Genomic DNA, 56398 nt, shown 5'->3' with positions numbered 1-56398 from the left:
GGTCGGGGACGAGCTGACGGGCGTGGCGGACGAGTGAGACGAGCCCGCGCGTGGCTCGCAGGCGGTCCCGGTCCCACACGGGCAGGCGCCACGGTTCCACGTCCAGGTGGACGCCGGAGAACGCACCCTGGCCGCCACCGTCCTCCCCCGTGCCCGCCAGGCGCACCCGTCGGATCCACTGCATGAGGGGGCGGGGGTCGCTCGCCCACCGCGGGTCCGTCCCGACGGCCGCCACCGCCAGTCCCTCCCCGCGCAGGAGGGCCGAGGCCCGCGAGGTCTCCGCCCCCGTGCCCTCCCAGGGCACGACGAGGAAGACGTCGCGCAGGGAGTGCGCGAGCGCGAAGCGTGCGAGCTCGTCGGCGCCCTCGGCTGCCGACTCGATGCTGGCCCAGGTCGCACGGACCGGGCCCGTCGCGGTGACGTCCTCGTCCCCCATGTGGTGACGATACCGGCCCCCTGTGGGCGAGGCCACCCCGGCAGCACCCGTCCCGGAGCGCCACCCGGGCCCGGCCCACGTCATCCCGGACCACCTGTCCCCACCGGCCCGGCGCGCCCGACCTCCCCCACCGCGCCCGCCCGGCACAGTGGCAACGCTCCTAGAATGGGCCCATGACCGAGCCCAGCAGCCCTGAGGAGCACGCGGGGGACCCGACAACTGACGGGTCCCACCCCGCACCTGCGGACTCCCGGGGTGCGGGCGGTGGCTCCACGGTCCCCCCCGGGCAGCACCCACTGCCCCACAGGCCCTGGGACCTCACCCGATCGGCACTGGCCGCAGGCGGCGTGCTCGCCGTCGTCCTCGCCGTCACCGCGAGCGGCCCCTGGTTCCCCCTCGGACGCAGTGAGCTGGACACCCGCACGACGGTTTTCGGCTTCCTGGCACTGGTGCTCGTCATCATCGTCCAGGGCGGCATCCTGGCCTACCTGTCGGGCCGGTGGCGCGCGATCTGGGCCTGGGTCGTGGGCGGAGTGGTCATCACCGCAGGGGCCCTGGTGGGCCTCAACCTCGGTGCGGGCGCACTGCCCGCAGCCCTGGAGGTGCCGATCCCCCGCACCGCGGTGCTGGTGGCAGGCGTGCTGCTCGTGGTCATCGCCCTCTCGCGTGACTCGGACACCGTCCACGAACGCCACACCGAACCCGACGACTGGTTCAAGATCACCGGGCGGATCCTCCAGGCCGTCCACTTCTGGACCGCGGAACAGGCCACGGAGCAGATGCGGCTGGCGCACGCCGAGTTCGACCGGGTCCAGTCCCGTCGCGGACACGGCGATCCCGAACTCACCCCCACCGAGGTCTTCGGCACGCCCGACGAGTACGCGGCATCGGTGCGCCAGCGCCCTGCCGCCTCCACCGATCCCCTGCGGGCCGGCCGCTGGTACTACCTCACCACGGCCATCGCCCTGGGGGCCTGGGCCGGGTTCCGCGCCCTGGCGGCCTCCATGAACTGGCTGACGGTACTGCTCTTCGTCTTCGCGGCCGTCGCCTTCGGGATGTTCCTCTGGGCGTCCCTGACCTTGCGCCGCCACCGCTGAGGTCACTCCTCGCGCCCGTGTGCGTCTGCTGACACCCCGGGGCGCCCTCGTTCCGTGGGTGGCGAGCGCTCTGGGCCCCGCCCTCGCCGGGTCGCGCGGGGCCACCTACAGTGGAGGCATGCTCTTCGCCTTCTCGATCGCCCCCGCCACCACCCCCCACGACGACGGTTCCATGGCCGACATCGTCGCCCGCGCCGTGGACGTCATCCGGAAGTCCGGACTCCCCCACGAGACCAACTCGATGTTCACCATCGTCGAGGGCGACTGGGACCAGGTCATGCCCGTCATCAAGGCGGCCTGCGAGGCCGTCGGCGAGGTGTCCCCCCGCGTCTCCCTGGTGCTCAAGGCCGACCTCCGCCCCGGTCACACCGGTGAGATGACCGGCAAGGTGGAGCGTCTCGACGAGCAGATCGCCAAGCTCGAGGCCTGACCTGCGGGGCTGACCCGCTGACGCACCCCGGTCACGGGGTGTCGATCCCCGCCTGGACGGCGGTCCCCGGACCCGGGCAGGTGTCGATGGACCGTCCCGGACGGGGACACGTCGCCGCCCGGCGGCGGGAACACAGGAGCCGGAGGGCGCTCACTTCGCCCAGGTGGGCGTCCCCCCGGCCGACGCGGGGTCGCTCCCGGTTCCGGCATCCCTGCCCCGCAGCCGCTGGAGCGTCCGTGCGAGCAGTCCCCGGCGGGCCCTCCCCGCACTGACCGTCGCAGCTGACGTCGCCAGCGTTGCCCCCAGGGACTGACCCTTCATCATCCCGGCGGTCGCCCCGAGGATCCTGTTGTGGCAGTCGGCGCACAGCTTGCGACCGGTGACGGAGATCTTCGGCTGACCGACGATCCTGCGGCCGCACTCCGCACAGGTGATGCCCATTCCTGCCTCCCCGTTCCTCCGTCGATGCCATCGGGGGCCCGGGCGCCCTCGTCCATCCGCCTGCACCCGCGTGCCCCGGACGGCGCTGCAGGTCCCATTCCCGACCCTAGGTCCTGGGACGCACCGGGGCGACCGTTCGGGCCGGACGAGGGGCGGTGTGCCGGCCCCGGGGCCTGCCCGTGGTTGCGCCGGCACGGTCCGGGAGGAGCTACCGGGCCCGCGCCGCGGACGCCGTCTCCAGGTCGCTCCCGCCGTCGGGTGCCCCGGCGGCGGGCGCCCCTGCCGCTGCCGTGGTCTGCTCCTGCGCGGGCCCGTCGGGCTCCACGAGGGCGACCTTTTCCTCGATCCCCACCGATCCGGGCAACGTGGCCGTCCCTGCTGCGGGATCCCCGGTCCCCGGTTCCGGCTCGGACTCCGGCACCGAGACGGCCTCCGGCTCAGGCACGGACTCCGGCTCGGCCTCCAGTTCAGGCACGGACTCCGGCTCCGGCTCGGAGGAGGAGACGCCCTCTGCCTGGAGGACCGTTCCCCCGGGCTCGGAGGGGGAATCGACCTCTGCCTCGACGACGGTCTTCTCCGTCCCGGACTCCGCGGCCTCGTCGGACCCGGACGCAGCCTCGGCTCCGGCTTCAGCTCCGGCTTCGGCCGCATCCTCCGTGTCGGGGTTCACGCCCTCATCGAGTTCGACCAGCACCTCGCCCTCGTCCCCGACGCCTGTCCCGACCGCCGCGTGATCCGTCACCGGAACCACCGCACGGCGACTCATCACCGTCGAGAGTGCCTGGAACGCCAGGGCGATGACGACGGACAGGGCCCCGACGGCCAGCAGGCTGTTGCCCAGGTCGGCCGTGTACTGGGCTCCGATGATGGAGGTGTAGTAGGTCAGCTCGTCGGTGATGCTCGCGGAGTTGGCATATGTCGAGGCGTAGTGGCTGATGCCGAGCTGACGGACGACCACCCCGGCCACGAGCAGTGCCAGGGCCACCGCCCACAGCAGGATCGCGAATGTGTTGGGCCGGCGGTTTCGGGGGAGGGGCATGTGCTGTTCTTCCATCGATTCTNCGGCGCTGCCGCAGGTGCGCCCGATGCCTCCCCCGCGCCCGCCATGTGGCTCCCGCGATCCGCTCCGCCGGGCCGGTGGGACGTCTCCCCTGCTTCCCGGTCGCCGTCCTCGGGGGGCGGCCAGTACGGTTCCCCTGCCAGCCAGTGGGGGAGGTCCGCGGACAGCGGCAGGTCGGGGACGAGCTGACGGGCGTGGCGGACGAGTGAGACGAGCCCGCGCGTGGCTCGCAGGCGGTCCCGGTCCCACACGGGCAGGCGCCACGGTTCCACGTCCAGGTGGACGCCGGAGAACGCACCCTGGCCGCCACCGTCCTCCCCCGTGCCCGCCAGGCGCACCCGTCGGATCCACTGCATGAGGGGGCGGGGGTCGCTCGCCCACCGCGGGTCCGTCCCGACGGCCGCCACCGCCAGTCCCTCCCCGCGCAGGAGGGCCGAGGCCCGCGAGGTCTCCGCCCCCGTGCCCTCCCAGGGCACGACGAGGAAGACGTCGCGCAGGGAGTGCGCGAGCGCGAAGCGTGCGAGCTCGTCGGCGCCCTCGGCTGCCGACTCGATGCTGGCCCAGGTCGCACGGACCGGGCCCGTCGCGGTGACGTCCTCGTCCCCCATGTGGTGACGATACCGGCCCCCTGTGGGCGAGGCCACCCCGGCAGCACCCGTCCCGGAGCGCCACCCGGGCCCGGCCCACGTCATCCCGGACCACCTGTCCCCACCGGCCCGGNCCACGAGGGCGCCGCCGCCCGTCAACTGGAGGAGCTGGAAGCCATCGGCCTGGACTGGGACGGCCCGGTGCTCGTGCAGTCCACCCGCGGGGACGCCCACCGCGCCGCCCTCGAACGTCTGCGCGCCGAGGGGGCCGTCTTCGAGTGCTACTGCTCCCGGCGTGACGTGCGCGAGGCCGCCTCCGCACCCCACGTCCCCCCGGGCCACTACCCCGGCACCTGCCTGGACCTCACGGAGTCCCAGCGCCGCGAGCGCCGGGCCGAGCTCGCGGCCCAGGGACGCAGGCCCTCACTCCGGCTGAGGGCTCCCGCACGCACCTGGACCGTCCATGACGAGCTCCACGGCGAGGTCACCGGCCCCGTCGACCACTTCGTCCTCCAGCGCTCCGACGGTGTGCCCGCCTACAACCTGGCCGTGGTCGTGGACGACGCCTTCCAGGGCATCGACCAGGTGACCCGCGGGGACGACCTGCTCACCCAGGCTCCCGGTCAGGCCTGCCTGGCCACACTGCTCGGACTGCCGGTCCCCGAATTCGTCCACGTGCCCCTGGCGGTGACACGCAGCGGCGTCCGCCTGGCCAAGCGGGACGGGGCGGTGACCCTGGAGGACCTGCGGTCCCTGGGCTGGCGGGCAGGTGACGTGGTGGAGTGGATCGGGGAGTCACTGGGGGTCAGTGGTGCGCGCACGGCCGGCGACATCGCCGGCTCCCTGGACCTGCGGGGAATCTCCCTGGACCCCTGGGTGGTGGACCCACCCACGGGCCCGCCGACCCGCTGAGGGGGCCAGCCCGCGGAGCAGCACCCCGCGGGGCTCCACCTTGCCGTGGGGTCCCCCGGGCCGCACCGCTCACCTCAGTCGTCCAGGGCGTGGGAGTCCTCGAACATCTCGACCGTCTGGACGTCCTGGACCTCGGAGAGCTCCGCGACGAGGTCCCGCAGGGGCAGACCGCCGGTGAAGCGGACCGTGACCTCGACCATCTGCGGGTCCGTGCGCGGCAACTGGTGGGTCGAGTTCACGGAGGCCTCGAAGCCCATCTCATGGGCAGCAGTGAGGATGCGGCGCAGGGCACCGGTCCCGTCCTCGTAGACCAGGCGCACCAGCATGTGGCGGTCACGCACCGGCATGCGCGCGGCCAGTGGACTGATGCCGAGGATGATCACCAGGTAGAGCAGGGTCGTCACGGCGGCGAGCGGGACCATGTCGGCCCCGCACGCCATGCCGATCGCCGCCGAGAGCCAGATCCCTGCCGCCGTGGTCAGACCGCGCACGGCGTCGCGGTTCACGAAGATCACGCCGGCGCCCAGGAACCCGATACCGGTGACCACCTGGGCCGCCACCCGCATGGCGTCACCCGACTCCGGCTGCTGGGCGAGCACCCAGGGGTGGACACCGACGATGGTGAACAGGCAGGCACCCATGCCCACCAGCGAGTGCGTGCGCACGCCGGCGTTCTTCTGGTGGTACTGCCGCTCCAGGCCGATGAAGCCGCACAGGACCGCAGCTGCCAGGGTGCGCAGCGCCTCGGCCCCGAAGATGGGCCAGTCCGTGTCCATGGGTGTCCTCCTTGCACCATTGTGCGACGCGGAGCCCCTCCGCGCAGGTCACACAGCAGGCCATCCCTGAGGCGTTCCCGCCCCCACAGTCCGGCGGAGCGCGTCCGCGCGGCCCTCGTCCCGCCAGCGATCGACGAGGGCGGCCACACGCCTCGTCACGAGGTCGACCTCGAGGGGACCACCGTGGCCCTCCTCCTCCACCACGTGGAGCTCGCTGCCGGGCCAGGCCCGGTGCAGCAGCCAGGGCGTCTCGACCGGTCCGGAGACGTCGAAGCGCCCGTGGACCAGGATCCCGGGGATGCCCTCCAGCTCCCCGGCCCGCTCCAGGATGGGCGCGGGTTCCGGTACCCGCACCCCTCCCGCCCGACCGCCACCGGTCGCGTCCGGGACGCCCTCGTCGGCACTCCCCCGCATGAAGGCGTCATGGGCCCAGTAGTGGGTCACGAGGGTCACGAACCCGAGTCGGCGACCGGGGTCGACGCTGTGGAGACCGGGCTGGTGGTGGGGGTCCAGGGACACGTGCACCGACTCCCAGCGGTCCCAGGCGTCGGCCGCTGCGACGCGGTCCTCCCGATCGGCCGGGTCCGTGGATCCGAGCCTGCGGGCGTAGGCCTCCACCACGCGTTCCTCGCCGTGGCGGTCGGCGGCCTCGGCGAAGCGGTCCCACTCCTCGGGGAAGACGCGACCCACGCCCTCGGTGATCCAGTCGACCTCGCGTCGCGACGTCGTGGTCACCGCCATGAGCGCCACGGCCAGGGTGCGCCGTGGGTGTTCCAGTGCGTATGCCAGGGCCAGGGTGGACCCCCAGGAGACGCCGTGGAGGATCCACGTCTCGATCCCGAGGTGCTCGCGCACGGCCTCGATGTCGGCGAGCAGGTGGGCGGTGGTGTTGGTCGCCAGTGAGGCAGGATCCTCGGACGCGAGGGGGAGGGAGCGTCCACAGCCCCGTTGGTCGACACCGATGATCAGGTGGTCGGCGGGGTCGAAGCGGCGACGGTAGCCACCGCGCCCCAGGCCACCGCCGGGCCCACCGTGCAGGTACAGCAGGGGGATGCCCTGCGGGTTCCCGCTGGCCTCCCAGTAGACGCCGGCTCCGTCGGAGACCTCCAGCAGGCCGGTGGCGAACGGGTCCAGGGCGGGGAAGGGATGCATCCGGCCAGACTAGTGTCAACGCCGACGGCGAGCGGGCCCGGAGGACCGTCACTGCGCATGCCCGGAGCACCTGCCGCCCGGGTGGTGCGCACCACGAGGTCCCGACCGTCCTCGCGAGGTGGGTACGACAGGGCGGGCACGTCCGACGTCGTCGTCGGGACGTACCACCCCGGAAAAGCAGAACCCCCACCGGTGGATCGCACCGAGGGGGGTTGCCGCGCGCCCGAAGGGACTCGAACCCCCAACCTTCTGATCCGTAGTCAGATGCTCTATCCATTGAGCTACGGGCGCATCGCCGTTTGGCTGGGGACCACTTTACGCGTACGTGCGCGCCGGGGCCAAACCGGCTCCCTGGGCGATGGGTCACACACCTGCCGACCCCGTCAGGGCCTCACCCAGTTCCTCGACCGTGGGCGAGGTCGCCGGTCCCTCACGGGTCACCGAGATCGCGGCAGCGACATTGGCCAGGCGCACGGCGTCCCGCATCGTGCGGCCCACGGCCAGCGCCGCACACAGCACACCGGCGTGGGTGTCCCCGGCGCCGTTCGTGTCGACTGCGTGCACGGTGGGGGCCGGGATGAGTTCGACCTCCCCGTCCTGCGCCAGCCACGCCCCGCGCGCTCCGGCGCGCACCACCACACAGGCGTCGAGACCCTGCGAGAGGACCCCTGCGAGGGCGGCCCCGTCCGGCACCGACCCTGCAGGCACGCCAACCCCCGGCACCGTGCTTGTCGGCGCTGCGCCCGCATGGTCCCCGCCGCCCGGTGTGGTCGCGCCCGACGTCGTGCCGTCGGGCCCTGACCCGCCAGCGCGTGCGTCGAGCCCGAAGACACCTACGAGGACAGCTGCCTCACGGAGGTTCATGGTCCACACCGGGTGGAGGGTGGCCAACTGGCGGAGGGCATCGGGATCCGTCTGCTCGACGATGGTCGAGGGATCGAAGACGACACAGGGAGCTCCGGGGGTGGAAGCCGTGCCCGGGCGTGCCCGGTCCACCAGCCGGGAGACCAGTCGGAGCAGGGCGTCACGCGGTTCCGGGTCCGCCAGGGAGTACCCCGTCATGTAGACGACATCCGCCCGACCCACGCGCACGTGGTCATAGGCCGTCAGGGGCGTGGCCAGCTCGGCACCCCGGGTGGACAGGAAGGTCCTCTCCGCATCCGCATCCGTCAGGGCGACGCAGAACCCGGTGTCCAGGGTCGTGTCGCGGTACCCGGTGACGTTGACGCCCTCGCGGATCAGGGTGCCGCGGGCGACCTCGGCAAGAGGGCCCGATCCGATCCCCCCGACGTACTCGGCGGTCACCCCCATGCGGCGCACCGCGCGCAGGACGTTGAAGCCACCCCCGACCTCCAGGGCGAAGGAGTCCGCGAAGACCTCGGTACCCGGTGCCGGGATCCGGTCGACCTGCATCGTCAAGTCGATGACGACCTGACCCGTGTGGACCACGCGTCCTTCAGTGGCAATGTCCATGTCGACTCCTCCTGATCCCCGGCAACGACCGGTCCCCGGTCCTCCACAACGCCCATCCGGCACACCCGTGCGGTCACCCGGCTCGCCCGTGGGGCCACCCGGCGACCTCGCCTGGACCGCGGACGTGCCCGATCCCAGTGTGACACGGGACACCCGCGGAGTCGGTGCGGGTGGCGGTTGTGTCCGACCCGACGCCCGTCGACCGACCGGCCTGCGTCGAACGGTGGACTTCTCACCGAGTGGAGGGCCCATACCCCCACCGTTCGGTGAGAAGTCCGCCTCTCGACGGGGAGTTGGCGCCCGGGGCACACCCGCCGTGCGTGTCAGCCCGCAGCCACCCCACCGGCCACGACCGTCGCCAGGGGCCGCAACTCGCGCAGGCGTGCGGCGGCCTCGGCGGCATCCGGTGCAGGCGCCAGCGGGTTCTCCGCGCAGAGCACCATGTCCCCGCGCGATCCCACCGCCACCGGCCCGCAGCCGTCCACCGATGCCGCGAGCGCCTCCTCGGGTGTCAGGCGCTGCTCGGGTCCCCACACGTCCCCGCCGGGCACGACCCGGCCCACCGCCACCGACAGGGCGAGCCAGGGGTCCAGCGGCGCCACCGGCGCATCGGAGCCGAGATGGAGCCGGATGCCGGCCCCCACCAGGTCGGCGAAGGCGTAGCACCGCGACTCCTTGCCCGGCCACACCCGCGACACCGCTGCCCAGTCGTCCAGGAGGTGCCCGGGCTGCACGGAGACCTCGATGCCACCCCGGATCAGGACCTCCAGGGCGGCGTCCCCGCCCGGTCCACCGGGTGCGCCCAACAGCTGGGCATGTTCCACGCGGCCCCGCGCCCCCGTCGCCCCGAAGGCGGCGGCAACGTCCTCCAGGCAGGCGTCCCCGATGGCGTGGACCGCCATGTCGAAGCCCGCCGCGGTGGCCTCGGCGAGCAGGTCCGTCAGTTCCTCACGCGACATGTTCTCCACGCCGTGGTCATGTGCCAGCCCGAGGGAGGAGGGATAGGCGTCGTGCGTGAAGGCCGTGCAGGTGCCCATCGACCCGTCGGCGATGACCTTGAGCGGACCCTGCGTGAACAGGGCGTGGCCGCCCTCGTCGATGGGGGAGCCCGGGAGCGGATCGCCCGTGCGCACCCCGAGTTCCACCCACCCGGGGAGCTGGGCGCGGTAGATGGCCGCCCGGATGCGGGGCAGCACCATCCCCGTGGCCCCACCGGCGCCGGCTGTGGGCGAGGCGGCCGCCCAGCCCGTCACGCGCTCGGACCAGTCGGAGGCCGTGGCGGGTTGCGTCATGTCGACGACGCCGGTGACCCCGCGCGCCAACATGTCGGAGATGACGGAACGGTAACCGCGTTCACGCAGCTCGCGGGAGCCGGGCACTTCGTCGAGGCGGTTCATGGTGTCGAACCAGGGGTCCTCACGCAGGGGGCCGCCCGGGTCCGGGACTCCCAGGGCGCGCAACGCGGCGGAGTTCAGCCACCCGGAGTGCACGTCCCCGGAGACGAGGGCGACCGGCACGTCACCGGACACGGCGTCGAGCTCGGCGACACCGGGGGTGCGCGACCAGGTCGAGAGGCGGAACCCGAAACCCTGGACACTGGTCCCCCGGGTGCGCTCGTGTGCGGGCAGGCCGGCCACTGCGTCCCGCACGAGGGCGAGCACGTCCTCGGGGGAGCGTGTGGCACGCAGGTCGAGGCGGCCGGCACGCGCGGCCTCCAGGTCGAGGTGGGCGTGGGCGTCCCACAGTCCCGGGATCGCGAAGGCTCCGCCCCCGTCGACCCGGTCCGCGCCGGGGTGGTGCAGGCGGGTCCCGACCTCGACGACGCGGCCACCCCGGATGAGCACGTCCACCGGGTCGCCCGCTCCGACCCCGTGAGCGGCGTCGGTGGCGCGCAGCCGGGCAGCATCGGCGCGTGTCGTGTGGGCCTTCGTGGAGTAGGTGCGGGAGAGCTCGTCCCGGTCACGGAAGGGGACGATCCGGACGTCGCGGATCAACAGGTCGGCCATGTGCGGAATGGTAGTGGGGCCCGGTCCCCCGGGGTCGGGGCGTTCCCCACGCGGTCGCGCGGGGACACCGTGGGGACCAGTGCCCCACGGCGCCGCCGCGCGGGAGTGCACGTCGATCGTGGCCGGCTCCTCCGGAGAGGTCCGCTCCCTGCGGGGCTGGCACGGAGTCCCGGAGCTGCTCAGCGGAGGCCCACACGAGCAGTGTCGCCACCCCGACGGCCACTGGAACCTCAGATGGTGCGCATCAGTGCCTCGTAGAAGACCACGCCGTCCTGCAGGGCCCCGACCCGGATCCTCTCGTCGGGGCCGTGGATCGTCGCGCGTTCGTCGGCGGACATCTCGAAGGGCGTGAACCGGTAGACGTGGTCACTGATCCCGGTGAAGTGGCGGGAGTCCGAGGCACTCAACTGGACGTAGGGGAGCAGGACGGCACCGGGGTGGGAGGTGGCCAGCGCACCGTTCAGCGCCTCCCACTGGGCGCCCTGCGAGGGCGAGACCGGGGACGGCTCACTCGCGGAGACGACCTCGACGGACACCGCCGGGTCGCGCACGACCCGGCGGATCCTGGCCAGTGTGCCCTTGAGGTTCTCCCCCACCGCGACGCGCACGTTCAGGCCCGCACTGGCCGAGGTGGCCAGCACGTTGAGACCCGCCGACCCGGACAGCTGGGTGACGGCGACCGTCGTGCGGACCAGGGCGGCGGTCTCGGCGCCGCTGGCGGCCAGGACCCGGGCGATGGCGGGTGCGAGGGTGCGTGCCCTGGCGTAGACCTTGGCGAGTGGGCCCTCCGCGTGGGGCGCGGCCAGCTCGAGCATGGCGATGACCGGCTCGGAGAGACGCACCGGGAAGGGGTGGTGCTCGATGCGGGTGATCGCGCGAGCCAGGCGGAAGGTCGCTTCGCGGCGCGGCGGGGTGGAGGCGTGGCCGCCGGCGTCGGAGGCGGTCAGGCGCAGGTCGACGACACCCTTCTCCGAGACACCGACCACGGCGATGCGGCCCGGGACCCCGGGCAGTGCCCCCTCGACCACGGCGCCGCCCTCGTCGAGCACGATCCAGGGGCGGATCCCCCGCTCGCGCAGGACCTCAGCGACGGCCCGCGCCGAACTCCCGTCCTGCTCCTCGTCGCAGCCCAGGCTGACGACGATGTCACGTGCGGGTCGGTAACCGGAGGCCGCGAGCCGGTCGAGTGCCTCCATGAGCGCGCACAGCGATCCCTTGTCGTCCAGTGCCCCGCGGCCACGCACGACACCCTCGCTGATCTCCCCGGAGAAGGGCGGGAAGGCCCACCCGGGTGCCGGGGTCTCCGGAGTCACCGTGGCGGGATCGATGCCGGTGATGCCCACGACGTCCTGGTGGGCCATGAACACCGCGGGGTGGTCGGCGAGGGAGCGGTCCGACCCGCTCCACGTCATGAGCAGCGCACCGGAGACGAGCTCGACGTCGAGCACGTCACGGGCATGGGGCCACTCGCCGGCGATCAGCTCCCGCAGGGCGGCGAAGGCCGGGGCGCTGCCCGGTTCCTGCCCCCTCACGGACACGGTGGGGACGCGGATGGCCCTCCTCAGCTTGTCGGCCACCGTGGGTGTCGCCACTGAGGTCTCGTCATCGACGGGCATGTGTTCTCCTCGTTGCGGACGGGTGCACCCTCATGCGGGCGCGCCCAGGTCGGTCTCCCCCAGAGGGGCCGTCGTGGTCCCCGGGGGCACGTCGCCGTCACCGTCCGGGTCGGTGCCACCGGCGTCCTCGCGGGTGAGCCCGGTGGCGACGGCGTCCGGGGCACCCTCGAAGGAGCCTGCGGGGGCCATGAGCAGGAAGCCGACGGAGACGAGCGCCGTCACCCCGCACACGATCCACACCGTCATGTACCCACCGAAGGAACCCGCCGTCCCGGCCTCACCCGCCAGGGTGTCGTGGTTGCCGGACAGGAGTGCCACCGCGAACGCCGCGGAGGCGACCATCCCGCCCACGGTCTTCGTCGTGTTGGTGAGCCCCGTGGCGACGCCCGTGCGGTCATGGGGGGCCGCGGAGGCAGCAGCGGCCGGCAGCGCTGCGACGAGGGCGCCCGAGCCGAGCCCGGCGACCACCATGCCGACCAGCATCGTCAGCTGGTGGGTGTGCAGCGCGAGGAGGGAGAGGTACCCGGTGGCGACCAGGAGACTCGCCAGCACGAGGCTCCTGCGCCCTCCCAGGACGAGGGCGATGCGGGAGTGCAGGAGGGCTCCGGTGGAGGTGGCGAGGACGTAGCCGAGGATCAGTACCGACACCCCGATGGTGCTCAGGCCCAGCCCGTAGCCGTAGACCTCGGGATCGGTGCGTGCGAAGGTCGACAGCGATCCCTGCGCCCCCAGCACGGAGACCCCGAACAGGCCCGAGGTGACGACCACGGGCCACAGCTGGGTGCCGCGCACGACGCGCACGTCGATGAGTGGGTCATCGGCCCGGAGTTCCACACGCACGAACGCCCACAGGAGTGCCAACCCGACCACCACGAGTCCCCAGGCCCACGGTGAGGTCAGTCCCTGCAGACGCACCAGTGTCAGGCCTGTGCCGACGCCCAGCAGGGACAGGCTCACCAGCACCGCACCACGGAGGTCCAGGCGGCCACCGGGGATCTCCGGTGCCTCGGGCACGCGGGTCGCGACGACGAGGACGACGACGGTGACGAAGACGGCGGGCACGGCCAGCACCAGTGGCATGTGGGTCGGGGCGAATACGCCCAGCTGCCCGCCGAGGACGGCACCCGTGATCGCACCGGCCTGGAGGGCCGCGACGATCACGCCCGCTCCCTTCGTGGTCAGCCGGTGGGCGTCGGGGAACTGCCTGGCCCGCGCGCTGATGAGCGCGACGTCGAGGGGAAGCCAGGCGACGTACGCGCCCTGGACGGCCCAGGCGATGGTGAAGGTGAGGTAGTTGGGCATGACCACGATGCCCCAGCTACCCACGGCGGTGACCACGGAGGACCACAGGAGCATCTTGCGGTACCCGAGTGTGTCCCCGAGCTTGGCGAAGATCGGTACGCACACCGCCGAGACCATGAGCTGGGCGGCCTCGAAGATGTTGACGTCCGCGTCGTGGATGCCGAGGTGGCGGGCGATGTCGGTGTACAGGGGCGTCTAGTAGCCCTGGATGATGCCGGACACGAACTCGATGACCACGAGCCAACCGACCAGTGCGGTCATGCCGGCGGCCGCGATGCCGACCACGGGCACCCGGCTGGCACCGGGGACGTCGGCTGTTCGGGGGTCAGGGGCGCCGCGCCGCACGGGCCCGGGTGACCGGGTCCCGGGCTGCACCGGGGCGGCAGTCGGCCCGCGGAATCGCTTCATGCGACGACCCTAAGAACGGGCATGGAGGGTGTCAATCGTCGACCAAGCGGTGGTCAAGTGTGCTGGTCGAGAGGCATTCCTCCTGGTACCCTCACCGACCACCTGTCCTTCCTGCACCCGGTCCGGGCCCCGGAAGTGGGGAACGGGGAACGGTCGGCCACCACACGACGGGGCAGGGCACGGAACCACCGATCCGCGCCGTTGAAGATGAAAGGCCCCGGGATCTGAACGATCCCGGGGCTCTCCAGCGGAGACGGAGGGATTCGAACCCTCGAGGGGCGTGAACCCCTACCTCCTTAGCAGGGAGGCGCACTCGACCTGGCTATGCGACGTCTCCAGTGCGGACCAGACTAGCGAATCGGCGAGTCACCCCGCCAATCGCAGGCCCAGTGGCGGAGAGCAAGGGATTCGAACCCTTGGTGCCATTGCTGGCACAACGGTTTTCAAGACCGTCACCTTCGGCCGCTCGGTCAGCTCTCCAAGCCGTACGATCCTACCGCTCGGCGAGGCCGTCCGGAACCGCCCGACCCACGGACCGGCCCGAGCAATGTCCACCACTTGGCGAGACAATGGACACATGCGCTGCCTCACCCCCCTCTCGGAGACCACCCCCGGGGACCCATCGGTCCGGCGCCTGGACTCCCGGCTCGCGCTCCTGACTTCCCCCGACCCCGTACCCGGCGGGGGCCAGGTCCTCATCAGGGTCCTGGCCGCAGGCGTCAACCGCGCCGATGTCGCCCAGGCCCGGGGGCACTATGCCCCTCCCTCCGGCGCGCCCGTCTCGCTCGGCCTGGAGTGCTCGGGCACCGTCGTTGCCACTGGACCCGGCGTCACCCGGTGGCGGGTGGGCGACCCCGTGTGCGCGCTGGTCACCGGCGGCGCCTGCGCCGACCTCTGCCTCGTCCAGGAGAGCCACGTCCTCCCACTCCCACTCACCTCCCTCGACCCCGCAGCCGACCCACGCTTCACCCCGGGGTTCTCCCCCCTCAGTGACGAGGACGTCCTGGAGACCCGCGTCCCCCGGGAACTGGCCCCACACGTCCTGGCGGCCACCCTGGTCGAGGCAGCAGCCACCGCCTGGCTCAACCTGGTCGAGGTCGGCGGCCTCTCCCGCGACCCCGCCGAGAACGAGGGCCGGTCCGTCCTGGTCCAGGGCGGCACCGGCTCGGTGGGGACGATCGCCATCCAGGTCGCGCGCGCGCTGGGGTGCCGGGTCCTGGCCACGGCCGGATCCCCCGAGCGCGCGGTCGCCTGTGTCTCCCTCGGGGCCCATGCGGCCCTGGACCGCCACGACGAACTCGCGCCCTTCATCGCCACCCACACCCACGGACGCGGCGTGGACCTGGTCCTGGACGTGACGGGTGCGGGGTCACTGGGCCCCAACCTCAACGCCCTGACCCAGGGCGGCACGCTGATCGTCATCGGTCTCCTGGGCGGTGGTGTCGGGGAGATCGACCTCAGGCGTCTGCTGATGCGCAACCTCACCGTGCGCGGCACCACGCTGCGTTCCCAGACCAGCGCGCGCCGCGCCGAGGTCTGCGACTCGCTGGAAACCTGGGTGTGGCCCCTGGTCCGCCGTGGTCTGGTGCGCCCGGTACTGGCGGAGGTGGCTCCACTGGAGGAAGCCGCGAGGGTCCACGAGTCCATGAGGGCCGGTGGCCGGATCGGGTCACGCGTCCTGCTCCCCTGAGAGTCGTCACAGGAGCCCTGCGGGAGCGGGACGGTCATCCGGAACGGGAGGCACCGACGACGCGAGTGGGGCCGCCCTCGTCACTGTCGGGCCACCCCGCACCGCACCTCCCTCAGCGCATGCGAGTGGCCACCTGCGTGGCCCCGGCCCGGGCGTAGCGGCGCTGGCTACGACGGCCCCATGCCTCTGCGGCCTTGGAGATCGCCAGGTTGATGAGGATGTAGATGACCGTGACCAGCAGATAGGTCTGGATGAGGTTACCCGTGGAGGAGACCAACACCTTCGCCGAGTACTGCAGCTCCGAGTACGAGACTGCGTACCCGAGTGTCGTGTCCTTGAGGAGGACCACGACCTGGGCGAGGAGACCGGGCATGACCAGACGCACCGCCTGGGGGAAGATCACGTAGCGCATGGCCTGTCCCCCGGTCATGCCCACAGCTGCCGCAGCCTCCCCCTGCCCGGCGGGGAGGGCCAGGATGCCCGCGCGGAACACCTCGGCGATGGTGGCACCCGAGCACAGGCCGATGGGGATGACGAGCTTCCAGTACAGGTCCGGGTTGATGCCGTAGCGGGGCAGGGCGATGAAGAAGATGTAGATGAGCAGCAGTAGTGGCATCGCACGGAAGAACTCGATCAACCCGGTGGAGACCCAGCGCAGGAGCTTCTGCCCGCTCAGGCGCCCCAACGCCAAGACCACACCCAGGGGCAAGGCGATGACTGCCGCGCCGAGAGCCCCGAGCATGGTGTTGCGCAGGCCCTTGAGCAGGTATCGCTGGATGGGCCGCTCGAGGAAGGCCGACCACTTCTCCGGCGCGAGCTGCCCGTTGACGCCGAAGAGGTAGACCGCGTAGGCGATGCCGAACGCCACGAGCACCAGGGAGACGGCCGTGATCCAGCGGATGCGCGCCACCGCCCGGGGACCGGGCGCATCGAAGAGGGCGGTGGGACCCGTGCTCACGCTCCGGGCCCGAGTGGTCGTCGCAGCACTCATCGCAGGACCCTCAGCTTCCTCTCGAGGCGGTCACCGACGGCCCCGGCAAGCAGGGCGATCACCAGGTACATGACGGCGGCGACCAGGAATGTCTCCAGGCCGCGCGCCTCCTGGTTGTTGATCCACGAGACGGTGGCCGTGAGGTCGCGGACACCGACCACACCGGCCAGTGAGGAACTGATGAGCACCCCGATGAACACGGTGACGAGTGGCTGGACCATGGAACGCACCGCCTGGGGGAGGACCACCCGGCCCAGCACCCCGGAGAAGGTGAACCCCAGGGAGCGGGCGGCCTCGATCTGCCCGGCAGGGACGGCGTTGATCCCGCCGCGCACCGCCTCGCAGAGGAACGCGCCGCCCACGCAGATCATCGAGACGATCACCGAGGTCTTGAAGGACATGGTGATGCCGATCTCGGGCAACGCGTAGACCACGACGATCATGAGGCTCATCAGTGGCACGTTGCGGAAGATCTCGACGAACACCAGCCCGACCGCGCGCAGGGGCGCGATCGGGCTGATGCGGAACGCGGCCATGAGGGTACCCACGACGGCGGCACCGATGAAGGCCAACACCGTCAGCTGCAGGGTGACTCCCAGTCCGGCCAGGAACTCCCCGCGGTACTCCCACAGGACCATGTCTCAGTCGCCTTCCGGACTCAGTTGATGCCCTCGCCGATGGTGGGGGGTGTGGGCTCCGTCTTGATCTCGGTCTGGGCCTGGATGGTCTGCTTCCACAGGTTCAGCCAAGTGCCGTCGTCCTCGATCTTCTGGAGGAAGTCGTTGATGAATGCGACCGCATCGGAGTCCTTGGGCACGCCCAGGCCGTAGAGGTCGGCGTCACCGAAGGGCTCGCCCACGACCTTCAGCTGGTCGGGCGCCTTCACGACATTGTTGAGGAGCAGGGTCTGGTCGATGACGTAGGCGTCGGCGCGGCCCTGTTCGACCGACTGCACGGCCTGGGCGTTGTCGGGCAGTGCGAGGACGGTGGCCTCGGGTGCGAACTCGGCGATGGTCGTCTCACCCGTGGAGCCGGCCTGGGTGGTGACCGTCTTGCCGGCCAGGTCATCCACGCTGTTGATGTCGGTGTTGTCCGCCTTCACCAGGATGCCTGCCTGGGAGGAGTAGTACGGGCCGGCGAAGCTGATGCGCTCCAGACGCTCCGGGGTGATGGAGTAGGTCGCGGCGACGATGTCGACCTGACCGTTGACGAGGAGTTCCTCGCGGGTGTCCACGGAGACCTGCGTGAGGGCCGTCTTGGAGGCATCACCGAGGATGTAGCGGGCCAGCAGCTGGGTCAGGCCGGCATCGAAGCCGGTCACGACCCCGGTGGTCGGGTCCAGGTTCGAGAACAGGGTCGAGGTCTCGGTGCCGCCGACCCTGAGGGTGCCCGACTCCTTGACCGCCTTTGCCCATTCACTGGCCTCGATGGCCGAGTCATCGGCCACGGGGCCACCGTTGACGATGGCGTCGTAGGCAGAATCGGAGGACTCGAAACCGCCGCCGGCGGCTGCACCGGACTCCCCGGACTCACCGGACTCGGAGCCGCCACCACAGGCGGACAGCGCCAGCATCGCGGCGGCTCCCATGGCGAGTGCGGCCAGGGGTCGCTTGGCCAGGTGGTGCCGTGTCGTACTCATCGGTTCTCCTTGTGTCGGTGCGGTGCCTGGTGGGCGCCGCGGTTGGGATGCGTCCCTACGCTGCGACCCGTTCCCGGGTCACGATGCGCAGGTGGTCGAGGAGGGCCCCGAGGGGCCCCGAGTCGGAAGCCGGGTCCTCCGGGTGCCACTGGACCCCGTAGACCGGTGCGGAGGTGTGCTCCACCGCTTCGACGGTACCGTCCGGGGCGGTTGCCGTCAGGAGCAGGGACTCCCCCAGCCGGTCGATGGCCTGGTGGTGCGCGGAATGGACTTCTGTGTCAAGGATGGCACGCGACAGCCTGCGCGTGTGGTCAACGACCAGTCCATGGCGGGCAAAGTTCAGGTCCTGGAGCAGGGTGTCGGTCCGGTGACCGGGCACCTCCAGGTCCTGGACCAGGGTGCCACCCAGGGCCACATTGATGATCTGGGCACCGCGGCAGATGCCCAGCAGTGGCGAGCGTCTGCGCACTGCGTCACGGACCACTGCGATCTGGGCCAGGTCGCCGCCGTGGTGGTGCCGGGACTCCCCCGGGTAGCCGGTCGTCGCGCCGTAGAGGTCGGGCGAGACGTCCTCGCCGCCGAGCAGGACGACCGCGTCTGCCTCGCGGGCGCGGGAGACGGTGGCGCGCACGCCCTCGTCCTGGGCGAAGGCCCACGTGACCTCCCAGTCACGCGAGGCGACCTCGACCAGGCGCGAGGAGAGCAGGGTGACCAGTTGGTGGAACTCGTGCACACCCACGCGGGAGCTCACGACGTTCGAGACGAACAGTCGCGGGCGGCCGGTGGGACGGGTGCTCATGCGACCACACTGGCATCACCCACCACAGGTCCGCGACCGGTGTCCCACCGGTCGGTCTTCCGTGACACCCCGGGGGTGGCGTCAGGGTGCCGGTGGGGTGGCGTCAGAGTGCCGGTGGGGTGGCGTCAGGGCCGGGGCGGTGTGGCCCGGCCGGTCACCTCACCGCCGCGTGAACACGTTCCAGGAGTGCCTGTCCGCGGGGGGCTGGGCCGGCTTGTCCAGCAGCCCGCGCGAGACGGCCGAGGCGAAGGGCGGCCACAGTGGGACCCGCGGCATCAGCAGCGTCTGGACGGCGTGGTAGACGTCTGATCGCGAGGGCGCGGCCTGGACCGGCCCCGCAACCTGCGTCGTCCCCGCGGACAGGCACTCCTGGAACGTGTNCGGTGGGGTGGCGTCAGAGTGCCGGTGGGGTGGCGTCAGGGCCGGGGCGGTGTGGCCCGGCCGGTCACCTCACCGCCGCGTGAACACGTTCCAGGAGTGCCTGTCCGCGGGGGGCTGGGCCGGCTTGTCCAGCAGCCCGCGCGAGACGGCCGAGGCGAAGGGCGGCCACAGTGGGACCCGCGGCATCAGCAGCGTCTGGACGGCGTGGTAGACGTCTGATCGCGAGGGCGCGGCCTGGACCGGCCCCGCAACCTGCGTCGTCCCCGCGGTCGCCCCCTCCCGGCCCGGCGCCGCCACCGGCTCCGACGACCCCACGTGCGCGACCGGCTGATTGTGCTCGTCCAGGGCTCCCACCCACACCCCGGGGGCAGCGATCACGTGGTCGTGGAGGTAGTCCAGCCAGGAGCGGTAGCAGTGGGCGTAGTGCTCCACGTCCCCCTGCCCGGCCCCGTCGTCCAGGAGGGCCCGGCGCACGGCAACCGTGGCACACACTCCTTCACAGGCGACCCACTGCAGGTGACCGGTCTCCAAGGGGAACCCCTCCCGGTCGACGGTGAGTGCGAACCCGGCCTCACCGTTGCGCCGCCACCCGTCCACGCGGGCTCGCTCGAACATCTCCTGGGCCATCTCCAGGAGGTAGGCGGGCTGGGGTCGTCCCATGGAGCGCAGGGCCGCGCGCACCTGCAGTGCGAGCCGCGCCCACTGCATCGAGTGCCCGATGACGCTGCCCCGGTAGGTGCGCCGCACGTCGGGCCAGGTGACGTCGGGCGGCGTCGAGGCACCGGTTCCGATGGGGATGGGGTTCCAGTCCTCGTCGAAGTACTCCCCCAGCCTCCAGTCGGCCTCGGCGGCACGGTCGTGCACGAAGCTCGTCATGGCCTCCGCGCGTTCCACCCACACGGGGTCCGTGGTGGCCTCGGCGGCCGCCAGGTAGGCCTCCACCGTGTGCACCAGGGCACCCAGCGTCATCGGCCCACCCAAGGGCGAGTGGTCGGCACCGAGCGTGTCCGCGACCAGCCCGTCGGGACGCAGCCAGTGGCGCTCCTGGTCGTGGAGGGCCGAGACGAGCAGTTCGTGGGCACCCGGGCGGCTCGCGACCGCAGCGGCCGCCGCACCCAGGATGAGGAAGGCGTGGTGGAACTGGGACTTGTGCTCCTCGGGTCCGTCCCAGGGGACTCCGTGCCCCTCGGCGTCCGGCTCGGGACCGACCAGGGTCATCCACCCCCCGTTGACGGGATCGGCGAAGCAACGGGTGAGGGCACGCACCCCGTGGTCGGCGTGGCGCCGGCACCCGGGGATCCCCATGAGGGTGCCCAGGGAGAAGACGTAGGTCATGCGGGCCGTGATCGCCAGGTCGACGGGGCGCTGCGTGTCGGCCCGGCCCTCGGCGTCGAGGTGGGCGAAGCCCGTGGGGACCGTCGCCCCCCGGGCCACGTCGACCAGGTCCTGCATCTGGGCCGACAGCCACCTGTTGTGCTCGATCGAGTCGAACCATCCCATCGCGTGCCTCCTGCGTGACGTCATCGTCGACGTGTCCGACCTGCGCGCACGGCGTCGTCACGCAGGGGCTCCGGGCTCGGCCGCAGACGTCGGCTCGCGGCAGTGGTCGGCGCCACACTCAGGGTATCGCTCCCGTGCGCCCTCGCGGAACGATCGGGTCGATCCGCATTGACGAGGGCGCACCCGCCCCCCTCGATCGGGTGCCGGCCCCCTGCCGGCTGCCCGGGCCACATCGGCGCCACGGGAGAGAGAGGGGCATCCATGTCCACCCAGCGGGAGGAACCTCCCCGCCCGCGCGCGCCAGGTGGAAGACTGGGGGCATGCACGAGAGAGCTGGCACCGTCGCCCAACCGCAAGACCTCATCGACCCCCAGGCCGTCGTGGCCGCCTACTACGACCTGGAGCCCGACGTCACGAACCCGGACCAGAAGGTCGTCTTCGGGACGTCCGGCCACCGGGGTTCCTCGTTGGACGCCGCGTTCAACGAGGCCCACATCGTCGCCATCACCCAGGCCATCGTCGAGTACCGCACGGCCCAGGGATACGACGGCCCCCTCTACATCGGGCGTGACACCCACGTCCTGTCCCAGCCCGCTTGGCAGACGGCGGTGGAGGTCCTCACCGCAGCCGGGGTGGATGTGGAGATCGACTCCCGCGAGTCCTACACCCCGACCCCCGCGGTGTCCCTGGCGATCCTCAACGCCAACGGTGCCCCCGGTGAGCTGCGCACGAGCGGCCCGGGCCTGGCCGACGGCATCGTCGTCACCCCCTCCCACAACCCGCCCCGCGACGGCGGGTTCAAGTACAACCCGCCCCACGGCGGCCCCGCCGACTCCGACGCCACCGGGTGGATCGCCGCCCGCGCCAACGAGATCCTCGCCCAGGGATGGCGCGACGTGCCCCGCACGATCGGCTCCTCCCTGCTCGACCACCCCAAGGTCCACAAGTTCGACTTCCTGGCCAACTACGTCAGCCAGCTCGACTCCATCATCGACATCGACGCGATCCGAGACGCGAACATCCGCATCGGCGCCGACCCGCTGGGCGGGGCCAGCGTCGACTACTGGGCGGCGATCGCCGAGCGCTACGACCTGGACCTCACGGTGGTGAACCCCGAGGTCGACCCGACGTGGAAGTTCATGACCCTGGACTGGGACGGCAAGATCCGCATGGACTGCTCCTCGCCCTACGCGATGGCCTCGCTGCGCGGAGCCATGACGCCGGACGCCAAGGGCGAGACCCCCTATGACATTGCCACCGGCAATGACGCGGACTCCGACCGCCACGGCATCGTCACCCCCGACGGCCTCATGAACCCGAACCACTACCTGGCGGTGGCCATCGAGTACCTCTTCACACACCGGCCCGGGTGGAGCGAGAACGCGGGCGTGGGCAAGACCCTGGTGTCGTCCTCGTTGATCGACCGCGTGGTGGCCTCCATCGGGCGTCGCCTGGTGGAGGTGCCCGTCGGCTTCAAGTACTTCGTCCCCGGGCTGCTGACCGGTGAGGTCGGTTTCGGCGGCGAGGAGTCCGCCGGGGCCTCCTTCCTGCGCAAGGACGGCACCGTGTGGACCACCGACAAGGACGGCCTGATCATGGCGCTGCTGGCCAGCGAGATCCTGGCGGTCACCGGCACGTCCCCCTCGCAGCTGCACGACTCGCAGGTGGAGCGCTTCGGCGCCTCGGCCTACGCACGCATCGACGCCCCCGCGAGCAAGGAGCAGAAGGCGCGTCTCGCCCAGCTCTCCCCCGAGAACGTCACCGCCACCGAGTTGGCGGGTGAGCCGATCACCGCCAAGCTGGTGCGCGCGCCCGGCAACGACGCCCCCATCGGCGGCCTCAAGGTCGTCACCGAGGACGCCTGGTTCGCCGCACGCCCCTCGGGCACGGAGGACGTCTACAAGATCTACGCCGAGTCCTTCAAGGGTGAGGACCACCTGCACGAGGTCCAGGCCGAGGCCAAGACGGTCGTGGACGCGGCCCTGGGCTGAGCCCCGCCGCGTCGTGTGCTGGCTCCCGCGCTGGGGCTGGCGCTGGGGCCGCCCTCGTACAAGTGACGAGGGCGGCTCCGGTCCCTCAGGGACCCAGCACCGTCAGCGGGACCACCAGGACGCCGTCGTCACGCCGGTGGGCGACTCCCGTCGGCGTCATGACCACACATGCGAGCGGCGGGCGCTCGATCTTCGCCGTGACACGGAGCAGGTTGCGCGCTGCCGCATCGACCGCGCCCTCACCCAGCTTCACCTCGATGGCCAGCCAGGCCCCGTCCTGCGCCTCGACGACAGCATCGATCTCGTCGCGCCCCTTCGCGTCCCGGTAGTGGAACACCCCGCGGGCACCCATCGCCTGGGCAAACACCCGCAGGTCGTGGACCACCTGCGACTCGAACAGGAAACCCAGGGTCTCCCGCTCGACCAGCAGACGATCGCTCCCCGCGCCCAGGAGCGCCGCAGCGAGCGACGGATCCACCAAGGGCCTGGTGGGAATCTGCAGCAATGCTGTGCGCGAACGCAGTCTCGGTGACCATGCCGGCTGGTCCTCGACGAGGTAGAGGCGTTGGGCCAGCTCATGGAGCTCAGGTGCGGCGGCGGAGCCCACGCGATCAGTGGCGTACTCCTGCATCCGACGCGTGATCGCCGCGAAGGTCGCGGGTTGAGCGCTGAGCCCGGCGCGCGCGCAGGAACGTACTGAAGCGACGGGGATCACGTCGGGTGCCGCCCACGATCAGGAAGTCGTACTCCGAGATGTCCTCCACGTATGACCGCGTCTGTGCCCGAGCCGCCTCCTCGCCCCGGGCTGACCATCCCGGCCATCCGCCGACGACCAGCCTGTTGACCACCGCCGGGAAGTCGATCTGGGACTCCGGGAGGTCCTGCGGGGGTCCGTCGAAGAGTCCCCTCAATGAGACCGCTCCGGTCGCATGCCCGGTCTCGGCGAATGTCATCGTCCGCATCAGGACGTGCCGGAAGCGGCCAGCACCGGAATGTCGGAGCGGATCGCGGTCCGGGCTGGCAGAACCGGCGAGGATGAACTGCCCGGGCAGGTTCCGATCGTCCACGGCATGGCGCGCCTCGTTCCAGAGGCCCGGGACGAGCTCCCACTCGTCCAGCAGGCGCGGGGCATCCCCGGGCAGCGCGGTTGCTGGTTGTTCGCGCGCCAACAGCGCACGCGGCTCCGCGGAGTCCAGCCTCAGCTCCGATGCGGCCAGGCGTCGAGCCGACTCCGTCGTCCCTGTCGCCCGTGCCCCCTGGACGGGCAGTGCTCCGGCTGAACTCAGAGTCTCCGCCAACTCGGCATCCACGACGCGGGTCGTTAGTTCTCCACATACCGAGCCTGTGCGAACCCAGTGGATTTCTGGCGCTCCTGACGTATCTGTGGGTGTGTGTGCGCGTCGGAGTGGGTCGCACGCCGCTTCCTGCATAGGTTCTGAGCTGTTCGAAGGCAACAGGACCTGTGGTCAGGAGAAGCGGCGTGCGTGATGTCAGCATATGGCGGGTTCTGCTCGGGATCGACAAGGCGGTGATTGAGCGGGTTGAGTTCGATGAGGACGCCGGCTCGCTGATCGCGCATGTGCGGCCTCGCTCGCGTGAGCGTGGTCGCTGTGGTGTGTGTCGGCGGCGCAGCCCGGGCTACGATCCTGGTCCCGGCAGGCGCCGGTGGCGGAGCCTGGATCTGGGCTGGATCCAGGCGTTCGTGGAGGCGGAGTGTCCACGGGTGCGGTGCCGGGACCACGGCGTCGTGGTCTCCCACGTGCCCTGGGCTCGCCACGGNAAGGGCGCCCGGTACTCGTTGTGGAAGAACCCGGAGAACTTGACCGAGAACCAGCAGGTCAAGCTGGAGTGGATCGCGAAGACCGACCCGAGGCTGCATCGCGCCTACCTGCTCAAGGAGGGCTTACGTGTGGTGTTCCAGCTTCCCTACGACGCCGCCGTGGACGCGCTGGAGAAGTGGCTGAGCTGGGCGCGACGCTGCCAGATCCCCGCGTTCGTGAAACTGTCCAAGACCATCGTCAAACACCGAGACCGGATCCTCGCCGCGATCAAACACAACCTCTCCAACGGGCTCATCGAGTCCACCAACACCAAGATCCGCCTCATCACCCGCGTCGCATTCGGCTTCCACACAGCCCAGCCCCTCATCGCCATGGCCATGCTCACCCTCGGAGGCCACCGCCCCACCCTCCCAGGCCGCCAATGACCCACACAAGAGTCAGGAGCGCCGCATTTCTCCACTACATCCTGATGGACTTCTCCACCAGAGACTGAGGAGTTTCTCCATTCGCACAGTTCGGCGCCCGCTCCGCCCTCGCTGAACTGCGCTCTCGCCGAACTGGTCGACCCGTAGTACCAGGTCGTGCAGAAACTCCACGCCGTCGCCGTTCCTGCCAACGCGCGAACGCACGATCTGGTCAACCTGCACCTGCACCTGCTCCGGGACGCTGGTGCCGATCTGCCGAGCCTGCTCCACCTCTGTGTGCGCACCTTCGACTGGCGACGACAGCATGCCCGGCCGACTCTCCCGCTGCGCCCGACGGGCGGGTGGGAACGCGCCTGCGCCGATGCACGCACCGAGACCCCGATCGACGGTCAGACGCCGACACTGCTGGACATCACCGCTGCACGTGGTTGGGGACCCCCTCACCGGCCCAGCCGTGCGCCGCCAGTCCCATGCGCTGACCACCACCAAGAACGTGAGAAGTCCCGCTCCCGCCGATGCAACCTGCACCCATAGGCTGGAGAGGTGGATGCGAGGCGAGGACAGGGACCGGACGGGGCTGCGGATGGCGAGCAGTCTCCGGGCCCGTCGACGGCTCCGGGCACCACCGCACCGCTCGTGACCACCCCGCGAACGGACCCGCCCGGCTCGAACCCAACCGACTCGAACCCAACCGACTCGAACCCACCCGGCTCGGACCCACCCGGCTCGGACCCACCGCAGGCGACGACGCTGCACGCGCCCTCGCCCGGTCTCGCTCCGCTCCGCACATCTCCACTCCGCACATCTCCGCCCCGGGCGGCCCCCCGCCTCCCCGTGGGACGCCTCGCCCTGCTGCTCCTGGCCATGGTCTCCCTGCTGGCCGGCCTCAACGCCGCGCTGCTGCGCCTGGGGGCCCTGGCGCCAGTCATCTCGGCGCCACTGGCCGACGTGCACGGGGTCCTCATGATCTTCGGCTTCCTGGGCACCGCGATCTGCCTCGAGCGCGCCGTCGCCCTCCAGTCCGGCGCACCCACCAAACCCCCCGACCTCTCCGGTGCCGACAGCTCCACGTCCAGCGCCTCCGCGGCGGGCACCGCGGTGTCGGCCTCTCCCGGAGCAGGTCCGCGTCAACGATCGGTCCACGCACCGCTGTGGGCATATGTGGCACCCCTGGCCAGCGGGTTGGGCGGCGCCCTCGTACTGGCCCAGGTGGCGGCGTCCTCCCTCCTCACGGACCCGGACTCCCCGGTCGCCACCACCCTCGCCTCCCTGCTGGGCGCCTCCTCCCCTGCGATCCCCCGCCTGCTGCCCGGACTGGCCTGGTGCCTGGCCATGGCGGCGCTCTGCGCCATCTACCTGGTCGTCTGGTTCCGCCGACAGCGCTCCATCGCCCTGCTCGTGCAGCTCCTGGGGGCCGTGTGCGGTCTGGGCGGCATCGCACTGTGGACGCGCGGCCTGCCCGTCGCCCTCGTGGTGGTGTGGTGGCTGGGCTTCCTGGTGCTCACCATCGTCGGCGAGCGCCTGGAGCTGGCGCGCATCGCGTTCCTCTCCCCGGGGACGGAGCCCCGCGTGCTGGCCGAGGCCCTCGTCCTGGTGCTGGCCCTGCCGCTGACCCTGGCCGCCCCGGGATGGGGGTACACGCTGCTCGGCGCGGCCCTGGCGGCGCTGGTGGTCGATGTCGGTTGGCACGACGTCGCCCGGCGCACCGTGCGCCTGACGGGCCTGCCCCGCCTGGCGGGCGCCAGCATGCTCACCGGCTACGCGTGGGCGCTGGTCCCGGCGCTCATGTGGCTCGTCGCCGGCCCCGCCCTCTCCGGACATCCCTACGACATCGCGGTGCACTCACTGACCATCGGGTTCACCATGTCGATGGTGCTGGCCCACGCACCGATCATCGTGCCTGCCATTGCGCGCCGCCAGCTGCCCTACCACCCGGTGATGTGGGCAGTGTGGGCACTGCTGGAGATCGGCCTGCTTGTCCGCGTGGTCTCCGGGGTGCGCGCCGCCGAAGGAGCCTGGCGCCTGGGAGGCGCGCTCGGGGTGGTCGCGATGCTCACCTTCGTGGTCACGACCGTCTCCCTGATCGTGCGTGCCTCCCGCCGCGTCTCCGGGTGCGTCGCCGACGGAGACGAATGCGCCACCACCGGAACCGCCACCGGAACCGGAACCACCGCCGGCACCACCGGCAGCGACCGGTCGGGAGCGACGTCATGAACACCTCCCGTGTCGCGCGCACCGACCGCCTGACCACCGCGTGGATGCTGGTGGCCGTGGTCGTGATGGCCGTGGGGCTCGGTCTGCGCGGCGTGCTCCCCCAGCCCCTGTGGACCATGGTCCACGTCGTCACCCTGGGTGTGCTCAGCAATGCCATCCTCCAGTGGTCCTGGTACTTCGCCCGCGCCCTGCTCCACCTGCCCCCCGGGGACCGACGCTCGGGCCGGGACAATACCGTGCGCATCCTCGTGTTCAACGCCGCGCTCCTCGTGCTGGTGGCGGGGATGTGGAGTGCCACCGTGGTCGCCACGGTGGTGGGCGCGACGCTGGTCGGGCTGGTCATCGCCTGGCACGGGACCGCCCTGGTGCTGGCCGCACGGACCCGCCTGGCCAGTCGTTTCGCGGTGGTGATCCGCTACTACGTCGCGGCCGCCGCCCATCTGGTCATCGGCGCCACCGTGGCCGGACTCATCACCGTGGCCATGTTCGCGCAGGAGGCACCGAGGTGGCTCCTGGACTCCCGTGACGGACTGACGGTGGCCCATGCGCTGGTGGGGGTGGGTGGCTGGATCGGACTGACCATGGCGGGCACGCTGGTCACCCTGGGCCCGACCATGCTGCGCACCCGCATGGATCCCGCAGCGGTGCGCCTCTCCCTGGGGGCGCTGCCGATGATGGTGGTGGGCATCCTGGGGGCCGCGACCTGCGCGGTGATCGAGTGGATGCCGGGAGTGGGCATCGGCGTGCTCCTGGCGGTCGTGGCCGCAGGGGGTGGGGTGCTGGTGCCCCTGGTCCGAGCCGCCGCTGCCAAGGCCCCTGCGGCCCATCCCTCCTGGTCCACCGCCGCGGGGGTTGTCTGGCTCCTCATGGGAGCGGTCGCCGTGGGCGTCAATGCCCTCCGTGCACCCGATGCCACCGCCCTGCGAGATGCGAACCTGTCGTGGCTGCCGGTGGTGGGGGCGGGCGGCCTGCTGCAGGTGCTGGTCGGCGCACTGTCCTACCTGATGCCGGTGGTCATCGGGGGAGGTCCGTCGGTGGTGCGCACCGGGATCGCCGAGTTGGAACGAGGTTCGGTCGCGCGTCTGGTCGTGCGCAACACCGCCCTGGTCATGTTGGCGGCCACGACGGCGGCCACTGCTCTCTCCTCCCCCACCGTGACTGCCTCCTCCACACCCGCAGGAGCGATCGAGGGCGCACCCGCGGCGGCTCGCACCCTGTGGTGGGTGCTGGTGCTCGTGACCTTCGTGGCCGACATCGTGCTCTTCGCGCGTGCGGGCGTGATCCAGGCCCGCGCCGCCCGTGCAACCCTCGGTGCGCCCCCGGGGATCCCACGGCCCCGGGGTGTCCCGTTGATACCGTCGACCACGCCGACCCCGTCCCAGCCGGCTGATCCGCACCCGCACCCCGGAGACCCCGATGCATGAGCCCACCACCCCCTCCTCCCCCACGTCACCTGATGGGCGTGCACGCGACGCCGGCTCGGAAACGCCCGTGAGTCCCGGACCGAGCACCGATTCGGGCGCGGGCACGGGATCCGGCGCGGGACCCGGGTCAGGACCAGGCTCAGGGTCAGGCACGGGGCCAGGGGCAGGGGCAGGGGCAGGATCCAGGTCAGGCACGGGGTCCGGCGGGGGACCCGCACGCCGGGGCCCGCGCCCACCGGCCGGTGGCGGCGATGGGCTCTCACGTGCAGCAATGGCCGTCATGGGCGTCCTGCTGGTCGTCTCCACGACCCTGGCCGTGTGGCTGGCGGACCCGACAGGTGCGCTGCGCCCGGACACCTCCTCACCCGGGTCCACCGACGACTCCCAGTCCGCAGGTAGCACCTCTGGCAGCGTCACCCCCACCGGTGAGACCACCGAGGTCACCGTCCGGGTCGAGGGGATGGCGTTCACGCCCTCGTCGATCGAGGTGCCTGCGGGGAACCAGCTGGTCATCACCTTCGAGAACACCGGCGACCAGTACCACGACCTCGTCCTGGCCTCCGGGGCGGAGACCGGTTCGATCGCCCCGGGTGCTGCGGCCACCCTGGACGCCGGCGTCATCGGTGCCGACACCCAGGGCTGGTGCTCGCTGCCCGGTCATCGCCAGATGGGGATGACGCTGGAGATCCGGGCCGTGGGAGGCTCCGGGTCGCCCTCGTCGATGACGGGGACGGACGCCACCCAGTCGGGCGACCACGCCCATGACGGCACCTCCTCCGCGAGCGCGCAGGTGCCCAGCGCGACCCAGCTGCTGGAGCAGGCACGGACCAGCGACCCCCACCCCGCCGAGCTGCCCGCTGCGGAGGACTCCACCGAGCACCACCACACCTTCCGCGTCACCGAGCAGCAGGACACCCTGGCACCCGGCGTCACGCACACGGTGTGGACCTACAACGGGAGCGCGCCCGGCCCGGTGCTGCGCGGGAAGGTCGGGGACACCTTCCACATCACCCTGGTCAACGATGGGTCGATGGGCCACTCCATCGACTTCCACGCCGGGGACGTCGCACCCGACGAGCCCATGCGCACCATCGACCCGGGGCAGAGCCTGGAGTACACGTTCACGGCGAAGCGCTCGGGGGTGTGGATGTACCACTGCTCGACGGCACCGATGTCCATGCACATCGTCAACGGCATGTACGGCGCCGTGGTCATCGAGCCCGACGACCTGGCGCCCGCGGACAGGGAGTACGTCCTCGTCCAGGGCGAGCAGTACCTGGGGGCCGAGGGTGACGTCGCCGACGCCACGAGGATTGCGGGCCTCGTGCCCGACATCATGACCTTCAACGGGCGCGCCTTCCAGTACGACGCGCATCCGCTGCCCGCCCGGGTCGGGGAGAAGGTGCGGGTGTGGGTGCTCGACGCAGGACCGAACCAGCCCCTGGCCTTCCACGTGGTCGGCGCACAGTTCGACACGGTGTGGAGCGAGGGCCACGCCTCGGTCTCCGGTGGCACCTCCACCGACGGCGTCACCCGCGGAGAGACGGGCGCCCAGGTGCTGCCACTGCTGCCCGCCCAGGGTGGCTTCGTCGAGTTCACCGCCCACGAGCCGGGCCGCTACGCCTTCGTCAACCACGCCATGAGCCTGGCGGAGAAGGGCGCACACGGGTTCTTCGAGGTCACGCAGTAGCGGACGCGGGCCCACACTCGCCCCCTGGACGAGGCCCGGGCCGAGTATCCGGGCACCCGGGGTCCCGAGCACCCGAGCACCCGAGCACCCGGAACAGAACCACGACCAAGCGACCACTCGACCCGGTGGGACCGGAGTGGGTCGGAACCCCTGTCGGGGAGATCGGTCGGGGATCGCGGTGCCGAGGCCGTGGAGCCTGGGCCGGTGCGCGGCTGCGGTCATCCAGCAGCATGAGGGCCAGGACCAGGAACGGGACGGGGGCTGTGGCTGGGAACGGGGAGACAGCTGTGGCTGCGGCTGTGCCTGTGCCCGCGGCAGTGTCGGCGCAGGGGTCAGGACCGGGGACGAGGTCAGGACCTCGCGCGCAGATCGGAGGAATCCGTTTTGGTACGGGTTGTTGGTATTGGGCAAGGGTTACTGCGTTCGGGACAGGGATATATCCCGTGCCCAATCGCAGTAAGACGTACCCAAAGCCGGTAAGGCATGCCAGAACGCAACAACCCCACCCAGAAAAACCCCGAGCAGAGAACAGCGCAGCCCGCCGAGCACGGCACACGGATCGGGGGACGAGGAACGCCATACACGGATCACGAGACACGGTTCCGGCCACCAAGATCGCCACGGCCACGGGCACACATCACGGAAGACGGATGTCGCCGACCTCCAGGAGACGTGCGACGTAGCGGGCCACGACGTCGATCTCGATGTTGACGGGGTCCCCGGGCTGCAGGTCCCCGAGGTTCGTGGCCCGCAGGGTCTCGGGAAATGGGGTATCCATCTTGTGAACGAGGCGTTGGCGTGGCCCGGTGGTGTTGTTCACAGCTGTTGGCTCTCCATGGTCTGTCTGTGTGTCCTGTGTCGAGGGAGCCTGGTGAGGATCGTGGGCCGTGCACTCCGCGTGGCTGGTCGACTTTCGATTTCGGGTCACGGACAAGTTGGCGGTAGGTGACAGGCTCTGACGCGACGGCGCGTTCGAGGAGTCGCCTGAACACCAGTCCGCGGTGATGACTGTGTCGCCTGTTGAACCGGAAGATGAACTCGTCGAGGTACTCCTGGAGGTGGCCGGTCCCAGCACACCCCTGGTAGGTGCCCTCGATCATGCGCTTGGCGAGTGAGAAGATCCGGTGCACTGCAGGCAGGACCACGCGATCCCGCTACATCAGGTGTCCGAGAAAACAGGGTAGGCCCAGCGTCCCTGGTGCGGGAGCCGGATGCAGGGATCGACGATGGTGATGTCCGTGGCGCCGTGCAAATAGGGCATGAGCAGCGTCTCGTACGAGACTCCACGCTGGTTCTCCTGGAACTCCCGGTGCCCTTCGAACAGGGGCGCCGCCACCTCGGGAGCAACTGGAGCCGCAACTGCGACCTCTGCTTGCGCGGACCCACGCTCCTCCGCCGACGCCTCTACTTCGCCCTCGGCCTCGGGGCGGCGAGCCTGGTAGTAGTCGGGGTACTCGTCCTCCTCAAGCGTGGTGACGCCACGCCAGGTGCCCGACTTGTCGGAGTAGCCGAAGTTGACGGCGGCCATTGTGGTGTCGATCCGAAGAATCTGGTCCTTGACGCGCTTGCGTCCTTCGACGGCGAAGCGCAGCAGTTCCTCGATCTCCTCTTGCGTGGCCTCGCCGCCCGGGTAGATGAGCTTCATCAGGCCAGAGAAGGTCTTGTGGATGCCGTCGCGGTCCCGAGTGGAGATGTCGGAGCCGAGCGTGAAGTGCTGCTGGTAGCGGTCGGAGTAGTCGATGTTGCGCAGTGGCCTACATCGCTGCCTTCGACGCGTCTCGGATGCATCCTGACGGTACCGGGCTATCGGGGTGTGGCGACGTGTTCGAGTGCATCAATGTCGAGGATGGAGACGTCTCGGCGTCCGTGGAGTTCGATGATGCCGGAGGTGGAGAGCGCGGCGAGGCGTCGGCTCAGGGTTTCGGGCGTGGTTCCGAGGTAGGCGGCGATGTCTTGTTTCGCCATCGGCAGCCTCACCGTGGGTACGCCTGCTCGCATGCTGCCGGGCAGATCTAGCAGGTAGGCCGCCACGCGGGCGTTGACGTCGCTGGAGGTGACGGCGCCCAGCAGTCGCTCGACTGAGGAGAGCCGGTCGGAGAGTGTCCGCAGCATCCGCTGACTGATGTCGGGGTAGTCGCGGAGCAGGGCCGAGAGGTCGGCGTGGTCGAAGACGCACATCCGACTGTCTTCTAGCGCGACGACGAGGTCGACCGGGCGGTGGCCCGTCAGGAAGGCCCGTTCTCCCACGACATCACCGTCTGTCACCGTTCGCAGAATCTGTTCCTGACCATTGGCCGCCGTGTGGCTGACCTTGAGCTGTCCGCTGTGCATCACCAGCAGACGCGACACCGACTGTCCGGGGGAACAAACAATATCCCCCTTGTGGACGCACACCGGGCGAACGAAGTCGGCGACGTGCAGCTGCTCCTGGCGCGTCAGTCCTTGGAAGATCGGTACGCGAGCTACGCACAGGTCATCCTCAGACATGCTTCAAGCCTACCGGAATCGGCGCGGGCGCCACCGTCCCCAGATGCCCCAGGGGGCGCCTCGTACGGTGCCGTCCGGACTTGACCTGGGTCAAGGAGTTCGCAGTGGCGCGAACCTATCGTGAAGGTGTCAATACGGAACACCACCAAGAAAGGGATTCTCACAATGACTACCTCCACCGCCACCCACACCCTTTTGAGGGCCGAGGGATTCTCCTGCCCGTCCTGCGTGGCGAAGATCGAAAAGCAGGTCGGCCGCCTCAAGGGTGTCGAGAACGTGAAGGTCCATTTCGCCTCATCCCGCATCGAGATCGACCACGACGCCGAGCGCGTCTCCGTGGATGACCTCGTGACTGCCGTGGCGAAGGCCGGCTATAAGGCCACTCCTTCAGCCTTCTGAGGCACGCGGGCCCCTGTGGGGTCGCACATTTTTCGCTCATACCCGATCTGCCGGTCCGCTGGCACTCATCGCAGAAAGGTCGTACCCGAAAGTGAACAGGCTCCAGAAATGGGTCTATGGGAACTGGTCGGTCCCCGTCGTGTCCGGCGTACTCATCATCATCTCCTTCGCCGTTCAACGGCTGGCCGAGGGTGCGGCCAACCTCACCATCAGCCCCCAGTGGTGGCTCGATGCCGGCGCCCACGCCACCCATGCCACCGCGGTCTTCACCCTCGCGGATGCCTTCATGGTCGCCGCCGCCGTGGTCGCCGGCTACGGGATCGTGATCAAGGCGGTTCGCGCGCTGATCGCCAAGGTCATCGGCATCGACCTGCTGGTGTCGGTGGCGGCCATCGGCGCGGTCATCATCGGCAACTTCTGGGAGGCCGCGGCGGTCACGTTCCTATTCGCCATCGGACACGCTCTGGAAGCGGCGACCCTGAACAGGACCCGCTCGGCCCTGGCCGAGCTGGTCGCCGTCGCCCCGGATTCCGCCGTCGTTGTGCGCGATGGTGAACAACAGGAGATCCCTGCCGGACAGGTGAGAATGGGCGAGATCGTCCTGGTCAAGAACGGCTCGAAGGTCCCCGTGGACGGCCAGGTCGTCTCCGGCTCCGGCGCCATCGATGAGGCCTCCATCACCGGCGAATCGATCCCGGTGGAGAGATCCAAAGGTGACCAGGTGTTCGCCGGCACTGTCTCCCGCGGCGGCTTCCTGCAAGTGCGGGCCACCGGCATCGGCGCGGATACCACCCTGGCCCGCATCATCCACCGGGTGGAGGAGGCCCAGGACGCCAAGGCCCGCACCCAGGCCTTCATGGACCGCTTCTCCCGCTGGTACACCCCCGCCGTCATGGTGCTGGCACTGGCGGCCGGACTGATCGCTGGTGATGTGGTCCTGGCGTTGACCCTGCTGGTCATCGGCTGCCCCGGCGCCCTGGTGATCTCCATTCCGGTCGCGATCGTGGCAGGCATCGGCCGGGCTGCCCGTAATGGCATCCTGATCAAGGGCGGCGAGTTCCTGGAGACCTCGGCCAAGATCTCGGCGGTCGCCGTGGACAAGACCGGCACCCTCACCGAGGGCCAACCTGTCCTCACCGATGTCGTGGTCCTGGATTCGGCACGGGACCGTGCCGACGTGCTGCGCTGGGCCGCGGCCGCCGAGGCTGGTTCGGAGCACCCGCTGGCCCGTCCCATCCTTCAGACGGCGCGCGATGAGGGGGTGGCCCCCGAGGGGGTCCCCGGCACCGTCACCCCGGTCCCCGGTAAGGGCATCGTGTCCGACGTTGCCGGCCAACGGGTGCTCATCGGCAACCCGCCGCTGCTGGACCAGTACGGCGTTCCCGACGACGGCAGCGCCGCTCGGGCGGCGGAAACGCTGGCCTCCGATGGAAAGACGCCGATGATCGTGGCCGTCGACGACCAGGTGATCGGCGTCGTCGCCGTGGCCGATCAGATCCGGCAGGACGCCGCCGAGATGGTCGCCCGGCTCCACCGAGCCGGGGTCGAGAAGGTGGTCATGCTCACCGGTGACACCCGACTGGTGGCCGAAGCCGTCGGGAAGGCCACCGGGATCGACGAGATCCACGCCTCCCTGCTCCCCGAAGACAAGCTGGACGTGGTCGCACAGTTGCAACGCCAGGGCCACACGATTGCCATGGTCGGGGACGGTGTCAACGACGCCCCCGCTTTGGCCACCGCGAACATCGGCGTGGCAATGGGCGCGGCCGGTTCAGCCGTGGCCGTGGAGACCGCGGACATCGCCCTGATGGGCGACAACCTGCTCAAACTGCCCGAAGCCATCGGTCTGGCCAAGCGGACCGTGTCCGTGATGCGGCAGAACATCGCGATCGCCCTGATCACCGTGGTGCTGCTGCTGGCCGGTGTTTTCACCGGCGGGGTGACCATGTCCGTCGGCATGCTCGTCCACGAAGCCTCCGTACTGGTCGTCATCATCAACGCAATGCGACTGCTACGGAAGAGCCGCGGTTCGACCACGACGCCACCGGCCGAGAGGACCACGGAGAAAGGGGCACAGCAGGTAACCGCCTGACATCCAAATCCGCACCGGGGCCCTGGGGCCCGCACGCCTCCGGATCATCCCGAGGACGGATAAGCACGAAAACTCAGACAGCGAGATAGAGACAGCCATACAGGAAGCAGAGGAGATCAGCCATGACCGAGAAGAACTTCACCCTTGGAGACAACGTCGAGCACTTTACTATTGCGGACGTCGCCCGGGACAATCCGGACTTCCGGAAGGTGCTGTGGACCGGCGAACACGCCCAGATCGTCGTCATGACGATTCCGCCCGGTGGTGAGATCGGGGACGAGGTCCACGAACACACCGACCAGATCCTGACCTTTGTCTCCGGTATCGGCGAGGCGGACCTCAACGGTCACACCCACCCCATCGAGGCAGGCGACCAGTGCGCGGTTCCTGCCGGCGCCCAACATAACTTCCGCAACACCGGCGAGGAGTCGCTGGTGCTCCACACCGTCTACAGCCCGCCGGAACACGCCGCCGGTGTCGCCTTCGCCACAAAGGGCGAAGCCGACGCTGCCGAGGCCGCCGGCCGAGACGAACCGCCGCGGCACTGAACAACACCGTTCTGGCGAACCCACTGGGACGCCGAATCGAAACCACTGAGAAGGAGATCCCATGTCCAAGGTCTATGTGTTCAACGACTACGGCGGGCCCGAGACCCAGCAGCTGATCGACCGGCCTGTTCCCGTGCCCGGGCCCGCAGAGCTGGCCATCGAGGTACGGGCCGCCGGAGTGAACCCAGCCGACTGGAAGATCCGCGAGGGCCAGCTGGGCCATCACTGGAGCCTGCCGGCACCGATGGGACGCGAGGCCGCCGGCGTGATCACCCAGCTCGGCGACGGGATCGAGGAATTCACCGTGGGCGACGAAGTGCTCGGTCTGGTGGCACCCGGACACGGTGGGCTGGCCGAACACACACTGTTGCGCGCCGCCACGACCGTGGCCAAGCCCGAGGAGATCTCCTTCACCGACGCCGCCACCATCCCGGTGGCCGCGGCCACGGCCTATGACGCCACACACCAGATCGAACTCGAACCGGGCCAGACAATGCTGCTGCTGGGCGCGGGCGGTGGGGTGGGACTGATGGCCGCACAGATCGGCCGGGTGCACGAGTTCAGGGTCATCGGTGTGGCCAGCTCAGCTAAGCGGAGCCTGGTCGAGTCCACCGGTGCCATCTTCGTCGAATCCGGTCCGAACCTGCCCGAACGGGTGCATCAGATCGCCCCCGACGGGGCAGATCTGATTGTCGACCTCGTCGGTGGGGATGCGCTGCGCGCCGTCGCGGACCTGGTGCCCGACCGGACCCGGATCATCTCAGCGGCTGATCCGGACACCGCCGCCGAGCTGGGCGGCCTGGCCCTGGCACGCACGAGTGAGGCCATGGGGAAGATCACCGAGGTGATCCAATACGGGCTGGTCGATCCGCACGTGGACGCCCAGTTCGGCCTGGATGAAGCAGGTCAGGCGATTGCCGCAGTCGAGACCAGACATGCGGCCGGAAAGATCGTCGTGGTGCCCTGAGGCGAGCCCACCGAGGCCGGACGGGGCGCGGTGAGCATGCGTTTTTCATTCGGGGCGGGCACGCTCCACTGCATTGCTCCTGAACAGGGGCTCAGCTCGACGTGCCCGGATGAGCCGAGAGGGTGGGGAGGGTCCCGATGTCGATCGTACCGCGATATGTGCTGGAGACGCGCGCTCCGCAGCCGCGTGCGGGTGCATGTGTCGGCATCAGTGCGGTCACCGCTGGCGGCGTTGCTTCCATCACCTTCGGCACGGTCGTACTCGCTGCTGTACTGCTCTGTGGATGCAGCCAGCAAGGCGCACGTCTGCTGGACGTGCATGGACCGGGCGACGCCTCGGCTCCGGGTCATCCACAGACCGTCGCAACGACGGGCGACGGCGACCCGAACGGTGCGGGCGCGTGACGGCATGCCCGTCGGACGTTTCTCCCCGGTGCTTGCCCGCACACGCTCCATCCATGCTCCGATTTCCCCCATCGCCTACGACTGCGTCAAGTTGATCTTTGTGCGTTCGGGCTCCGCGGTCCTGCTCAGCGAGTTCGGTGAGAAGCCGGTCGCCGTCGGCGATGTCGTGGCGTTGGGGGCAAACACTCTGTGCGGGAGCGAGCCCGAGGGCTGGGTCACGGTCACCACGCTGTACCTGGATCGTGACTACGTCATTGATCAGGTGTTCTGGCAGCACGCAGCGTTGCTGGCCGATCGGTGGGATGCCCAGGGCTTCGCCGACGAGCTGTACTCCGAGCCTGCACAAATATTGCTCCTGGGTGAGGACCGCGTGGGGATGCTGATGCCCTGGCTGGACGAGATGGTCGCGCTCAGTATCGACGGACCCGCAGCGGAGAGTTTCTACCGGCTCCAGGCGCTGCTGTTCGCGGTGCTGGATGTGATCGCCCCTTTCGTCAAGACGACTCCGGTACGACGGACACACTCCCAACGGTTGGCAACGTGGCCCGGCTTGCCCCACCACCGCCGGTTCGCGCCCTTGCGCGCCGAAGCCCGCGAGGCCGCTGGACTCCTTCGCACCGCGACAGCACGTCGATGGACACTGCCCGAGCTTGCCAAGGCAGTGCATCTCTCGCCGTCCCAGCTGGGCCGGGTCTTCGTCGACGCCTACGGGAAAACACCGATGACGTACCTGGCGACATTGCGCGCCCAGGAGTTGGCGCGTCTGCTGCGTGAGACCAATCTGCCGATCGAGGTCGCGATGCGTGAGGTCGGGTGGCACAGCCGCGGTCACGCCGCGCGACTATTCCGCCAGTGTGTCGGAGCAAGCCCGACGCGCTACCGCCAGCTCGTCCGGCAGAAGGCCGCCAGCTGACGACTCGGTGCACATAGGAGCATCTGCGATACGGGAATCCGCATCATCACCCGATCCGGCGCGTTCTTCGCCTGACGGGCTGGTAGTCCGGTAGATCTCGTCGGTTCCACCGCCGCTCCCGACCGGTCGCATCCTCGTCCGTTTCGTGGCATTGGTGGCTCTTCGTCATTCAGCGTGGTTTGGTTGTCCTTGCTTGACGAGTTTCGGGGGTTGGCGGTAGGGGCGTTGTCCGGAGGCTGAGGCGAGGATCCGCAGGCGGTAGTTCTCGAAGTTGCGGAAGCCGCGGGCGATGCGTCGGGTGGTCTCGATGACGTTGTTGATGGCCTCGGTGGGGCCCGCGTTCGAGCGGTCGGTGTGCCAATAGGCCAGGATCTCCCTCTTCCAGGACTTCAAGGTGCGCCCCAGCCTGGCGACCTCAGGAATCGGCTCCCCCGCGTGCTTCGCTCCAAGCGGGAGGTGCCCCCAGGTCCTTGAGAGCATCGATGAGGGTGACCATGTCATGGGAGTCGCTCTGCTGGTAGGCATCGATCAGCTTCTGGTAGACGGTCCAAGTGATGGTCACCTCCCAGTTCGGGTCGCCTTCTTGGAGGAGGGCATCCAGCTTGGTCGCCATCTTCTCGGTGAAGTGGTGGGCGCCGGTGAGGAGGAGTCTCCGAGCCCGATACAAGGGATCCTTCGCATGTCCCCTGCGCCCCAACGTGTCTTGCTGGACTCGGCGACGCACCTCGTCCAGGGCCTGACTGGCCAGCTTCGTCACATGGAAGATGTCGACCACCATGTCCGCCTCTTTCAGGGTCGCTGAGATGGCGTTGGCGTAACCGCGGTAGGGGTCGATGGCAGCGATGAGGATCTTGTTCGTGAACTCCTTGCCTTGGGAGGCCAACCAGTCCTCAGCGACCGCTCCCGAGCGTCCGACCTGGACATCCAGGAGCCTCGCGAAGGGCTTCGTCTTCCCGTCCTTGCCTCTCTTCGGCCTCGTGTGGTCCACCACCCCGGTGATCATCCGATTCTTGTGGGGCCCGGAATGGCGCCACACGCTGGGGGTACCTCCCGCTGGGAGCGCAGCGTGCGGGGGAATCGTCGAGGCCCAGGGCTTCCACGCTGGCCTGGTCGCTGATCTCCTTGAGGCGCTCCTGGAGGGGTCCCTCGATTGCCTTCCACAGGGTGTGCCACCCCACCTGGAGGTCCCGGGCCAGGGCGGACACGGCGACATCTCGGGTGAGGAGCTGGTTGACGGCCCAGGTGAGGGCTCGCGTCGTGAAGTGTGTGCGGGGTGGTGCCAACTGCGTCTCTTCCCCCCAGGAGACCTGGGGGCAGGAGTGTTGTCGGCACCGCCAGGTGCGCCTGGACCACACGAGGAGGACAGGGACACCGAAGACACGGATGTCGTGGAGGAGACGTTGTTGGCGGCCATCCGCCACAGCCTGGACCCCACAGGCGGGACAGAACACGATGCCAGGGTCGGTCTCGACGTTCAGACGCAGGCCCGCAGGTGAGCGCTCCACACGCGTGACGTGGAAGCCGGGGAGGTCAGTGATGGCATCAGCGAGAGTGCAGTAGCCGGGATGAGTGCAGGTAGTGTGGAACACAGTCGGGGTCTTCTTCGAACGGGTCAGTCTGAACGCTTCCCATTCAAGAAGGCCCCGACCCCTCTCACCACAACCGACACACCCCTCTCAGCGCTTCAAACCACTCAGGCCAGCCTCACCAAACCACGCCGAATGACGAAGAGCCGTCAACCTCGACACGGCCCCTCAGTGGCTCCCCTCCGCTACTCATCACCTGCCGCAACCTCGCCAGCATCGCCCACGCCGTCTGGTAGGAGTTGATCGGCAGCACCCGGTGCAGGTGCGCCGCCGAGACGCCACCCTTGTCGGCACTCATCAGCCACGCCACCTCGAACCAGACCGTCAGCGGGGTGCGCGCGCCCGGCAACGACGCCCCCATCGGCGGCCTCAAGGTCGTCACCGAGGACGCCTGGTTCGCCGCGCGTCCCTCGGGCACCGAGGACGTGTACAAGATCTACGCCGAGTCCTTCAGGGGTGAGGACCACCTGCACGAGGTCCAGGCCGAGGCCAAGACGGTCGTGGACGCGGCCCTGGGCTGAGTCCCGCCACGTCGCACCGGGTCCCGCGCAGGGGCCGGAGTTGGGCCGCCCTCGTCACGTGTACGAGGGCGGCCCCGCTGCGATCAGGACAGGGACATGTCCCCGACCTCCAGGAGGCGTGCGACGTAGCGGGCCACGACGTCGACCTCGATGTTGACGGGGTCCCCCAGCCGCAGGTCTCCCAGGTTCGTGGCCCGCAGCGTCTCGGGGATCAGGGCGACACCGAGCGAACCGGCCCGGGCGCCGCCCTCGTCCGTCCCCCGCCCGACCTCGAGGATCTCCCCCGCGTCCACGCCGCGGCCGCCCTCGTCCGTCTCCTGCCCGACCGGGCGGCGCGCGGTTCCACCACCGACGTGCGTGATCGTCAGGGACACCCCGTTCAGTGCGACGGCACCCTTCTCGGCGACCAGGCCGACCAGGGGTGCGGGCACGGAGACCTCCAGCTCGACCCAGCCACCTTCCTCGCTGCGCCGCAGGAGGTGACCCACACCGTCGACGTGGCCCTGGACGATGTGCCCGTGCAGGCGGGCGTCGGCACGCAGTGAGCGTTCGAGGTTCACCGGCGATCCCGCTTGCAGGGAGCCGAGCGAGGTGCGCCGCAGTGTCTCGGGCATGACGTCGACGACGAACTCCTCGGCGGTGGGTTGGTCCACGACCGTCAGGCACGCTCCCGACACCGCGATCGAGTCGCCCTGCCTGGCGCCCCAGGCTGCCAGGGGACCTCGGATCCTCAGGGCCGCGCCGCCTCCCGGCTCGGGACCGGTCGAGACGATGGTGCCGACCTCTTCGACGATTCCGGTGAACATGGTGTCCGCGTACCCCCTGTGCTCAGGCTCCGGGGTGTGCGCGACGGGCGCGGACGCGTCACCGGGTGCAGCCCGGGCAGGCCGCGAGCAGCCCGCCGGTCGTCCCGGCGCCACGTGTGCCTCTCCCATCCGGACTCTCACCGTCGGTCCCGGAGTCCCACCGGGTCAACCATCCGTGTCACCGGCCGGATCGGCAGGCAACGTGGACGGGTCGCGGACTGTCACCGCCGGTTCGGACTTTCACCGACCCCGAAGCACGTGGTGTGTGCAATCGGCGCGATCCTATCGTCCGAGCGGCAACCGGACCCGGGACCCTCGGGCCCCACTCCGGGTGACCACCGGCACCCCCGGCGCCCTTCCCGGAGCCCACGACGCCCGCATAGACTCGGTGATCGTGCTCTCCACCTACGCCGACGTGCTGCGACTGCCCGGGGCTTGGCGATTCTCGCTGGCCGGGTTCATCCTGCGCATGCCGATGTCACTGGTGGGGATCTCCACGATCCTGCTGATCAAGTCGACATATGGGAACTACACCCTGGCCGGTGCGGTGAGCGCCGCCAACATCATCGGTCTCTCCATCGGAGCCCCCCTGCTGGCGCGACTGGTGGACACCCGCGGTCAACGCACCGTCATGGCACCCTCGCTGGCCGTCTCGGCCCTGTCGATGGTCGCCCTCGTCGCCGCTGCCCTGGCCCACGCTCCCGAGTGGGCGCTGTTCGCCCTGGCCGCCCTCTCGGGTGCCAGCTGGGGATCCCCGGGGGCACTGGTGCGGGCGCGGTGGTCGACGGTGGTCACCAACCAGAAGCAGCTGGCCACGGCGTACGCCATGGAGGCCGCGATCGACGAGTTCGTCTTCATCGTCGGGCCCGTCATGGCCACGCTGCTGGGCACCATGGTCCACCCCGCCACCGGGCTGGTGCTGGCGGTCACGTTCCTGACGCTGGGTGGCATCGCGTTCCTCGGGCAGGGCGCCACCGAGCCCCCGGTCGTCCGCCGCGAGGTGGGTGGACGCCACCCCACCGTCCTGTCCAACCCCGTCGTCATCGGCCTGGCACTGACCTACATCGGGGCGGGCGCGATGTTCGGCGCCAATGACGTCTCCGTCGTGGCCTTCACGGATGAGCACGGTGCAACGGCCCTGGCGGGCCCGCTCCTGGCCTTCTTCGCCCTCGGGTCCTTCACCGCGGCCCTGGTCTACGGGGCACGGACCTGGCACAGCCCCCTGTGGAAGCTCTACGGGGTGGGCATCGTGGCACTGGCCCTGGGTGCCTCCACGTTCCTGCTGGCGCGCAACCTGGTGGTGCTCGCGCTGGTCATGTGGGTCACGGGCCTGACGATCGCTCCGACCATGACCAATGTCAACACGATCGTCACGAAGGTCGTCCCCCCGACCCAGCTGACCGAGGGGCTCACCTGGATGTCCACCGCGATGAACATCGGGACCTCCATCGGCGCTGCCCTGGGTGGTCGCCGCGTGGACGCCGCGGGCGCGCACGGGGGCTTCCTGGTGGTCATCGCCTGCGCCTGGGCGATGGTGGCGCTCATGATCCTCGGTCTGCCACGGCTGCGCCGCGAGACGACCCGCGCGGACCGGGAGCTTCTGGACACCCTGGGTGAGGACTCGCCCCGACAGGCTCCCACCGTCTGAGGGAGGCCGACTCGGACCTCAGGACTGGGCGGAGCCGCCCTCGTGCGTGTCGCTCCCCGGCGCCGGTTCGTGTACCTCGACGTCGTGGACCTCCACGTCGACCACGGGTCCACCGGAGTTGACATCCGTGCGTTCGACCTCCAGGCGCACCTTGGCCAGGACCGCCACGAGCGCGGTGATGGCGGCAACCGTCGGGGAGGCCAGCACGGCGATCCCGCCGACGGCGACACCGGCGTTCATGGGCACGGCGAGGAGCTGCTTGCCCTGCTGGTCGCGGATGATGATGCGCCGGACGTCTCCGTCGGCGACGAGCTTCTTGATGGTGGACACCGCTTCGCTGCCCGCCACCTCGATGCGCTCGGTGAAGGTGCGTGCCTTGTCGTCATTCTGTCCAGCCATGGCTGTGGTCCCTCCAGTTGGGTTCACCCCTGATCATCCCAGTGCCGGGGCCCGCGCGCATCGGGGAGGACCCTGGGATTTCCCGGAGAAGGCGCGCGAGCCTGGTCGCAGTGGACGGCCCGACACGCAGCCCCCGCCGACAGGGATCCGGGCTGTCCCCAACCCGCACGGCGCCGGATCCGCCCCGTGACGTCCCACTGCGCGATGATGGGGCCATGCCCGACCTTCGTGCCTCCACCCAGGAGCCCAGCAGATGATCGATGACGAGACCCCCTCCCCGCTGCTCTCGACAGTCGCCTCCCTCGACGAGCGGACCAGCACGCTGGTGGCCCGCTACCTGGGCTGGACCGGCTGCTACCCGGGCATCATCGCCTTCGGGGGCTACGGCTCGCAGTCCATGGCGCGCGTGCTGGGGCGAGCCCTGATGACGCGCACGGGCGACCAGCGCGACTGGCTGGGCCAGCGTCGCGGTTGGCGCCAGTTCATGGACGCCCAGATCCCCCGCCAACCCGTCCTGGTCACCTGCGGACGCGCCCGCACCATCACCTTCGCCGACCCCGGCGGCTACGTCGACCTCACGCTCCACAACCACGGCCTCACCCCCGGCTGGCACCAGGCCACCCTGCAGGTCCTCCACGCGGGTGACGTCGCGGCCGCCGGCATCGACGAGGGCGACGCCCCCCTGCCCGTGGAACTCGTGTCGGGGCGGCTACGGCCCCTCGGGAGCCGGGGCGACGAGGGCGTGGGCGACAGTGAGGACGCGGCGAGCGGCACCGGTCGCGGCACGGGCACGGGCACGGGCACCACGGCGGGTGCGACATCGACACCGGGTGCGGCACCGGCAGCGGCGCCCGCTTCCGCGACGGAGGTCCGGACCGGGGCCACGGGCGCACGCCTGCGCGCCGGTGCCCCCACCCACCTCGCCCTGCGCGTGGTCGGTGACGGGGAGCACCTGGGTCTGGTCTCCGACATCGACGACACGGTGATGGTCTCGATGGTGCCGCGCCTCCTGGTCGCGGTGAAGCACGCCTTCCTGGACCGGGTCTCCTCCCGGGAGGCCGTGCCCGGCATGGCGGAGATGCTCAACCGGGTGACACAGGTGGCCGGCCGACGCCAGCACGAGGCGGGGGCCGACCCCACCACCCTGCCCCAGGGACTGCTGCCCGCCCCGGTCGTCTACCTGTCGACGGGGGCGTGGAACGTGGTGCCCACGGTGCGCGATTTCCTGGCGCGTCTGCACTACCCCCGCGGGGCCTTCCTCATGACGGACTTCGGCCCCTCCAACAGCGGTTGGTTCCGCTCCGGGCCGGCACACAAGCGTCGCGAGCTGCGCCGCCTGGCCTCCGACCTGCCACAGGTGAGCTGGATCCTGGTGGGAGATGACGGGCAGCGCGACCCGATGATCTACGCGGAGTTCTCCCGTGAGCACCCCGACCGGGTGGCGGGTATCGCCATCCGCTCCCTGTCCGAGCTCGAGCAGGTCCTGGCCCACGGCACGCCCGTGCCCCTGGTCCCCGACGCCCTCTGGTCCGTGCCCGAGGACATCCCGGTCTGGTACGGAAGTGACGGCACGGAGCTGCTGGACAGCATGCGCCGGGGCGGCATCGACCGTCGCCTGGTGCGGATGACCGACCCGGGTGCGCAGGACGAGGGCGAGGACGCCACCCCCGGCGAGCTGGCGGGGCCGACACCCGACCGGGAGTCCTGACCACACCGGTCCCCTCCACCCACCGGGCACTCCACCCACGGGTCCCCTCCACGCACCGGGCACCGCGCACCCGCTGCGCCGCACGCGACGCCGGTGCGGTCGGTGCCACCGGGGTCCGAGGACCCGTTCACGTGGTCACGGATGGCGGTTCGACCACCGAGACAGTGCCCCCCAGGGGGCATCCTCCTCATCACGGGCACGCCTGCGGAGGGGACGTGTCCCACCACGGGACCCGGTGCGGGGACGCCCTCGTCGGGTCCGGAGACACCCGGCGCCCGCACGACGCAGCGGACACCGCCGGGCCCCACCACCACCGACAACCCGCGCCGCACCGGGCCACGCACCGACCACCGACCGGCGACCCGACCCACCCGGAGGACCCCATGCCAGAACCCGTCATCTCCCCCACCCCCACCACCGAGGACTTCACCGGCAAGGTCGTCTTCATCACCGGTGCCGGTTCCGGCCAGGGGCGCGCCGCGGCCCTCGCCTTCGCCCGCAACAACGCCGCCGTGGTGGGTTTCGACCTGGACCGACCCCTCTCCTACCCCGCCTACGTGGCCGACGAGTCCGCAGCCCTGGACTCCCTGGGTGAGGAGATCGAGGCCAACGGCGGCCAGTTCCTCGCCGCCACCGGCGACGTGCGCGAGGCCGCCGACCTGGAGGCCGCGGTCTCGGCGGCCCTGGCACGCTTCGGACGCATCGACGTGCTCTTCAACAATGCCGGGGTCGGGTCCTACGCCCGGGCCGTGGAGATGACCGAGGACCAGTGGGACGCCGTCCTCGACATCAACCTCAAGGGTGCCTGGCTGACCGCGCGTGCCGTCATCCCGACCTTCGTCGCACAGGGGTCGGGAGTCATCATCAACAACTCCTCCGTCGCCGGGCTGCGTGGGTTCGCGAACCTGTCGCACTACGTGGCCAGCAAGTGGGGACTGGTGGGGTTGACGAAGTCCTGGGCGATCGAGCTGGCCCCGCACGGCGTGCGTGTCGTGTCCATCCATCCCACCGGCGTCAACTCCGCCTTCAATGACGGGCTGGCCGCGCAGGAGGGCTCCACACCCCTGGAGATCGCGGAGCGCTCGGCGGGCAACCTGCTGCCGGTGCCCTGGGTGGAGGTCGACGACGTCGCGGAACTCGTGCTCTTCCTCGCCTCCGACCGGGCGCGCTACATCACCGGATCCCAGGTCCCGGTGGACGCCGGGCTGCTGACGCGCTGAGGTCCGGGACCCGTGTCCCCGCCCCGGGCAGGAACGCCCCTTCCACGCGTGCGCACCGGTGGCCGCGAGCGCATCGGTTGCTCCCCCCGCCCCCGCGACCTCATCCGCCACCCCGTCCGCGGGGGCGAGCGCCTCCGTCGTGCCTCCCGCGCGCGCCACCGCCCCCGCCCCCGCGACCGCCCGCTCCGGCCACTCCGGCCCCGACGGCCTCGGGTTCCTCCCGGTGCGCGCCCTGTGCACAGGCTTCGCTGCGGACACCTTCACACCCCTCGACGTCCTCGAGGAGGTCCTGGGTCGGGCGCGCGGCGTGGCGCGCGACCTGGGTGCCATCTCCTTCCTCGACGAGGGCGGCGCCGTGGAGCAGGCCAGGGCCTCCACCCTGCGGTGGCGACAGGGCCACCAGCTGGGCCCCTTCGACGGGGTGCCCGTCACGGTGAAGGACTCCCTGGCGGTGCGCGGTCTGCCCAGCGTGCGCGGCAGCCTGCTGCGCCGCGACGCGCCGCCCGAGGACACCGACGAGCCAGCTGAGGCACGCCTGCGCGAGGCGGGGGCGGTCATCGTCGCGAAGACGACCATGCCGGAGTTCGCGTGGAGCGCGGTCTCGGACTCCCCCGTGTGGGGCGTGGTGCGCAATGCGTGGGATCCCACGCGCACGGCGGGTGGGTCCTCGGGCGGGGCGGCGGTGGCGACGGCCCTGGGGGTCGGGACGGTGGGCCTGGGATCCGACGGGGCGGGGTCGGTGCGCATCCCGGCCTCCTTCAACGGGGTGGTGGGCCTGAAGGCAACCTTTGGGCGCATCCCCGCCACTCCCTCAGGGGCCTTCGCCAGGTTGGCCCACGTCGGCCCGCTGGCGCGCACGGTGGAGGACGCAGCCCTCGCCCTGGACGTCCTGGCACGCACGGACCCCCGCGACCCGGACTCCCTGGAGGCTCCTCGCTTCTCGTACGTGCAGGTCGTGGACCGGGCGGAGGCGTTCGCGCACCCCCTGCGCATCGGGTTCAGCCCCGACCTCGGGTCCGGCATCGTGGACGAGGGCGTCGCCGAAGCCGTCCGACGCTCAGTCGAGGCCTTGATCGATAGGGGTGTCCAGGTCACCGCAGTGACGTTGGAGTTGCCGGAGGTGGGGGCGGAGATGGTGGACCTGTGGTCCGGGGTGCTGGCCGCGGAACTCGCTGACCTGGACGCCGGCGAGGAGGTGCACCTGGATCCAGGCCTGCGTGCCGCGGTGGTGCACGGCCGGGCACTGTCCGCCGCTGAGTTCCTTCGGGCCTCGACACGGGCCCGGGAAGGCGTCGCGCTGGCACTGGCCGCCTTCCATGCCGACCACGACGTCCTGGTCACGCCGACCCTGCCGGTCACGGCGTTCGAGGCTGGGCGCCAGGTCCCCGAAGGATGGCGAGGTGCCGGGGGACCGGGGCGCACGTGGATGTCATGGACACCCCTGACCTGGCCCTTCAACCTGACGGGGCAACCGGCCGTGTCCGTGCCGGTCGGTGTCGACGGCGACGGGCTCCCCGTCGGTTTGCAGGTGATTGCACGGCGGGGCCACGACGAGGAGGCACTGGCGGTGGCGGCGCTGTTGGAGCGGGCGGTCGTGGCCCGGGGTGTGTAGGTCGCCCGGTGGCGGGGTCACCGACTGCCCGGCGGGCAGACTGGGTCACGGGATCGGGTCACGGGCAGGCGCTCGCGAGCCCCTGCCCGCTCGTATCCGGGTGCTCGGCCGCCTGTGCCGGAGGTGCGACTGCATTGAAGTGTGGTCTCGATGGCCCGAGGGCCCTCAGCGGGGCCATTTTCGCATCGAGACCACACTTCGATGTCACGGTCCCCGAGCACCAGCGCACAACCAGTGCCTGCACCGCATGACAGATACCCCCATGGGGTATAACGTGGATGCATGAGCGCCAGAGACGAGCACGAACACCACCACGACAGCGCACCAGACGCGCAGGACGACCACGCCCAGCAGGTGGGTCACGCCGCGCACGACATGACATACATGGATCACACCGACCACGCCGGGCACGACCGCGTGCAGGTCTCCTCCCCCGATGAGTCCGGGCAGGTGCCCACACATGACACCCACGCAGGTCACCACCACATGGGCGATATGGAGCACCCGGGTGCCGGCGACTCGCGCAGCGACCGACACGCCCGCCACCACGACACAGACCACACCGACCACGCGGGCCACGCCATGTCCGGGATGGACATGGGTTCCATGGGCTCGATGCCCGGCATGGACCACGACATGGCGCACATGGGCCACGGCGGGCACGCCGGCCATGTCGCCCGCTTCCGCCGCCTGTTCTGGACGATGCTCGCCATCTCGATCCCCGTGGTCGCCTTCAGCCCGATGTTCGCCGACCTCGTCGGCTACGCGCTCCCCGCCGGCACATGGGCCCAGTGGGTCTCCCCGCTGCTGGGCACCGTCGTCTACCTCTGGGGTGGCTGGCCGTTCCTGACCGGGGCCGTCTCCGAGATCCGCTCACGCAAGCCGGGGATGATGCTGCTCATCGGCCTGGCCATCACCGTCGCCTTCCTCGCTTCCTGGGGTGCGAGCCTGCACCTGTTGGACCACTCCCTGGAGTTCTGGTGGGAGCTGGCCCTGCTGGTGGTCATCATGCTGCTGGGCCACTGGGTCGAGATGCGCTCCCTGGCCCAGACCACCTCCGCCCTGGACTCACTGGCCGCCCTCCTCCCCGATGAGGCCGAGAAGGTCTCCGGCTCCGGCACTGTGACGGTCGCTCCCGCCGACCTCCTCGTCGGTGACGTCGTCGTGGTGCGCCCGGGAGCTGCGGTGCCCGCGGACGGTCGCATCGTCGAGGGCGCCGCCGCCGTGGACGAGTCCATGGTCACCGGCGAGTCCCGACCCGTCCACCGCGGCATCGGCGACCAGGTGGTCGCCGGCACCGTCGCCACGGACTCCGGGCTGCGCGTGGAGGTGACCGCGGTCGGTGACGACACGGCGCTGGCGGGCATCCGCAAGCTGGTCGCGGATGCGCAGGGTTCCTCGTCCCACGCCCAGCGTCTGGCCGACCGGGCTGCCGGGTGGCTGTTCTGGTTCGCGCTGGGTGCAGCAGCTGTGACCGCCCTCGTGTGGACGCTGCTGGGCCACCCCAGCGACGCGGTGGTGCGCACGATCACCGTGCTCGTCATCGCCTGCCCCCACGCCCTGGGCCTGGCCATCCCGCTGGTGGTCTCCATCGCCACCGAACGCGCGGCCCGCGGAGGCGTCCTGGTCAAGGACCGCCTCGCCCTGGAGTCCATGCGTACCGTCGACACCGTCCTCTTCGACAAGACCGGCACGCTGACCAAGGGCGAGCCGGCCCTCACCGCCGTGGAAGCGGCCGCAGGCATGGACGAGGACCGCGTCCTCGCCCTGGCCGCCGCAGCCGAGACCGACTCCGAGCACCCCCTGGCGCGCGCCATCATGGCGGAGGCCCACTCGCGTGGCCTGGACGTGCCCGCCGCCTCCGACTTCTCCTCCTCCCCTGCCGTGGGCGTGCGCGCGAGGGCGGAGGGCTCAGTGGTCGAGGTCGGCGGACCCCGCCTGCTGGAGGAACGCCATGCCACCGAGCTCCCGGTCGCCAGCTCCTGGCGTGAGCAGGGTGCGATCATCCTCCACGTCCTCGTCGACGGGAAGGTGGCCGGTGCCCTGCGCCTGGCCGACGAGGTCCGCCCCGAGTCCCACCAGGCCGTGGACGCCCTGCACGCACTCGGCGTCCGGGTCGTGATGATCACGGGGGATGCGCAGGCCGTGGCGGACTCCGTCGCCGGGGAGCTCGGCATCGACCGGGTCTTCGCCGGGGTGCGCCCCGAGGACAAGGCCCAGCGCGTGGAGCAGCTGCAGTCGGAGGGTCACAAGGTTGCGATGGTGGGTGACGGCGTCAACGACGCCCCCGCCCTGGCCAGGGCGGACGTCGGCATTGCGATCGGTGCGGGCACCGATGTCGCCATCAGCTCCGCGGGCGTGATCCTGGCCAGTTCGGACCCCCGCTCCGTGCTCTCCGTCATCGAGTTGTCGCGGGCCAGCTACCGCAAGATGCAGCAGAACCTGTGGTGGGCCGCCGGGTACAACCTGATCTCGGTACCGCTGGCCGCAGGCGTCCTGGCCCCCATCGGCTTCGTCATGCCGATGAGCATCGGTGCCCTGCTGATGTCGGCCTCCACCGTGGTCGTGGCTCTCAACGCACAGCTGTTGCGCCGCCTGGACCTCAGCCCGGAGCACAGTGTGGAGGTGGTGCTGGGGCGTGGTTCCGCGACGCGGTCCGACACCGCTGCGCACTCCGGTGCCGGGGAGGTCTCCCGTTCGGCGTGAGCTCGCGACCCCGCAGGGGAGACCTTCCGGTCTGGGGGCACCGAGTGCGATGAGTGACAGGGGCCGTCAGACCAGGTCGAGCGGCGGCAGGTCCGGGCGTTCGTCGAGGTCGGAGAGGTCCACGGGTGCGCCCGCCGCGGGCGCGGTCGTCGCGGGCCCGGTCGCCACGGGCGCCGCACCGACCTCCCGATGGGCATGCCTGGGAAGAGGGGCGGCTCGTGCCTCTCATGCACTGATCAACCGACTCCCTGCTGCGACCTCCCGCTCCCGCTCCCGCTCCTACTTCCGCTCCGCGCGTCGCGCGTCGTGGAAGGTGTCGCAGGTCGGACATTTCCGCAGGCAGGCATCCCCAACGGTGGAGTTCTCACCGAACGGTGGACCTGTACCCCCTCCGTTCGGTGGGAAGTCCACCGTTCGGCGAAAGCTCCCTCCGCCCGGTGCACCTGTGCCGACTGCCGTGACCGGATACCCTGTCTGTTCAGGGCGTTCTGCGGAATCAGGGGGAACCAGATGACATCCGACAACGAGTTCGAGTCGCCGGACCTCCGGAGGTTCATCCAGGAACTCCTGAGCGATGCCACCCCGGAACAGATCGGAGCACTGCTCTCCGGCGGCTTCCCCGGTGCACTCCCCGGCGGCGGGCCCGGACTGCCTGACACCTGGCATCCCCCTCGGCCCCGACTCCACCCCGTCCCCACGACCACGAGGGGCTTCCGCATCCGGGTCGACCTCCTGCGCACCAAACCGCCCGTCTGGCGGCGCATCGAGGTCCCCGGGGACATCACTCTCCCCCGCCTCCACGACGTGCTCCAGGCCGCCATGGGGTGGACGGACAGCCACCTGCACCGCTTCCGCACGGGCAACGGCCGCAACGCTCCGGAGTTCCTCACTTCCTTCGACCTCGACGAGGGTGACGAGGGCCTGCTCGAGGACGGAGTCCGCCTGGACCAGGTCGTCGCCGCCGAAGGCGACCGTCTCTGGTACGAGTACGACTTCGGCGACGGGTGGGAGCACGTGCTGCGCGTGGAGAAGGTGCTCAATGACCCGCCGACCGCCCCCCGGTGCCTCCGGGGCAGGCTCGCCTGCCCACCGGAGGACTGCGGCGGTGCGTGGGGCTACAGCGAGATCGCCGAGTGGGTGCGCAGCGGCTTCGATGATGCACTGCGCCCGGAGGTCTTCGACAGTGCCGAGGACGGGCGCGCCTGGCTGCCCGAGGGGTGGCATCCCGATGCCTTCGACCTCGAGGGGACGAACGCGATGATCACGATGCTCTCGGTAGAGCCCGCGCCGGTCACCGTGGAACTCGCGTCACTGCTCGAGGTGTCGAGGAACCGGGGCTCGCGCCTCCTGCGCGACGCCCTCGCCGATCCCGCATCCTTCGGCCCCATCGAGGTCAGTGCCGATGCCGCTGCCCGGCTCACGGAACCCCTGCGGGTCCTGCTCGACGTCATCGGCGAGGGCGTCGGGCTCACCGCTGCGGGGTACCTGAAGCCGACCGACGTCGAGCAGGTCGCGCGGCGCACCGGCATCGCCGAGTGGTGGATCGGGAAGGTCAACCGCGAGGACCTCACCCCACCCGTCGCACAGGTGCGCGACACGGCTCGGGCCCTCGGGCTCGTCTCCGTGCGCAAGGGGCGCATCACACCGACGCTGGCCGCCAGGCGCTGTGGTGAGGACCCGGAGGCCCTCCTGCGCCACATCACGGGCCGGCTCCCGCTCGGGAAGTCCACCGCCGAGCGCCAGTTCGGCTGGGCGGCCCTCGCCGTCGCCGGGAGCGAGACCCCTGCGGAACTGTGGGACCGGAGCATCAGCGAGATGATGTTCGACCTCGGCTGGCACGACTCCAGGGACAGCTTCGCGGCGCCCCCGGCTGGCAGCCCGACGCTCGACGTCCTCGGACTGCTGGCAGGGACCCTGCGCACCGGTCGACCCCCGCGCGGCGTCGATGCGGACGTCGCGGCCGCGGCCCGTGCCGCCACGCGGACGCCGTGATCCGGTCGGACAGGTCCGGGGCCGGGCATCCCGAGAGGTGACGCTGCAGCCCCTCCGGTGGGTGGGAGGTCCACCCCTCGGCGGGAGGCCGGCCGCTCACGAGGGCGGCTCGGGTGAGCTCCCCAGGACGAGGGCGAACTCCCGGTAGTCGCTGTGTCCGGGCAGGTCCTTCAGGCAGGTGCCGATCAACCGCCGCGCGGACCCGTCGTCCCCGCGCAGGTGGGCCAGTCGGGAGGCCAGGAACGTGCGCTCCGAACCGACCAGTGCGGGGTGCTTCACCAGGGCGTCGAGCAGGGGCTCGTACTCCGTGTCGACGAGGCGGTCCAGCAGCATGGCGTTCCACTGGGCCAGGTTGCTGGCACGGTCGCGCACCGGATCGTCGTACCGATGTCGCCGAGTGGTGGTGAGGCCGTCGAGCGCACGGACATGGGCAGCGGCGAATGCGCCCCAGGCATCCGTGTTCGTCAGCATCGGTGCGAGGACCTCGGCCAGGCTGCGCTCATGCTCCGCGACCCAGCCCTCCCCGAACCGGGTCCAGCCGTGGCGCCTCTCCCAGCGGATGAGTTGTGGGGCGACCAGGTCAGCCATCCCGGTGATGCCGTGCTGGGCGCGTGCCACCGTCCAGATCGCCTCCGCAGCGTCGGAGACCACGAACCTGGCGGCGGCCACCGCGTCCTCGGAGCGGAAGTAGTCGTAGGAACCCACCTCGCAGGCCAGGTCGATGAGGATCGCGAGCGCGCGGGACGCCTTCTCGGACTCCTCACCGCGCAGTGCGGAGACGGCATCGGTGGCGAGCCCCTTGAACTCGGTGCGCCACTTGGTGCGCTGGGAGGGGGAGACCCGGCGGTCGCCTGCGAGATAGGCGCCTGCTCGGGCGAGCGCTGCGAAGGTCTTGATGCGGGTCAGGGTGAGTGCGCCGTCGGCTGGCGCGTTGGCGGCCGCCCGTCTGACCTTGGCCCGCACGGGATCCAGTGTGTCCAGGATGCGTTCCCGCATCTGGGCACTTCCCCGCCAGTAGAGCGTCCACAGGGCCTTCCGCAGCGCGTCCTCGTCGAGCGGGGCGAGCTTGCGGGAGAAGTCCTCGCGTGAGAGCCGATCCGTCATGGTCCGACGATAGCGGGGCGTCCGGTGCCCTGCGGCGCCCCCGCGACGTCAGACCAGGCCCAGCGGCGGCAGGTCCGGGCGCTCGTCGAGGTCGGAGAGGTCCGCGGATGCCACAGTCCTCTTCTTCCCCCGACTGCCGACACTGCCTGGAGCTCGCTCGACAGCGGCGTGGCTGGACGCAGTGTCGACGCGCGGTTGGTGTAACGAAACATAAAAGAGTGTAACGACCTGTTATACACTGTTATAGATCGTCATAGGAGGGTGTTCGATGGACCCGGTTCTCAACCCGTACATGCCCGGGGCGGGCCGAAAGCCCACCGCGTTGGTTGGTCGCGATGACGCGCTACGGGCATGGGGGGTCGCACTGCGCAGGGCGGAGCGGGGCACGACCGATCAGCCGATGATCCTCTATGGCCTGCGCGGGGTGGGCAAGACGGTCTTGATCACACAGCTACGTCACGACGCAGAGGACCGCGACTGGTGGGTAGCCCAGGTGGAGGCCGGGACTGAGCGTCCCCTCCGCGAGATCCTCGGAGAAGGACTTTACGAGCCCCTGTCGGAGATCAGTCGCCCCTCGGCCGGAAAGCGGGTCCTTCGAGCCCTGAAGACGGCGCTCTCTTTCAAGGCTTCCTACGACGCAACGGGGAACTGGACCTTCGGCGTTGACCTCTCGGATGCCGCCGGCGGAGGTGCAGACACCGGGATGCTCGCCACTGATCTTCGGATGATCCTCAAGGACCTGTCCCTCGCTGCGCGGGAAGCAGGAGTGGGACTCGCGATTCTCATCGATGAAGCGCAGGACTTGGACACCGAGGAGTTGACGACACTCGCGGTCATCGCCCAAGCTGCAGCGCAGGACAACTGGCCGGTCCTGTTTGCCCTCGCGGGCCTGCCGAGTCTTCCCCAAACACTCGCAGAAGCGAAGTCGTACACCGAGCGGTTCCAGTTCATCAAAGTGGAGAGACTCTCCGAGAGCGACGCGCGAGCCGCAATTCTGCGGCCTGCGGAAGGGGAAGGCGTGTCGTGGAGCACCGAAGCGTTGGAGCACGTCGTGTCCCATTCCGGGAGATACCCCTACTTCATCCAGCAGTTCGGCCAGGAGGCATGGAACGTGGCGGAAGGGCTGAGGATCGGCCTCACCGATGCGAAGCTCGGTGTCGTCCAGGGACAGAGCCAACTCGACAACGGCTTCTTCCGTTCGCGATGGGACCGGACCACGGCAGCCGAGAAGCGTTACCTCCGCGCAATGTGCCCTGAAGGAGACGCAGGCGTCGGATCCGGGGAAGTCGCCTCACGAATGGGCAAGTCCCTCAACCAGCTCGGCCCGATCCGCGCACGACTGATCCACAAAGGACTGATCTACGCCCCGGACCACGGCATTGTTGCCTTCACCGTCCCCGGCATGGCCGGCTTCATCGACCGACAGATCGAGTGAAGGGGCGGCCCCGACAGAGCCTTCAGCTGAGACCCAGCGGCTCCAGCTCCGGGCGTTCGTCGAGGTCGGAGAGGTCCACGGGCGCGGTCGCCACAGGGGTACCAGCCCCGTGCGCGGCGGCCCCGTGCGCCGCACCGACCTCCCCCACCCCGGCCGCGTAGAAGACGCGCAGGTCCTCCACCAGCTTCTCCAGGCAGCCCGGGCTCGTGTAGACCATGTGCCCGGCCGGGTAGTAGGTGAAGGCGATGTTGGAGCGCAGGGGTGCCGGCAGCCCCAGGTGGTCGATGTCGTACTCGGTCTGGAAGAAGGGGGTGGCCAGGTCGAAGTAGCCGTTGGCCACCAGCACCTTCAGGCGCGGGTTGCGCACCAGGGCCGCCGCCAGGTCCGGCATGACCTGTGGGTACGTCAGCGTCTGGTCCCACATGGTCTTCGTGTGTCCGGGCTGCTTGTGCTGCCAGACCCACCCCTTGCCCGGCTCCGTGGACTCCCAGTCCATCTCGGAGAAGGCGCGGCGCTCCTGGGTGCCCGTCCATCCGAGTTCCTCACGCAGGTAGGTGTTGACCAGGGCCCCGTAGGCGGGGCTGATGAAGGCGTCGTCGGACACGAAGGTCTCGTCGTCGGAGGCGGTGTCCAGGTCGAAGCCGGACACGCGCCCGTCGTAGCGTCCCACCACCAGACCCCGGTCGCGCAGCAGCTCCTTGCGGAAGCGCGGGTCCAGGACCCGCAGGTCCGAGCGCAGCACGTACTCGGGCGACACCCCGGCCAGCTCGGCGTATCTCCGGGCCACGGCCTGCGCATCGCTGCGTGCTAGGCGGTCACCGCGTGAGAGGGCCCGGCGCAACGCGCCGTCTGCGAACTCGCGGGCCTCCTGGACGTGGGCGCGCAGTGCCGCGAGGTCCGCGACCGGGCCGGCCCCGTTGGTCCCTGCCGCACCAGCGTCGCCCTCGTCCGCGGGGGTGGAGGAGGGGACCGCTCCCGCGCCCGCCCCCCCGTGGTAGTGCGCGATGGCGGCGTAGGTGGGGAAGTAGCCGATGTAGGCCTGGTCGTCGGTGCCGACGATGTGGCCGTAGTCGAGGATGTCGGAGAGGAGCACCACTCCGTTCAGGGCGATGCCCGCGTCGAGCAGTGCGTAGGAGAGCACCGAGCCGCGCACGGTGCCGTAGGACTCCCCGAAGACGTACTTGGGGGAGTTCCAGCGCCCGTTGGCCGAGAGCCACCGCTGGATGAACTGGACGAAGGCCGCGACGTCCCCGTCCACGGACCACAGCTCCGCCTTGGCCTCCTCGGCGATCTCGGAGAACCCGGCGCCCGGGGCGTCGATGAAGACGAGGTCGGACTGGGGCAGCAGGGCCTGCGGGTTGTCGATGAGCCCGTAGGGCGCGACCGTGGGGGCGGCCGTGGGGTCTGCGCTCGGGTCCTGCCAGGAGATGCGCCGCGGCCCCAGCGACCCGAGCAGCAGGAAGGTCGTGGCGCTGCCGGGACCGCCGTTGAACAGGAAGGTCACCGGTCGGGTCGCGTCGGGGTGTGCGCCGTCGGGCAGGGCGATGAAGTCGGCGTGGAAGACGGACGAGGCGGGGGGGGGCCTCTTCGTGTCGCTGGGCAGCCTGGGCCGGGTGGCGCCACAGGTCCA

50 protein-coding genes, 3 tRNA genes, 3 pseudogenes and 1 riboswitch (1 of these 57 only partly in view) are annotated in these 56398 nt (G+C 70.5%); of the genes and pseudogenes, 24 read left to right on the top strand and 32 right to left on the bottom strand.

Going from position 1 to position 56398, the window contains the following annotated elements; all coding sequences use genetic code 11:
- On the bottom strand, positions 1–436 hold the beginning of the coding sequence (locus BQ9890_RS13105; protein ID WP_075892093.1) for a hypothetical protein. It extends 764 nt beyond the left edge of the window; the window shows 436 of its 1200 coding nt (coding positions 1–436); its start codon is at positions 434–436; its stop codon lies beyond the left edge, outside the window.
- A gap of 173 nt (positions 437–609) precedes the next feature.
- Between BQ9890_RS13105 and BQ9890_RS13100 the strand changes: the two genes are divergently transcribed.
- Together BQ9890_RS13100 and BQ9890_RS13095 are read left to right on the top strand one after the other, a co-directional pair.
- Positions 610–1533, top strand: a complete 924-nt coding sequence (locus tag BQ9890_RS13100; protein WP_075892091.1) for a hypothetical protein — start codon at positions 610–612, stop codon at positions 1531–1533.
- Positions 1534–1651: 118 nt separating this feature from the next.
- The gene (locus BQ9890_RS13095; protein ID WP_075892089.1) at positions 1652–1963 is read left to right on the top strand and encodes a thiamine-binding protein; all 312 of its coding nucleotides are present in this window, start codon (positions 1652–1654) and stop codon (positions 1961–1963) included.
- Between the two features lie 150 nt (positions 1964–2113).
- Here BQ9890_RS13095 and BQ9890_RS13090 read toward each other — a convergent pair whose 3' ends face one another.
- Together BQ9890_RS13090 and BQ9890_RS13085 are read right to left on the bottom strand one after the other, a co-directional pair.
- A complete protein-coding gene (locus BQ9890_RS13090) occupies positions 2114–2404 on the bottom strand; it encodes a hypothetical protein (protein ID WP_075892087.1) in 291 nt (96 codons plus the stop codon).
- Positions 2405–2612: 208 nt separating this feature from the next.
- Positions 2613–3458, bottom strand: a complete 846-nt coding sequence (locus tag BQ9890_RS13085) for a hypothetical protein (RefSeq protein WP_230297953.1) — start codon at positions 3456–3458, stop codon at positions 2613–2615.
- Positions 3459–3818: 360 nt separating this feature from the next.
- Between BQ9890_RS13085 and BQ9890_RS13080 the strand changes: the two genes are divergently transcribed.
- On the top strand, positions 3819–4079 hold the full coding sequence (locus BQ9890_RS13080; protein ID WP_075892082.1) for a hypothetical protein: 261 nt from the start codon (positions 3819–3821) through the stop codon (positions 4077–4079).
- Positions 4073–4963, top strand: coding sequence for a glutamate--tRNA ligase family protein (locus tag BQ9890_RS13075; protein WP_078062462.1), 891 nt, complete (start codon positions 4073–4075; stop codon positions 4961–4963). Before BQ9890_RS13080 ends, BQ9890_RS13075 begins: the two co-directional genes overlap by 7 nt.
- 74 nt (positions 4964–5037) lie before the next feature.
- On the opposite strand, the gene BQ9890_RS13070 is transcribed toward BQ9890_RS13075, so the two are convergent.
- The 10 genes from BQ9890_RS13070 to BQ9890_RS13030 all read right to left on the bottom strand — a co-directional run bounded on the left by BQ9890_RS13070 (position 5038) and on the right by BQ9890_RS13030 (position 14176).
- On the bottom strand, positions 5038–5739 hold the full coding sequence (locus tag BQ9890_RS13070; protein ID WP_075892080.1) for an MgtC/SapB family protein: 702 nt from the start codon (positions 5737–5739) through the stop codon (positions 5038–5040).
- Positions 5740–5787: 48 nt separating this feature from the next.
- Positions 5788–6891 (bottom strand): alpha/beta fold hydrolase, encoded by a 1104-nt coding sequence (locus BQ9890_RS13065; RefSeq protein WP_075892078.1) that lies wholly within the window; start codon positions 6889–6891, stop codon positions 5788–5790.
- Positions 6892–7109: 218 nt separating this feature from the next.
- Positions 7110–7182, bottom strand: a tRNA-Arg gene (locus BQ9890_RS13060).
- A 72-nt stretch (positions 7183–7254) separates the two neighbouring features.
- Positions 7255–8364 (bottom strand): PfkB family carbohydrate kinase, encoded by a 1110-nt coding sequence (locus BQ9890_RS13055; RefSeq protein WP_075892076.1) that lies wholly within the window; start codon positions 8362–8364, stop codon positions 7255–7257.
- Between the two features lie 323 nt (positions 8365–8687).
- Positions 8688–10370 (bottom strand): amidohydrolase, encoded by a 1683-nt coding sequence (locus BQ9890_RS13050; RefSeq protein ID WP_078062461.1) that lies wholly within the window; start codon positions 10368–10370, stop codon positions 8688–8690.
- A 230-nt stretch (positions 10371–10600) separates the two neighbouring features.
- Positions 10601–11986 (bottom strand): M20/M25/M40 family metallo-hydrolase, encoded by a 1386-nt coding sequence (locus tag BQ9890_RS13045; protein WP_075892074.1) that lies wholly within the window; start codon positions 11984–11986, stop codon positions 10601–10603.
- Positions 11987–12016: 30 nt separating this feature from the next.
- Positions 12017–13477, bottom strand: coding sequence for an MFS transporter (locus tag BQ9890_RS13040; protein ID WP_326844930.1), 1461 nt, complete (start codon positions 13475–13477; stop codon positions 12017–12019).
- A gap of 6 nt (positions 13478–13483) precedes the next feature.
- Positions 13484–13696 carry a hypothetical protein gene (locus BQ9890_RS16500; protein ID WP_230297952.1) on the bottom strand — a complete coding sequence of 71 codons (213 nt, stop codon included), beginning with the start codon at positions 13694–13696 and terminating at the stop codon, positions 13484–13486.
- A gap of 248 nt (positions 13697–13944) precedes the next feature.
- Positions 13945–14033: transfer RNA gene (locus tag BQ9890_RS13035), tRNA-Ser, on the bottom strand.
- Positions 14034–14086: 53 nt separating this feature from the next.
- Positions 14087–14176 (bottom strand) — tRNA-Ser (locus tag BQ9890_RS13030).
- A 97-nt stretch (positions 14177–14273) separates the two neighbouring features.
- Between BQ9890_RS13030 and BQ9890_RS13025 the strand changes: the two genes are divergently transcribed.
- Complete coding sequence (locus BQ9890_RS13025; RefSeq protein ID WP_075892070.1) at positions 14274–15386, top strand: zinc-binding dehydrogenase; 1113 nt, start codon at positions 14274–14276, stop codon at positions 15384–15386.
- Positions 15387–15498: 112 nt separating this feature from the next.
- Here the strand turns inward: BQ9890_RS13025 and BQ9890_RS13020 are convergent, their stop codons facing one another.
- The 5 genes from BQ9890_RS13020 to BQ9890_RS13000 all read right to left on the bottom strand — a co-directional run bounded on the left by BQ9890_RS13020 (position 15499) and on the right by BQ9890_RS13000 (position 20696).
- Complete coding sequence (locus BQ9890_RS13020; protein ID WP_075892068.1) at positions 15499–16377, bottom strand: amino acid ABC transporter permease; 879 nt, start codon at positions 16375–16377, stop codon at positions 15499–15501.
- Positions 16374–17015, bottom strand: a complete 642-nt coding sequence (locus BQ9890_RS13015; RefSeq protein WP_075892066.1) for an amino acid ABC transporter permease — start codon at positions 17013–17015, stop codon at positions 16374–16376. The genes BQ9890_RS13020 and BQ9890_RS13015 overlap by 4 nt, the downstream gene beginning before the upstream one ends.
- 20 nt (positions 17016–17035) lie before the next feature.
- Positions 17036–18016, bottom strand: a complete 981-nt coding sequence (locus tag BQ9890_RS13010) for a glutamate ABC transporter substrate-binding protein (RefSeq protein ID WP_143226355.1) — start codon at positions 18014–18016, stop codon at positions 17036–17038.
- A 55-nt stretch (positions 18017–18071) separates the two neighbouring features.
- Positions 18072–18815: a gamma-glutamyl-gamma-aminobutyrate hydrolase family protein gene (locus BQ9890_RS13005; protein ID WP_075892064.1), complete on the bottom strand. Its 744-nt coding sequence runs from the start codon at positions 18813–18815 to the stop codon at positions 18072–18074.
- A 450-nt stretch (positions 18816–19265) separates the two neighbouring features.
- The gene (locus tag BQ9890_RS13000; protein ID WP_075892062.1) at positions 19266–20696 is read right to left on the bottom strand and encodes an AGE family epimerase/isomerase; all 1431 of its coding nucleotides are present in this window, start codon (positions 20694–20696) and stop codon (positions 19266–19268) included.
- Between the two features lie 320 nt (positions 20697–21016).
- Here BQ9890_RS13000 and pgm point away from each other — a divergent pair, with 320 nt between their 5' ends.
- Entirely contained in the window at positions 21017–22687 is a 1671-nt protein-coding gene (pgm, locus tag BQ9890_RS12995) for a phosphoglucomutase (alpha-D-glucose-1,6-bisphosphate-dependent) (RefSeq protein ID WP_075892060.1), read from the top strand.
- Between the two features lie 85 nt (positions 22688–22772).
- Here the strand turns inward: pgm and BQ9890_RS16495 are convergent, their stop codons facing one another.
- Both BQ9890_RS16495 and BQ9890_RS16490 read right to left on the bottom strand, forming a co-directional pair.
- Positions 22773–23318, bottom strand: a complete 546-nt coding sequence (locus tag BQ9890_RS16495; protein ID WP_230297951.1) for a DUF4143 domain-containing protein — start codon at positions 23316–23318, stop codon at positions 22773–22775.
- Complete coding sequence (locus BQ9890_RS16490; protein ID WP_230297950.1) at positions 23299–23985, bottom strand: AAA family ATPase; 687 nt, start codon at positions 23983–23985, stop codon at positions 23299–23301. The genes BQ9890_RS16495 and BQ9890_RS16490 overlap by 20 nt, the downstream gene beginning before the upstream one ends.
- A gap of 182 nt (positions 23986–24167) precedes the next feature.
- Between BQ9890_RS16490 and BQ9890_RS12985 the strand changes: the two genes are divergently transcribed.
- From BQ9890_RS12985 to BQ9890_RS12970, 4 genes are all read left to right on the top strand, one after another.
- Positions 24168–24893 carry a transposase gene (locus BQ9890_RS12985; RefSeq protein WP_075892058.1) on the top strand — a complete coding sequence of 242 codons (726 nt, stop codon included), beginning with the start codon at positions 24168–24170 and terminating at the stop codon, positions 24891–24893.
- A gap of 834 nt (positions 24894–25727) precedes the next feature.
- Positions 25728–27107: a hypothetical protein gene (locus tag BQ9890_RS12980; protein WP_075892056.1), complete on the top strand. Its 1380-nt coding sequence runs from the start codon at positions 25728–25730 to the stop codon at positions 27105–27107.
- Positions 27104–28531: a hypothetical protein gene (locus tag BQ9890_RS12975; protein ID WP_230297949.1), complete on the top strand. Its 1428-nt coding sequence runs from the start codon at positions 27104–27106 to the stop codon at positions 28529–28531. The genes BQ9890_RS12980 and BQ9890_RS12975 overlap by 4 nt, the downstream gene beginning before the upstream one ends.
- A 271-nt stretch (positions 28532–28802) precedes the next feature.
- Positions 28803–30221: a multicopper oxidase domain-containing protein gene (locus tag BQ9890_RS12970; protein ID WP_075892052.1), complete on the top strand. Its 1419-nt coding sequence runs from the start codon at positions 28803–28805 to the stop codon at positions 30219–30221.
- A gap of 637 nt (positions 30222–30858) precedes the next feature.
- Here the strand turns inward: BQ9890_RS12970 and BQ9890_RS14975 are convergent.
- From BQ9890_RS14975 to BQ9890_RS12955, 4 genes and pseudogenes are all read right to left on the bottom strand, one after another.
- Positions 30859–30999, bottom strand: coding sequence for a hypothetical protein (locus BQ9890_RS14975; RefSeq protein ID WP_143226354.1), 141 nt, complete (start codon positions 30997–30999; stop codon positions 30859–30861).
- Positions 31000–31048: 49 nt separating this feature from the next.
- Positions 31049–31360 (bottom strand): annotated as a pseudogene (locus BQ9890_RS16485) (transposase); the annotation flags it as partial.
- Between the two features lie 20 nt (positions 31361–31380).
- The gene (locus BQ9890_RS14970; protein ID WP_268258660.1) at positions 31381–31971 is read right to left on the bottom strand and encodes a BREX system Lon protease-like protein BrxL; all 591 of its coding nucleotides are present in this window, start codon (positions 31969–31971) and stop codon (positions 31381–31383) included.
- Positions 31972–32024: 53 nt separating this feature from the next.
- The gene (locus BQ9890_RS12955; RefSeq protein WP_075891835.1) at positions 32025–32708 is read right to left on the bottom strand and encodes a Crp/Fnr family transcriptional regulator; all 684 of its coding nucleotides are present in this window, start codon (positions 32706–32708) and stop codon (positions 32025–32027) included.
- Between the two features lie 165 nt (positions 32709–32873).
- On the opposite strand from BQ9890_RS12955, the gene BQ9890_RS12950 reads away from it, so the two are divergent.
- From BQ9890_RS12950 to BQ9890_RS12930, 6 genes are all read left to right on the top strand, one after another.
- Positions 32874–33107 (top strand): heavy-metal-associated domain-containing protein, encoded by a 234-nt coding sequence (locus BQ9890_RS12950; RefSeq protein ID WP_005053944.1) that lies wholly within the window; start codon positions 32874–32876, stop codon positions 33105–33107.
- Positions 33108–33198: 91 nt separating this feature from the next.
- Positions 33199–35199, top strand: coding sequence for a heavy metal translocating P-type ATPase (locus BQ9890_RS12945; RefSeq protein ID WP_075892048.1), 2001 nt, complete (start codon positions 33199–33201; stop codon positions 35197–35199).
- 122 nt (positions 35200–35321) lie between these two features.
- The gene (locus BQ9890_RS12940; protein WP_075892046.1) at positions 35322–35747 is read left to right on the top strand and encodes a cupin domain-containing protein; all 426 of its coding nucleotides are present in this window, start codon (positions 35322–35324) and stop codon (positions 35745–35747) included.
- A gap of 61 nt (positions 35748–35808) precedes the next feature.
- Positions 35809–36714: an NADP-dependent oxidoreductase gene (locus tag BQ9890_RS12935; RefSeq protein ID WP_075892044.1), complete on the top strand. Its 906-nt coding sequence runs from the start codon at positions 35809–35811 to the stop codon at positions 36712–36714.
- Positions 36715–36851: 137 nt separating this feature from the next.
- Positions 36852–37118 carry a hypothetical protein gene (locus BQ9890_RS15545; protein WP_143226353.1) on the top strand — a complete coding sequence of 89 codons (267 nt, stop codon included), beginning with the start codon at positions 36852–36854 and terminating at the stop codon, positions 37116–37118.
- A gap of 4 nt (positions 37119–37122) precedes the next feature.
- Positions 37123–38031 (top strand): helix-turn-helix transcriptional regulator, encoded by a 909-nt coding sequence (locus BQ9890_RS12930; protein ID WP_075892042.1) that lies wholly within the window; start codon positions 37123–37125, stop codon positions 38029–38031.
- Positions 38032–38196: 165 nt separating this feature from the next.
- Here BQ9890_RS12930 and BQ9890_RS16625 read toward each other — a convergent pair whose 3' ends face one another.
- The 4 genes and pseudogenes from BQ9890_RS16625 to BQ9890_RS12915 all read right to left on the bottom strand — a co-directional run.
- Positions 38197–38424: a transposase gene (locus BQ9890_RS16625; protein ID WP_268258648.1), complete on the bottom strand. Its 228-nt coding sequence runs from the start codon at positions 38422–38424 to the stop codon at positions 38197–38199.
- Between the two features lie 22 nt (positions 38425–38446).
- On the bottom strand, positions 38447–39034 hold the full coding sequence (locus tag BQ9890_RS12925) for a transposase (RefSeq protein WP_268258647.1): 588 nt from the start codon (positions 39032–39034) through the stop codon (positions 38447–38449).
- Positions 38922–39482, bottom strand: a complete 561-nt coding sequence (locus BQ9890_RS16975; RefSeq protein WP_407638918.1) for a helix-turn-helix domain-containing protein — start codon at positions 39480–39482, stop codon at positions 38922–38924. The genes BQ9890_RS12925 and BQ9890_RS16975 overlap by 113 nt, the downstream gene beginning before the upstream one ends.
- Before the next feature lie 277 nt (positions 39483–39759).
- Positions 39760–39957, bottom strand: a pseudogene (locus tag BQ9890_RS12915) (IS1595-like element ISAar1 family transposase); the annotation flags it as partial.
- On the opposite strand from BQ9890_RS12915, the pseudogene BQ9890_RS12910 reads away from it, so the two are divergent.
- Positions 39950–40138, top strand: a pseudogene (locus tag BQ9890_RS12910) (phosphoglucomutase, alpha-D-glucose phosphate-specific); the annotation flags it as partial. The pseudogenes BQ9890_RS12915 and BQ9890_RS12910 sit on opposite strands and share 8 nt — an antisense overlap.
- An 83-nt stretch (positions 40139–40221) precedes the next feature.
- On the opposite strand, the gene BQ9890_RS12905 reads toward BQ9890_RS12910, so the two are convergent.
- Entirely contained in the window at positions 40222–40944 is a 723-nt protein-coding gene (locus tag BQ9890_RS12905) for a riboflavin synthase (protein ID WP_075892035.1), read from the bottom strand.
- A gap of 113 nt (positions 40945–41057) precedes the next feature.
- Positions 41058–41205, bottom strand: a riboswitch (FMN riboswitch).
- A gap of 133 nt (positions 41206–41338) precedes the next feature.
- On the opposite strand from BQ9890_RS12905, the gene BQ9890_RS12900 reads away from it, so the two are divergent.
- Positions 41339–42592 carry an MFS transporter gene (locus tag BQ9890_RS12900; RefSeq protein WP_075893225.1) on the top strand — a complete coding sequence of 418 codons (1254 nt, stop codon included), beginning with the start codon at positions 41339–41341 and terminating at the stop codon, positions 42590–42592.
- Between the two features lie 18 nt (positions 42593–42610).
- On the opposite strand, the gene BQ9890_RS12895 is transcribed toward BQ9890_RS12900, so the two are convergent.
- Positions 42611–42991: a DUF4342 domain-containing protein gene (locus BQ9890_RS12895; RefSeq protein WP_075892033.1), complete on the bottom strand. Its 381-nt coding sequence runs from the start codon at positions 42989–42991 to the stop codon at positions 42611–42613.
- 253 nt (positions 42992–43244) lie between these two features.
- Here BQ9890_RS12895 and BQ9890_RS12890 point away from each other — a divergent pair, with 253 nt between their 5' ends.
- The 5 genes from BQ9890_RS12890 (at position 43245) to BQ9890_RS12870 (ending at position 52229) form a co-directional block, all read left to right on the top strand.
- The gene (locus BQ9890_RS12890) at positions 43245–44699 is read left to right on the top strand and encodes an App1 family protein (RefSeq protein WP_075892031.1); all 1455 of its coding nucleotides are present in this window, start codon (positions 43245–43247) and stop codon (positions 44697–44699) included.
- A 383-nt stretch (positions 44700–45082) separates the two neighbouring features.
- Positions 45083–45919, top strand: a complete 837-nt coding sequence (locus tag BQ9890_RS12885) for a mycofactocin-coupled SDR family oxidoreductase (protein WP_075893223.1) — start codon at positions 45083–45085, stop codon at positions 45917–45919.
- 139 nt (positions 45920–46058) lie between these two features.
- Positions 46059–47531, top strand: a complete 1473-nt coding sequence (locus BQ9890_RS12880) for an amidase family protein (RefSeq protein WP_143226352.1) — start codon at positions 46059–46061, stop codon at positions 47529–47531.
- A 282-nt stretch (positions 47532–47813) separates the two neighbouring features.
- Positions 47814–50237 (top strand): heavy metal translocating P-type ATPase, encoded by a 2424-nt coding sequence (locus tag BQ9890_RS12875; RefSeq protein ID WP_230297948.1) that lies wholly within the window; start codon positions 47814–47816, stop codon positions 50235–50237.
- A gap of 510 nt (positions 50238–50747) precedes the next feature.
- Positions 50748–52229 carry a plasmid pRiA4b ORF-3 family protein gene (locus BQ9890_RS12870; RefSeq protein ID WP_075892029.1) on the top strand — a complete coding sequence of 494 codons (1482 nt, stop codon included), beginning with the start codon at positions 50748–50750 and terminating at the stop codon, positions 52227–52229.
- A 96-nt stretch (positions 52230–52325) separates the two neighbouring features.
- Here the strand turns inward: BQ9890_RS12870 and BQ9890_RS16480 are convergent, their stop codons facing one another.
- Entirely contained in the window at positions 52326–53333 is a 1008-nt protein-coding gene (locus tag BQ9890_RS16480; protein WP_075892027.1) for a hypothetical protein, read from the bottom strand.
- Between the two features lie 268 nt (positions 53334–53601).
- Between BQ9890_RS16480 and BQ9890_RS12860 the strand changes: the two genes are divergently transcribed.
- Positions 53602–54768, top strand: coding sequence for an ATP-binding protein (locus tag BQ9890_RS12860; RefSeq protein ID WP_075892025.1), 1167 nt, complete (start codon positions 53602–53604; stop codon positions 54766–54768).
- A 22-nt stretch (positions 54769–54790) separates the two neighbouring features.
- On the opposite strand, the gene BQ9890_RS12855 is transcribed toward BQ9890_RS12860, so the two are convergent.
- Positions 54791–56398: S10 family peptidase (locus tag BQ9890_RS12855; protein WP_075892023.1), on the bottom strand; the 1608-nt coding region annotated here is incomplete at its 5' end.

The organism is Actinomyces provencensis, from assembly GCF_900155435.1.
Lineage (GTDB): Bacteria > Actinomycetota > Actinomycetes > Actinomycetales > Actinomycetaceae > Pauljensenia > Pauljensenia provencensis.
Note: the sequence above shows the minus strand (reverse complement) of the source record. Positions and strands in the feature narration are given on the sequence as shown.

What these genes read in the sequence shown, in the direction of transcription:
- BQ9890_RS13100 (WP_075892091.1), top strand. Translation starts at nt 610, where the DNA reads ATGACCGAGCCCAGCAGCCCTGAGGAGCACGCGGGGGACCCGACAACT.
- BQ9890_RS13095 (WP_075892089.1), top strand. Translation starts at nt 1,652, where the DNA reads ATGCTCTTCGCCTTCTCGATCGCCCCCGCCACCACCCCCCACGACGAC.
- BQ9890_RS13090 (WP_075892087.1), bottom strand. Translation starts at nt 2,404, where the DNA reads ATGGGCATCACCTGTGCGGAGTGCGGCCGCAGGATCGTCGGTCAGCCG.
- BQ9890_RS13085 (WP_230297953.1), bottom strand. Translation starts at nt 3,458, where the DNA reads ATGGAAGAACAGCACATGCCCCTCCCCCGAAACCGCCGGCCCAACACA.
- BQ9890_RS13080 (WP_075892082.1), top strand. Translation starts at nt 3,819, where the DNA reads ATGAGGGGGCGGGGGTCGCTCGCCCACCGCGGGTCCGTCCCGACGGCC.
- BQ9890_RS13070 (WP_075892080.1), bottom strand. Translation starts at nt 5,739, where the DNA reads ATGGACACGGACTGGCCCATCTTCGGGGCCGAGGCGCTGCGCACCCTG.
- BQ9890_RS13065 (WP_075892078.1), bottom strand. Translation starts at nt 6,891, where the DNA reads ATGCATCCCTTCCCCGCCCTGGACCCGTTCGCCACCGGCCTGCTGGAG.
- BQ9890_RS13055 (WP_075892076.1), bottom strand. Translation starts at nt 8,364, where the DNA reads ATGGACATTGCCACTGAAGGACGCGTGGTCCACACGGGTCAGGTCGTC.
- BQ9890_RS13050 (WP_078062461.1), bottom strand. Translation starts at nt 10,370, where the DNA reads ATGGCCGACCTGTTGATCCGCGACGTCCGGATCGTCCCCTTCCGTGAC.
- BQ9890_RS13045 (WP_075892074.1), bottom strand. Translation starts at nt 11,986, where the DNA reads ATGCCCGTCGATGACGAGACCTCAGTGGCGACACCCACGGTGGCCGAC.
- BQ9890_RS16500 (WP_230297952.1), bottom strand. Translation starts at nt 13,696, where the DNA reads ATGAAGCGATTCCGCGGGCCGACTGCCGCCCCGGTGCAGCCCGGGACC.
- BQ9890_RS13025 (WP_075892070.1), top strand. Translation starts at nt 14,274, where the DNA reads ATGCGCTGCCTCACCCCCCTCTCGGAGACCACCCCCGGGGACCCATCG.
- BQ9890_RS13020 (WP_075892068.1), bottom strand. Translation starts at nt 16,377, where the DNA reads ATGAGTGCTGCGACGACCACTCGGGCCCGGAGCGTGAGCACGGGTCCC.
- BQ9890_RS13015 (WP_075892066.1), bottom strand. Translation starts at nt 17,015, where the DNA reads ATGGTCCTGTGGGAGTACCGCGGGGAGTTCCTGGCCGGACTGGGAGTC.
- BQ9890_RS13010 (WP_143226355.1), bottom strand. Translation starts at nt 18,016, where the DNA reads ATGAGTACGACACGGCACCACCTGGCCAAGCGACCCCTGGCCGCACTC.
- BQ9890_RS13005 (WP_075892064.1), bottom strand. Translation starts at nt 18,815, where the DNA reads ATGAGCACCCGTCCCACCGGCCGCCCGCGACTGTTCGTCTCGAACGTC.
- BQ9890_RS13000 (WP_075892062.1), bottom strand. Translation starts at nt 20,696, where the DNA reads ATGGGATGGTTCGACTCGATCGAGCACAACAGGTGGCTGTCGGCCCAG.
- pgm (WP_075892060.1), top strand. Translation starts at nt 21,017, where the DNA reads ATGCACGAGAGAGCTGGCACCGTCGCCCAACCGCAAGACCTCATCGAC.
- BQ9890_RS16495 (WP_230297951.1), bottom strand. Translation starts at nt 23,318, where the DNA reads ATGCAGGAGTACGCCACTGATCGCGTGGGCTCCGCCGCCGCACCTGAG.
- BQ9890_RS12975 (WP_230297949.1), top strand. Translation starts at nt 27,104, where the DNA reads ATGAACACCTCCCGTGTCGCGCGCACCGACCGCCTGACCACCGCGTGG.
- BQ9890_RS12970 (WP_075892052.1), top strand. Translation starts at nt 28,803, where the DNA reads ATGGCCGTCATGGGCGTCCTGCTGGTCGTCTCCACGACCCTGGCCGTG.
- BQ9890_RS14975 (WP_143226354.1), bottom strand. Translation starts at nt 30,999, where the DNA reads ATGGATACCCCATTTCCCGAGACCCTGCGGGCCACGAACCTCGGGGAC.
- BQ9890_RS12955 (WP_075891835.1), bottom strand. Translation starts at nt 32,708, where the DNA reads ATGTCTGAGGATGACCTGTGCGTAGCTCGCGTACCGATCTTCCAAGGA.
- BQ9890_RS12950 (WP_005053944.1), top strand. Translation starts at nt 32,874, where the DNA reads ATGACTACCTCCACCGCCACCCACACCCTTTTGAGGGCCGAGGGATTC.
- BQ9890_RS12940 (WP_075892046.1), top strand. Translation starts at nt 35,322, where the DNA reads ATGACCGAGAAGAACTTCACCCTTGGAGACAACGTCGAGCACTTTACT.
- BQ9890_RS12935 (WP_075892044.1), top strand. Translation starts at nt 35,809, where the DNA reads ATGTCCAAGGTCTATGTGTTCAACGACTACGGCGGGCCCGAGACCCAG.
- BQ9890_RS15545 (WP_143226353.1), top strand. Translation starts at nt 36,852, where the DNA reads ATGTCGATCGTACCGCGATATGTGCTGGAGACGCGCGCTCCGCAGCCG.
- BQ9890_RS12930 (WP_075892042.1), top strand. Translation starts at nt 37,123, where the DNA reads ATGCCCGTCGGACGTTTCTCCCCGGTGCTTGCCCGCACACGCTCCATC.
- BQ9890_RS12925 (WP_268258647.1), bottom strand. Translation starts at nt 39,034, where the DNA reads ATGATCACCGGGGTGGTGGACCACACGAGGCCGAAGAGAGGCAAGGAC.
- BQ9890_RS12905 (WP_075892035.1), bottom strand. Translation starts at nt 40,944, where the DNA reads ATGTTCACCGGAATCGTCGAAGAGGTCGGCACCATCGTCTCGACCGGT.
- BQ9890_RS12895 (WP_075892033.1), bottom strand. Translation starts at nt 42,991, where the DNA reads ATGGCTGGACAGAATGACGACAAGGCACGCACCTTCACCGAGCGCATC.
- BQ9890_RS12890 (WP_075892031.1), top strand. Translation starts at nt 43,245, where the DNA reads ATGATCGATGACGAGACCCCCTCCCCGCTGCTCTCGACAGTCGCCTCC.
- BQ9890_RS12885 (WP_075893223.1), top strand. Translation starts at nt 45,083, where the DNA reads ATGCCAGAACCCGTCATCTCCCCCACCCCCACCACCGAGGACTTCACC.
- BQ9890_RS12875 (WP_230297948.1), top strand. Translation starts at nt 47,814, where the DNA reads ATGAGCGCCAGAGACGAGCACGAACACCACCACGACAGCGCACCAGAC.
- BQ9890_RS12870 (WP_075892029.1), top strand. Translation starts at nt 50,748, where the DNA reads ATGACATCCGACAACGAGTTCGAGTCGCCGGACCTCCGGAGGTTCATC.
- BQ9890_RS16480 (WP_075892027.1), bottom strand. Translation starts at nt 53,333, where the DNA reads ATGACGGATCGGCTCTCACGCGAGGACTTCTCCCGCAAGCTCGCCCCG.
- BQ9890_RS12860 (WP_075892025.1), top strand. Translation starts at nt 53,602, where the DNA reads ATGGACCCGGTTCTCAACCCGTACATGCCCGGGGCGGGCCGAAAGCCC.